41 protein-coding genes are annotated in these 53173 nt (G+C 57.5%); 17 read left to right on the forward strand and 24 right to left on the reverse strand.

Annotation, left to right across the window (positions count from 1 at the left end):
* A partial coding sequence (locus tag VNZ60_RS04055; protein ID WP_325657144.1) for a porin occupies positions 1-474 on the reverse strand: 474 nt, incomplete at its 3' end.
* Between the two features lie 236 nt (positions 475-710).
* Between VNZ60_RS04055 and VNZ60_RS04060 the strand changes: the two genes are divergently transcribed.
* Both VNZ60_RS04060 and VNZ60_RS04065 read left to right on the forward strand, forming a co-directional pair.
* Entirely contained in the window at positions 711-1652 is a 942-nt protein-coding gene (locus tag VNZ60_RS04060) for a LysR family transcriptional regulator (RefSeq protein WP_325657145.1), read from the forward strand.
* Between the two features lie 332 nt (positions 1653-1984).
* The gene (locus VNZ60_RS04065) at positions 1985-2410 is read left to right on the forward strand and encodes a hypothetical protein (protein WP_325657146.1); all 426 of its coding nucleotides are present in this window, start codon (positions 1985-1987) and stop codon (positions 2408-2410) included.
* Between the two features lie 61 nt (positions 2411-2471).
* Here VNZ60_RS04065 and VNZ60_RS04070 read toward each other — a convergent pair whose 3' ends face one another.
* The 8 genes from VNZ60_RS04070 to VNZ60_RS04105 all read right to left on the reverse strand — a co-directional run bounded on the left by VNZ60_RS04070 (position 2472) and on the right by VNZ60_RS04105 (position 13375).
* Positions 2472-3263 carry an SDR family NAD(P)-dependent oxidoreductase gene (locus VNZ60_RS04070; RefSeq protein ID WP_325657147.1) on the reverse strand — a complete coding sequence of 264 codons (792 nt, stop codon included), beginning with the start codon at positions 3261-3263 and terminating at the stop codon, positions 2472-2474.
* Between the two features lie 55 nt (positions 3264-3318).
* Positions 3319-4896: an aldehyde dehydrogenase (NADP(+)) gene (locus tag VNZ60_RS04075; protein WP_325657148.1), complete on the reverse strand. Its 1578-nt coding sequence runs from the start codon at positions 4894-4896 to the stop codon at positions 3319-3321.
* A 52-nt stretch (positions 4897-4948) separates the two neighbouring features.
* Complete coding sequence (araD1, locus tag VNZ60_RS04080; RefSeq protein WP_325657149.1) at positions 4949-5944, reverse strand: AraD1 family protein; 996 nt, start codon at positions 5942-5944, stop codon at positions 4949-4951.
* Positions 5945-6203: 259 nt separating this feature from the next.
* A complete protein-coding gene (locus VNZ60_RS04085) occupies positions 6204-7949 on the reverse strand; it encodes an IlvD/Edd family dehydratase (protein WP_325657150.1) in 1746 nt (581 codons plus the stop codon).
* 123 nt (positions 7950-8072) lie between these two features.
* Entirely contained in the window at positions 8073-9281 is a 1209-nt protein-coding gene (gene mmsB / locus VNZ60_RS04090) for a multiple monosaccharide ABC transporter permease (RefSeq protein WP_325657178.1), read from the reverse strand.
* Between the two features lie 13 nt (positions 9282-9294).
* On the reverse strand, positions 9295-10839 hold the full coding sequence (gene mmsA, locus VNZ60_RS04095; RefSeq protein ID WP_325657151.1) for a multiple monosaccharide ABC transporter ATP-binding protein: 1545 nt from the start codon (positions 10837-10839) through the stop codon (positions 9295-9297).
* Between the two features lie 133 nt (positions 10840-10972).
* Positions 10973-12004, reverse strand: a complete 1032-nt coding sequence (chvE, locus tag VNZ60_RS04100; protein ID WP_325657179.1) for a multiple monosaccharide ABC transporter substrate-binding protein — start codon at positions 12002-12004, stop codon at positions 10973-10975.
* A 480-nt stretch (positions 12005-12484) separates the two neighbouring features.
* The gene (locus VNZ60_RS04105) at positions 12485-13375 is read right to left on the reverse strand and encodes a LysR family transcriptional regulator (RefSeq protein ID WP_325657152.1); all 891 of its coding nucleotides are present in this window, start codon (positions 13373-13375) and stop codon (positions 12485-12487) included.
* A gap of 166 nt (positions 13376-13541) precedes the next feature.
* Between VNZ60_RS04105 and VNZ60_RS04110 the strand changes: the two genes are divergently transcribed.
* Positions 13542-14657, forward strand: a complete 1116-nt coding sequence (locus VNZ60_RS04110; RefSeq protein ID WP_325657153.1) for a YeiH family protein — start codon at positions 13542-13544, stop codon at positions 14655-14657.
* Between the two features lie 81 nt (positions 14658-14738).
* On the opposite strand, the gene rpiA is transcribed toward VNZ60_RS04110, so the two are convergent.
* The 7 genes from rpiA to smc form a co-directional block, all read right to left on the reverse strand.
* Positions 14739-15410 carry a ribose-5-phosphate isomerase RpiA gene (gene rpiA, locus VNZ60_RS04115; protein ID WP_325657180.1) on the reverse strand — a complete coding sequence of 224 codons (672 nt, stop codon included), beginning with the start codon at positions 15408-15410 and terminating at the stop codon, positions 14739-14741.
* A 108-nt stretch (positions 15411-15518) separates the two neighbouring features.
* Positions 15519-17285, reverse strand: coding sequence for a cation:proton antiporter (locus VNZ60_RS04120; protein WP_325657154.1), 1767 nt, complete (start codon positions 17283-17285; stop codon positions 15519-15521).
* 177 nt (positions 17286-17462) lie between these two features.
* Positions 17463-17999, reverse strand: a complete 537-nt coding sequence (def, locus tag VNZ60_RS04125) for a peptide deformylase (RefSeq protein WP_325657155.1) — start codon at positions 17997-17999, stop codon at positions 17463-17465.
* A 52-nt stretch (positions 18000-18051) separates the two neighbouring features.
* Positions 18052-18927 (reverse strand): UTP--glucose-1-phosphate uridylyltransferase GalU, encoded by an 876-nt coding sequence (galU, locus tag VNZ60_RS04130; RefSeq protein ID WP_325657156.1) that lies wholly within the window; start codon positions 18925-18927, stop codon positions 18052-18054.
* Entirely contained in the window at positions 18914-21007 is a 2094-nt protein-coding gene (ligA, locus tag VNZ60_RS04135; protein ID WP_325657157.1) for an NAD-dependent DNA ligase LigA, read from the reverse strand. The genes galU and ligA overlap by 14 nt, the downstream gene beginning before the upstream one ends.
* Positions 21008-21009: 2 nt before the next feature.
* Positions 21010-22137 (reverse strand): cell division protein ZipA C-terminal FtsZ-binding domain-containing protein, encoded by a 1128-nt coding sequence (locus VNZ60_RS04140; protein ID WP_325657158.1) that lies wholly within the window; start codon positions 22135-22137, stop codon positions 21010-21012.
* A gap of 369 nt (positions 22138-22506) precedes the next feature.
* Positions 22507-26037: a chromosome segregation protein SMC gene (gene smc / locus VNZ60_RS04145; RefSeq protein ID WP_325657159.1), complete on the reverse strand. Its 3531-nt coding sequence runs from the start codon at positions 26035-26037 to the stop codon at positions 22507-22509.
* 281 nt (positions 26038-26318) lie between these two features.
* On the opposite strand from smc, the gene dapC reads away from it, so the two are divergent.
* From dapC to VNZ60_RS04160, 3 genes are all read left to right on the forward strand, one after another.
* The gene (gene dapC, locus VNZ60_RS04150; protein WP_325657160.1) at positions 26319-27521 is read left to right on the forward strand and encodes a succinyldiaminopimelate transaminase; all 1203 of its coding nucleotides are present in this window, start codon (positions 26319-26321) and stop codon (positions 27519-27521) included.
* 145 nt (positions 27522-27666) lie between these two features.
* The gene (gene dapD, locus VNZ60_RS04155) at positions 27667-28494 is read left to right on the forward strand and encodes a 2,3,4,5-tetrahydropyridine-2,6-dicarboxylate N-succinyltransferase (protein ID WP_014005275.1); all 828 of its coding nucleotides are present in this window, start codon (positions 27667-27669) and stop codon (positions 28492-28494) included.
* 166 nt (positions 28495-28660) lie between these two features.
* The gene (locus VNZ60_RS04160) at positions 28661-29806 is read left to right on the forward strand and encodes a PilT/PilU family type 4a pilus ATPase (RefSeq protein WP_325657161.1); all 1146 of its coding nucleotides are present in this window, start codon (positions 28661-28663) and stop codon (positions 29804-29806) included.
* Positions 29807-29875: 69 nt separating this feature from the next.
* Here the strand turns inward: VNZ60_RS04160 and VNZ60_RS04165 are convergent, their stop codons facing one another.
* A complete protein-coding gene (locus tag VNZ60_RS04165; RefSeq protein WP_325657162.1) occupies positions 29876-31948 on the reverse strand; it encodes a reprolysin-like metallopeptidase in 2073 nt (690 codons plus the stop codon).
* Between the two features lie 378 nt (positions 31949-32326).
* Between VNZ60_RS04165 and VNZ60_RS04170 the strand changes: the two genes are divergently transcribed.
* From VNZ60_RS04170 to VNZ60_RS04200, 7 genes are all read left to right on the forward strand, one after another.
* Positions 32327-32680 carry an ArsC family reductase gene (locus VNZ60_RS04170; protein ID WP_325657163.1) on the forward strand — a complete coding sequence of 118 codons (354 nt, stop codon included), beginning with the start codon at positions 32327-32329 and terminating at the stop codon, positions 32678-32680.
* A 37-nt stretch (positions 32681-32717) separates the two neighbouring features.
* The gene (gene dapE, locus VNZ60_RS04175) at positions 32718-33872 is read left to right on the forward strand and encodes a succinyl-diaminopimelate desuccinylase (protein WP_325657164.1); all 1155 of its coding nucleotides are present in this window, start codon (positions 32718-32720) and stop codon (positions 33870-33872) included.
* A 196-nt stretch (positions 33873-34068) separates the two neighbouring features.
* Positions 34069-34953, forward strand: a complete 885-nt coding sequence (gene prmB, locus VNZ60_RS04180; protein ID WP_325657165.1) for a 50S ribosomal protein L3 N(5)-glutamine methyltransferase — start codon at positions 34069-34071, stop codon at positions 34951-34953.
* Positions 34954-35092: 139 nt separating this feature from the next.
* Complete coding sequence (locus VNZ60_RS04185; RefSeq protein WP_325657166.1) at positions 35093-37111, forward strand: ATP-binding cassette domain-containing protein; 2019 nt, start codon at positions 35093-35095, stop codon at positions 37109-37111.
* Complete coding sequence (locus tag VNZ60_RS04190; protein WP_325657167.1) at positions 37069-37986, forward strand: Rossmann-like and DUF2520 domain-containing protein; 918 nt, start codon at positions 37069-37071, stop codon at positions 37984-37986. The genes VNZ60_RS04185 and VNZ60_RS04190 overlap by 43 nt, the downstream gene beginning before the upstream one ends.
* A 156-nt stretch (positions 37987-38142) precedes the next feature.
* Positions 38143-38946: a transporter substrate-binding domain-containing protein gene (locus tag VNZ60_RS04195; RefSeq protein WP_325657168.1), complete on the forward strand. Its 804-nt coding sequence runs from the start codon at positions 38143-38145 to the stop codon at positions 38944-38946.
* Between the two features lie 81 nt (positions 38947-39027).
* Entirely contained in the window at positions 39028-39690 is a 663-nt protein-coding gene (locus VNZ60_RS04200) for an amino acid ABC transporter permease (RefSeq protein ID WP_325657169.1), read from the forward strand.
* A 21-nt stretch (positions 39691-39711) separates the two neighbouring features.
* On the opposite strand, the gene ppk1 is transcribed toward VNZ60_RS04200, so the two are convergent.
* The 5 genes from ppk1 to VNZ60_RS04225 all read right to left on the reverse strand — a co-directional run bounded on the left by ppk1 (position 39712) and on the right by VNZ60_RS04225 (position 46366).
* Positions 39712-41766 (reverse strand): polyphosphate kinase 1, encoded by a 2055-nt coding sequence (gene ppk1, locus VNZ60_RS04205; protein ID WP_325657170.1) that lies wholly within the window; start codon positions 41764-41766, stop codon positions 39712-39714.
* Positions 41767-42028: 262 nt separating this feature from the next.
* Positions 42029-43381, reverse strand: coding sequence for a GntP family permease (locus tag VNZ60_RS04210; protein WP_325657171.1), 1353 nt, complete (start codon positions 43379-43381; stop codon positions 42029-42031).
* Positions 43382-43530: 149 nt separating this feature from the next.
* A complete protein-coding gene (locus VNZ60_RS04215; protein WP_325657172.1) occupies positions 43531-43914 on the reverse strand; it encodes a RidA family protein in 384 nt (127 codons plus the stop codon).
* A 33-nt stretch (positions 43915-43947) separates the two neighbouring features.
* On the reverse strand, positions 43948-45483 hold the full coding sequence (locus VNZ60_RS04220; protein ID WP_325657173.1) for an N-acyl-D-amino-acid deacylase family protein: 1536 nt from the start codon (positions 45481-45483) through the stop codon (positions 43948-43950).
* Position 45484: 1 nt separating this feature from the next.
* Positions 45485-46366, reverse strand: coding sequence for a MurR/RpiR family transcriptional regulator (locus tag VNZ60_RS04225; protein ID WP_325657174.1), 882 nt, complete (start codon positions 46364-46366; stop codon positions 45485-45487).
* 204 nt (positions 46367-46570) lie between these two features.
* Here VNZ60_RS04225 and VNZ60_RS04230 point away from each other — a divergent pair, with 204 nt between their 5' ends.
* Both VNZ60_RS04230 and VNZ60_RS04235 read left to right on the forward strand, forming a co-directional pair.
* Positions 46571-47875 carry an amino acid deaminase gene (locus tag VNZ60_RS04230; RefSeq protein ID WP_325657175.1) on the forward strand — a complete coding sequence of 435 codons (1305 nt, stop codon included), beginning with the start codon at positions 46571-46573 and terminating at the stop codon, positions 47873-47875.
* A gap of 35 nt (positions 47876-47910) precedes the next feature.
* Positions 47911-48831, forward strand: coding sequence for a sugar kinase (locus VNZ60_RS04235; RefSeq protein ID WP_325657176.1), 921 nt, complete (start codon positions 47911-47913; stop codon positions 48829-48831).
* On the opposite strand, the gene VNZ60_RS04240 is transcribed toward VNZ60_RS04235, so the two are convergent.
* Positions 48823-50361, reverse strand: a complete 1539-nt coding sequence (locus VNZ60_RS04240; protein WP_414648770.1) for an aminotransferase-like domain-containing protein — start codon at positions 50359-50361, stop codon at positions 48823-48825. The genes VNZ60_RS04235 and VNZ60_RS04240 overlap by 9 nt on opposite strands.
* 199 nt (positions 50362-50560) lie before the next feature.
* On the opposite strand from VNZ60_RS04240, the gene VNZ60_RS04245 reads away from it, so the two are divergent.
* Together VNZ60_RS04245 and VNZ60_RS04250 are read left to right on the forward strand one after the other, a co-directional pair.
* Entirely contained in the window at positions 50561-50878 is a 318-nt protein-coding gene (locus tag VNZ60_RS04245; protein WP_325657177.1) for a hypothetical protein, read from the forward strand.
* Between the two features lie 92 nt (positions 50879-50970).
* On the forward strand, positions 50971-51660 hold the full coding sequence (locus tag VNZ60_RS04250) for a gamma-glutamylcyclotransferase (RefSeq protein WP_325657182.1): 690 nt from the start codon (positions 50971-50973) through the stop codon (positions 51658-51660).
* Positions 51661-51935: 275 nt separating this feature from the next.
* Here the strand turns inward: VNZ60_RS04250 and VNZ60_RS04255 are convergent, their stop codons facing one another.
* A complete protein-coding gene (locus tag VNZ60_RS04255) occupies positions 51936-53084 on the reverse strand; it encodes an IS481 family transposase (RefSeq protein ID WP_325657183.1) in 1149 nt (382 codons plus the stop codon).
* Positions 53085-53173 lie beyond the last annotated feature (89 nt).

Below are 53173 nucleotides of genomic sequence, written 5' to 3' on the forward strand. Positions count from 1 at the left end.
CAGGAATTGCTGGCCGGTAGGATCGAGGTACCAGACGTCATTGACGATGAACAGGTTCTTGCCGAACTTGATCGAACCGGCGCTGCCGTTCAAGCCGACGTAGGAACGGCGATTGAACAAGGCGCTGCCGTTGGTGGTGCCCTTGGTAGCGTCAAAGCCCGATTCCAGCAAGAAGAAGGCGTTCAGTCCGCCGCCGAGGTCTTCCGTGCCTTTGAAGCCGATCATGCTGGTGCCCCATTGATTGCCGGAGCCGGCCAGTTTGCTACCGGTCTTGCCGGTCAGGTTGCCGTTGGCGTCTTTCAGGGCGACGTTGGTTTGATAATCGACGCCGGCGTCGACCCGGCCGTAGATGGTGACGTTGGTTTGCGCCTGGGCTTGGCTGCAAACGGCGCCGGCGGCCAGGCCGAACAGGCTCAATGCGGCTGCAGTCGCCAGCGCTCGGGATGGCGCGGCGAAGGAAGTGATGCGGCTCATGTTGTCGTCTCCTTGAAATTATTATGAATTCATCCACTGTCAGGCCGCACCGGAAATTCCCGGCCATAAACCTGCGTGAATGTGGGCACATGGTAGGGATTAGATTGATATCAATCCAATGAATTTTTACCCCACTTCAATACCGGATTTGATATCATTTCCCGAGCATCGCCGATGTCGCCGGATGCCAGCATTGGCCGAGCGACCTACTATAAAAATCACACAATGAGACTGCCATGCCTGCCAACGACACCAACTGGTTTCTCCGCGCCCGCCTGAAAACCCGGCAGCTGCTGTTGCTGATAGCGCTGGACGAGGAACGCAATATCCATCGTGCAGCGGAAGCGCTCAACATGACGCAGCCTGCCGCCTCCAAGCAACTCAAGGATCTGGAAGACATGCTCGATGTGCTGCTGTTCGAGCGGCTGCCGCGCGGCATGCGGCCAACCATTTACGGCGAAGCCATGATCCGCCATTCGCGCATGGCGCTGACCAGCTTGTCGCACGCGCATGACGACATCACGGCGTTGAAATCCGGCCTCTCCGGGCAAGTCAATGTCGGTGCGATTTTGTCGCCGGGCATGGTGCTGCTGCCGCCGGCGATTGCACACCTCAAGCAACAGGCGCCGATGTTGCGCATCGGGGTTGAAGTCGAGAGCAGCAACATCTTGCTGGAACGCTTGCAGCGCGGCTCGCTCGATTTCCTGGTGGCGCGCATCCTGGATCAGGAAGACAACAGCAATCTGGAATATGAAGAGTTATCGGATGAACCGGTGTGTGCTGTGGCGCGGGTCGATCATCCCTTGCGCCACGTTTCGAATCTGCAATTAAAGGATATCGCCGACGCCGGCTGGATCTTGCCGCCCAAGGGCAGCATCTTGCGCCATCGGGTCGACATGATGTTCCACAAAGACGGCCTGGCGCCGCCGTCCAACGTGGTCGACACCACCGCGATCCTGGTCATCAGCAGCCTGTTGCAGCAGACCGATTTCCTGCATGTGATGCCGGCCGAAGTGGCGCGCTTTTATGCGCAAGTGAATGTGCTGGCGATACTGCCGATCGAGCTGCCGTGCAAGATGGATGGCTTCGGCATCATCACCCGCCTGCACCAGATTCTTTCGCCTGGCGCAAGACTTTTACAGCAAGAGATCCGGGAAATGGCGGCGCAAATTTATTAGCGGCAACGCTTGCGTGTTTGACTTGGCCTGCGGCTTGGCGTTTGGCTTGAATAAGGACTTGAATATGGCGCAAACATAGCCTATTTTCAAAGAAAAAAGTTCTTCAGGAATTGCGCAAAACCGTTGCGCGTTCATTGTGCATTCCACTAGAGAACTACCATGAATTGGCTTATGGAAAATCATCTTCCCGCGTTTTGAGCGGCAAGTCTTCTTACTCAAATGGAAGAATATGCCAAGCTCTCCTCCCTGCCTGGCAGGCGCCCTCTGAATGACATTCCAAAAATTAATCTGATCGAATGTGTATTTTCAGCAAAACAGAAAGGATGTTGATCATGAAAAATCTTGTCTTGATTTTGATTGCAAGCATGTGCTCATTGGCTGCCATGGCACAGACAGCACCGGATAATGGTGCTGTGACCATCACTGCCCCGCTCCGGATTGACGCACCGAGCCAGTACCATCGGATGCACCCAGACGAATACTATGACTATCTGCGCTCATACGATCTTTCAAATGGCATGACACTTAACCTGTTCGGCAGAGGGACAAAAATATATGCGGAAGTGGGTGAGCAGGGAAGGCATGAACTTGTCGCCACCGCGCAGAATGTTTTCGTCGCCATGGATCAACAATTGAAAATGACGATCAATCTGCATGGCGATGATGCAAGCGGAGAGCTGCTCATGGCGCTGCCGTCCCGGCAGGTTGCAAAGGGCGATGCAAGCGGCAAACAATTTTTGGCGGTTGCGTTCCGCTAAACCAACGTCACAAGTGCAACTGCTGCATGACTTTCCATGCAGCAGTTGCAGGCGCCAGCACTCAAGCCCAACCGGCGTCAACGATAAATTCCTGGGCGGTGCACATGGCGCTGTCATCCGCCGCCAGGAACAAGACCATGCGCGCCAGATGCCAGGGTTGCAGTTTGCCGGGCAGGCATTGGTTGCGCTTGATGTCTTCTTCGCCTGCCGCATCCAGCCACAAGGTAATCTGCCTTTCGGTCATGACCCAGCCCGGCGATACAGTATTGACGCGGATGTTATGCGGCCCGAGATCGCGCGCCAGGCCGCGGGTCAGGCCGACTACAGCGGCCTTGGCGGTGGTGTACACCGGATAGCCGCCGTTTGACAGATGCCAGCTGATCGAGCTCAGATTGATGATCGACCCGCCACCCTTTTTTTGCATGCCGGGCGCTACCGCCTGGCAAGTAAAAAACATCGGCCGCTGATTGATGGCGATGCGGTCGTCCCAGTAATCGACGGTGACTTCCGCCAGTTGATGGCGCTGGTCGTTGGCGGCATTGTTGACCAGTACGTCGAAATCTCCCAACTCTTGCGCCAAGCCTTGCATGGTCGCCTGCAAGGCGGGAATGTCGCGGATATCGCAATGGCGGAATAGCGGCTTGATGTGGCCGGCTGCCGCCAGCTGCTCGCATAGGGCTGCGCTGGCTGCGCTCTCGATATCGACGAAAGCCACGCGCGCGCCCTGCTCGGCAAACGCGCTGACAATCGCCGCGCCGATACCGCTGCCGCCGCCGGTGATGAATACATTCTTTTCTTTCAGGCTGGGGAAGCGCGCCAGTTGTTCTTCTCCAATATCTTTTACTGCGGACATATCAACTCCTGTTCGATGTGATGCGTAGAAATTCCGTTCGCTCTGGTTCGCTCCATTAAGCGCTAAGCTGGCCATTGATACGCTGCCGGATCGCCAGCGGATTACTGTCTTGAATCGCTGCCGGCAATAAATCCTGCGGTATGTTTTGATAGGAAACCGGCCGCAGAAAGCGTTGGATGGCTGCCGTGCCGACTGAGGTTGCGCGGCTGTCCGAGCTTGCCGGAAACGGGCCGCCGTGCACCATCGAATACGATACCTCGACGCCGGTCGGAAAGCCGTTGGCCAGAATCCGCCCGACCTTGCGCTCCAGGATCGGCAGCAGTTGGCGCACGGCCTGATGATCGTCGTCTGTGATCTGCAAGGTGGCGGTGAGCTGCCCTTCCAGATGCTCTGCCACGGCCAGCATCTCGGCCATGTCGCGGCAAGCGACCAGCAACGACGCTGGCCCGAATATTTCTTCCGACAATTCAGGATCGGCCAGAAAATCTTCGGCACTGGTACTGAACAACGCCGGCACACCTCCGCCGGTAGCATTGCTAGCCACGCCCTGGCCGAGCTGGCGCACTCTGTGGTTAGCGGCGAGACGGCTGACACCGCTCTGATAGGCGTGTTGAATACCGGCCGTCAGCATGGTGGCCGCATTACGTTGCGCCAGTTGCGCGGCGGCCGCGCTACTGAAGCGCTCCAGATCGACGCCTTGCAGCGCCAGCACCAGGCCGGGATTGGTGCAGAACTGGCCGACGCCCAGCACCAGCGAATCGACAAAGGTGGCAGCCAGCGTTTCAGCCTTGGCCGCCAATGCCTGCGGCAGCAGGAATACCGGATTGATGCTGCTCATTTCGGCATATACCGGGATCGGCTGCGGACGTGCGGCAGCCACCGCCATCAACGCCAAACCGCCTTGGCGCGAGCCGGTAAAACCGACCGCCTGTATCGCTGGATGCTGCACCAGTTCGACGCCAAGCTGGTTGCCGACGCCGGTCAACAGCGAGAACACGCCTTCAGGCAAACCCGCTGCCTGCACAGCTTGTTGAATTGCCCTGCCAACCAACTCCGAGGTGCCGGGATGGGCCGGATGCGCCTTCACCACCACCGGGCAACCGGCCGCCAGCGCCGCTGCGGTATCGCCGCCGGCGACGGAAAACGCCAAGGGGAAATTGCTGGCGCCGAACACCGCGACCGGCCCTAACGCGATCATGCGCAGGCGCAAATCGACACGCGGTAAAGGCTGGCGCTCCGGCAACGCCGGGTCGATACGGGCGTCATGCCAGGACCCTTCGCGCAGCACTTCGGCAAACAAGCGGAGCTGGCCTACGGTGCGGCCGCGTTCGCCTTCCAGCCTGGCGCGCGGCAAGCCGCTTTCACTCATGGCGCGCTCGATCAACTGCTCGCCCAGCGCCAGGATATTCTCGGCGATGCCTTCCAGAAAACGGGCGCGAGTCTCCGGTGCGGTAGCGCGATAGGAATCGAAAGCGATGCGGGCCAGATCGCAGGCGCAGTCGATTTCGGCTTTGCCTGCGGTGTGGAATGCGGGTTCGATCTTGCTTGCGGTGGCGGGATTAAAAGCAAAAAAGGCAGCGCCGCCGCCTTTGATGTTGGAGAAACCAATCAGAGATTCACCTGTGATGTTCATACTTTTCCTAACAATGAATGGCTGCAATTCCGGGATATCGGCTTACAACTGACTACAACTGGCGAATCGACGGCGCAGCCAAGGTTTCGATTGCCAGGCGATTACGCAGCGGCGGCCCGAATGCAGCAACGTCGATTTCAAACGTTTCTCCTGGCGCGACCTGGATCCCATCCGAGCAGCTCAAGGTGGCGGTGCCGAAGAAATGGATATGCACATCGCCGGGACGCCGGAACAGCGGGTATTTGAAATGGTGGTATTCCAGGTTGGCGACGGTGTGCGACATATTCTGTTCGCCGCTGACAAACGGTTTTTCCCAACGCACCTGGCCGCTGCTGTTGCGAATGCGTGACATGCCTTCTATATGCGGCGGCAGATCGCCCAGCAGCAAGGCCGGGCCGATGGCGCAAGCCCGCAGCTTGGAATGCGCCAGATACAGGTAGTTCTGGCGTTCGGTGACATGATCGGAAAACTCATTACCGATCGCGAAGCCTAGCCTGCACGGGCTGCCGTCCGGCGCAATCACGTACAGTGCGGCGATCTCGGGTTCTTCGCCGCCATCCAGCGCAAAATGCGGCATGGTCAGCGCTTGTTCGGCGGCGCAGACGATGCTGCCGTCGCCTTTGTAGAACCATTCCGGCTGCACCCCGATCTGCCCTGCTTGCGGCTTGCCGCCTTCCAGGCCCATGCGGAACATTTTCATGCTGTCGGTGAGGCTATCGACATCGCTGATTTTCTTGTGCATGGCGTCGCGGCCGTCGGCGCTGCCGAGGTGGGTCAGGCCGGTGCCGGTGACATAGCAATGGGCGCTGTCGCTGTGATCCAGCGGCGGCAAGAGGCGCCCGGCCTGGGCTACCTCGGCATAGTCAAGCACGCTGGTTCCCAGTCCTGCACTGGCCAGGCTTTGCAGCGAACGGTTGCCGGCAATCGCCGCCTGCGCCAGCGCGTAGGTAGAGGCATAGCCTTCCACCACGTGAATTTTACGGCCGGTGCCTTCCAATACGCCAATCCGGCGCTGGCCGTCGGCTTGCTTGAATTGAATCAACAACATGTGCTTCTCCAGTTTACTGTTGTGCTTAACAAACGCAGCTAACTGGGGTCAGAGTGAACTTTCTGCGCGCCTTTTGCAGAAACTTCACTCTGACCCCACTTAGCGGGCCACGGAGTACAGCCTCATCGTTAAAAAGAAAAAGCCGCCGTGGTGCGCTTTGTCTTTCTCCGAATCCGTCATGTGGGGTCAGAGTCAAGTTTCGCGATGAAGCCTGCGAAAGTTGACTCTGCCCCCAGATGACTCCAGTTTGCCGAACTGCCTAGTGAGAATGCTTAGGTACCGCCGAGCCACGGCAGCCAACCAGGAAATCGAAATCGCAGCCTTCGTCGGCTTGCAATACACGGTCTATGTAGAGGCGTTGGTAACCGCTGTGCGCCGTTACCGTCTCGGCATTCACTGCGGCTCTTGCGGTCTGGCGCTGCGCCATTTCGGCGTCGCTGATATCCAGGTGCAAACGCCCTGCTGCGCAATCCAGTTCGATCCAGTCGCCATCTTGCACAATCCCCAGCGGGCCGCCGGCGGCGGCTTCCGGCGCTACGTGCAGAACCACGGTGCCGTAGGCGGTGCCGCTCATGCGGGCGTCGGAAATCCGCACCATGTCCTTGATGCCTTGCGCCAGCAGTTTCGGCGGCAAACCCATGTTGCCGACTTCGGCCATGCCGGGATACCCTTTGGGGCCGCAATTCTTCATCACCAGCACCGAGCTGGCGTCGACTTCCAGTTCGGGATCGTTGATGCGCGCCTTGTAGTGGGCGAAATCTTCGAACACCACGGCCTTGCCGCGATGCTGCATCAGTTCCGGCGAGGCGGCGGACGGCTTGAGTACCGCGCCACGCGGCGCCAGGTTGCCGCGCAAGATGCAGATGCCGCCGTCGGCAATCAAGGGCTTGTCGATGACGCGGATTACTTCGTCGTTGTAGATCGGTGCGTCCTGGTTGTTTTCCCACAGCGATTTGCCGTTGACGGTCAGCGCATCTTTATGCGGCAACAGGCCGGCCTCGCCCAGGCGGCGCAGCACGCCGGGCAAACCGCCGGCGTAATAAAACTCTTCCATCAGGAAACGGCCGGATGGCTGCAGATCGACCAGGGTCGGCGTGCCGCGGCCGATCGTGGTCCAGTCTTCCAGCTCCAGCGGCACGCCGATGCGGGCGGCGATTGCCTTCAGATGGATCACGGCGTTGGTGGAACCGCCAATGGCGGCGTTGACGCGGATGGCGTTTTCAAATGCGGCGCGGGTCAGGATTTTCGACAGCCGCAAGTCTTCCCACACCATATCGACGATGCGCATGCCGGACATGTGAGCAAGCACGTAACGGCGCGCATCGACCGCCGGGATCGCGGCGTTATGCGGCAAGGAAGTGCCGAGCGCTTCGGCCATGCAGGCCATGGTCGAGGCGGTGCCCATGGTGTTGCAAGTACCGGCCGAGCGCGACATGCCGGATTCGGCCGCGAGGAATTGATGCATGCTGATCTGGCCGCCTTTGACGGCCTCGCTCAATTGCCAGACGGCGGTGCCGGAGCCGAGATCCTTGCCTTCGTGTTTACCGTTGAGCATGGGCCCGCCGGTCACTACGATGGCCGGGATATCGCAGCTGGCGGCGCCCATCAGCAAGGCCGGCGTGGTCTTGTCGCAACCGACCAGCAGCACTACCGCATCCATCGGATTGCCGCGTATCGATTCTTCTACATCCATGCTGGCCAGGTTGCGGGTCAGCATGGCGGTTGGCCGCAGATTCGATTCGCCGTTGGAAAATACCGGGAACTCGACCGGGAAACCGCCGGCTTCGGAAATGCCGCGCTTGACGTGTTCGGCGATCTTGCGGAAGTGGGCGTTGCATGGCGTCAGTTCTGACCAGGTATTGCAGATGCCGATGATCGGCTTGCCTTGGAATTCGTGATCGGGAATACCTTGGTTTTTCATCCAGCTGCGGTACATCATGCCGTTCTTGTCGTTGCTGCCAAACCATTCGGCCGAGCGCAGCGGACGCTTTTTATCGACAGTCATCTTTGGTTTCCTCTTGAAATCCTGAAGATCAGGGCGGCATCCATCCGCATCGTGACGGACGCCTGCTATAGAAATGAAATCTGGAACTCAACAACTACGGATCATGCGTCCGCAGTTGCGTGCTTATTTGTTCTTGTTATAGACGTCGACAAATACCGCGGCCAGCAACACCAGGCCTTTGATCACTTGCTGATAATCGATGCCGATGCCCATGATCGACATGCCGTTGTTCATCACGCCCATGACGAAAGCGCCGATCACCGCGCCCATCACCTTGCCGACGCCGCCCGACGCCGAGGCGCCACCGATGAAGCAGGCGGCAATCACATCCAGCTCGAACCCGGTGCCGGCCTTGGGCGTGGCGGTGTTGAGGCGAGCTGCAAAAATCAGCCCGGCCAGCGCTGCCAGCATGCCCATGTTGATGAAGGTATAAAACGATACGCGCGAGGTTTTGATGCCGGACAGCTTGGCCGCTTTCTCGTTGCCGCCGACGGCGTAGATGCGGCGGCCGATGGTGGTGCGGTTGGCGATAAAGGTGTACACCACCATCAGCAGGAACATGATGATCAGCACATTCGGCATGCCTTTATAGGAAGCCAGCAGATAGCTGAAGAAAATGATGACGGCGGCGAAGATGGCGTTCTTCACGATGAAGAATAAATAAGGCTCGTCTTCCATGCCGTGCTTGTTTTGTTTGGCGCGGCCGCGGACTTTGACGAAAATCAATATGGCCGCCACCACCACGCCGACCAATAAGGAGGTGACGCGCAAATCGGCGCCGTTAAACAGATCGGGGATGAAGCCGGAGCTAAGCATCTGAAAATCGTCCGGGAACGGCCCGATCGACTGCCCTTGCAGCAGGGCCAGCGTCAGCCCCTTGAACACCAGCATGCCGGCCAGGGTGACGATGAACGACGGTATCTTGAAAAACGCTACCCAGTAACCTTGCGCCGCACCGATCGCCGCGCCGGCCAGCAGGCACAGGATGCTCGCCAGCACAAAGTTCATGTGCAGGTTGACGATCAGCACCGCCGCCAGCGCGCCGATGAAACCGACCACCGAGCCTACCGATAAATCGATGTGGCCGGCGACAATCACCATCAGCATGCCGAGCGCCATGATGACGATGTAGCTGTTCTGCAGCACCAGGTTGGTCAGGTTCAGCGGCCGCATCAGGGTGCCGTCGGTCATGTACTGGAAAAACGCCATGATCGCGATCAAGGACATCAGCATGCCGTATTCGCGCATATTGTTTTTCAGGAAGCCGCTGTATTCTTTCTTTTCGGCCAGGGGCTGGGGCCGGTTTTTGCTTGCTGCATCGCTTGCTGCCATGTCGTGGTTCATTTCAGTTGTCTCCGTTCTTTGTGCGCTCATTTCTAACGATGGCGCGCATGATCTTTTCCTGGGATGCTTCCGCCGCCGGCAATTCGCCGACGAAATTTCCTTCATTCATGACATAGATGCGGTCGCACATGCCCAACAGTTCGGGCATTTCCGATGAAATCATGATGATGCATTTACCTTCGCTGGCGAGCTGGCTGATGATGGTGTAGATCTCGTACTTGGCGCCGACATCGATGCCACGCGTCGGTTCATCCAGGATCAGCACATCGGGATTGGAAAACAGCCATTTGCTGAGCACTACTTTTTGCTGGTTGCCGCCGGACAGGTTCAGCACTTTCTGGAATACGTTGGAGCAGCGTATCTTGAGCTGGCGCCGGTAGTCGGCGGCTACCGAATACTCGCGCCCTTCGTCGATCACGGTGTTGTCCGCCACGCCCTTGAGATTGGCCAGCGTAATATTCTTTTTGATATCCTGATCCAGGATCAGGCCGTAGCCTTTTCTATCTTCGGTGACATAGGCAATGCCGTTGTCGATAGCTTTCTGCACCGTGCTGACGTCAATTTCCTTGCCGCGCATGACAACCTTGCCGCTGATATGGCGGCCGTAGGCACGGCCGAAAATGCTCATCGCCAGCTCGGTGCGGCCGGCGCCCATCAAGCCGGCAATGCCGACGATCTCGCCCTTTTTGACATGGAAATCGACGCCCTTGATGACCTGCCGCTCGGGGTGTATCGGGTGATACACCTGCCATTTCTTCACCTCGAAAATGGTCTCACCTATATCCGGATGGCGCTTGGGATAGCGGTCGGCCATCTCGCGGCCGACCATGTTCTGGATGATGCGGTCTTCGCTGATGACTTCTTTGTGACAATCCAAGGTATCGACGGTGGAGCCGTCGCGCAGGATCGTGATGGAATCGGCGACTTTGGAAATTTCGTTGAGCTTATGGGAAATCAGGATAGAGGAAATGCCTTGTGCCTTGAGCTCCAGCAGCAGTTCCAGCAAGGCGTCGCTATCGCTTTCATTCAGGCTGGCGGTCGGCTCGTCGAGGATCAGCAGCTTGACTTGTTTCGACAGCGCCTTGGCGATTTCAATCAATTGCTGCTTGCCGACGCCGAGGTTGGTGATCAGCGTGTTGGGCGATTCTTTCAGGCCGACTTTGGCCAGCAGCTCTTTGGTCTTGGCATACGATGCGGCCCAGTCGATGACGCCGTTTTTGGCTTGCTCGTTGCCGAGGAAAATATTCTCCGTAATCGATAGCAGCGGCACCAGCGCCAGTTCCTGATGGATGATGATGATGCCGATTTTTTCACTGTCGGCAATGCCTTCGAACTGCCGCGCCAGCCCTTCGAAGTGAATTTCTCCGGTGTAGGAACCGTGCGGATAGACCCCGCTCAGCACTTTCATCAAGGTGGATTTTCCAGCGCCGTTTTCACCGACTACGGCGTGGATCTCGCCATTGCGTACCGCCAGATTGACATTGTCTAATGCTTTGACTCCCGGGAATGTCTTCCCGATCCCGCGCATCTCCAGGATGGTTTCCATCTGTTGTTACCTCGCTTACCTCAAACCTTCGCCAGCGCCTGAACTGGGACATTGCGGGACCATGCAACGCGCTTATGCGTGTTGCATGGTCCGGCCAAACAAGACTTCCTATCGCTACACTCTAACCTGATCCTTATTTGATCTGGCTTTCAGTGTAGTAGCCACTGCCAACCAGCACTGGCTTCCAGTTGGAAACATCGACGCTGACTGGCTTCAACAGGTAGGAAGGCACAACCTTGACGCCGTTGTTGTAGGTTTTGGTGTCATTGATAGTAGGCGTTTTGCCGCTCAAAACCGCATCGACCATACCGACTGTCACCTTGGCCAGTTCACGCGTGTCCTTGAACACGGTTTGACGCTGCTCGTTGTGTACGATGGATTTCACCGAAGGGACTTCTGCATCCTGGCCGGTCACCACCGGCATCGGTGATTTAGGAGTGCCGTAGCCGACGCCTTTGAGCGAGGACAAAATACCGATGCTGATGCCGTCATACGGCGACAGCACTGCATCGACATGGGCGTTGCTGTAATACGCGCTGAGCAGGTTATCCATGCGCGCCTGGGCTACCGCGCCATCCCAGCGCAAGGTCGAGACCTTGTCCATGCCGGTCTGTTTGCTGCGCACTACCAATTTGCCTTTGTCGATATACGGCTGCAGTACCGACATCGCGCCGTTGTAGAAAAAGAAGGCATTGTTATCATCGGCCGAACCGCCAAACAGTTCGATATTGAACGGGCCCTTGCCGCCCTTCAGATCCAACGCTTTTTCGATATAGCTGGCTTGCAGCACGCCGACCTGGAAATTGTCGAAGGTAGCGTAGTAATCGACGTTCTTGGAACCGCGGATCAGACGATCGTAGGCGATGACCTTGACACCCTTGTCGGCGGCTTTTTGCAAAGCATTGGATAAAGTGGTGCCGTCAATCGCGGCGATCACCAGCACCTTGACGCCCTTGGTAATCATGTTTTCGATCTGCGCCAGCTGATTTGGGATGTCGTCTTCGGCGTATTGCAGATCAGTCTTGTAGCCTTTTTCCTTGAATACCTTGACCATGTTGTCGCCGTCGGCAATCCAGCGCGCGGATGATTTGGTTGGCATCGAAATGCCGATTGGGCCCTTCTCTTGCGCGCCTGCCTGAGACACCAGGCCGAACACGCCAATCATCAATCCAACAATCGTCGATTTAATCAGTTTCACAGCTCGTCTCCTTTAGTTATTTAACTACTTATTTAGCTATTTAATTATTTTGATGTTGCGTCAGAACCTTGTGAAGCACCTGCCCATACTTATCCTTATCCATCTCTGCCATCTGCTCTCTTGCCGGATGGCTGGCTGAAGCATATTTCCTTATGACAAGCAGTCAATATAGACCATTCCGGCTGGATTTCATGGCTATCTTACGAACATCTGCGATATCAAACAAATGAATTTTTTCCTGATTTCGATATTGTTTTGAATATCACGATAGCGAAGAAGAAACTCCACAAAACCCTTTCCGCCATCAATCACAAGAGAATAAATACCGAAGCCAGTGTAAAAACAGTTGGCTGCTCTTACTAATCACTTTTTTATCTGAAGTGATATCCATTTCGATATCAGTCGTGCGTGGATCAGCGGCGGCTCGCAGCGCACACGGCAAATGGTTCAGGACCAGCTGCGACAATAAGCCAGGAACTGCATCAACCGCAGCGACAGGATCTTGTGCTTGCTGTGGATCAGATAGAAGTGTCTACGCAGTTTCGGCAGCGATGTCTGCAACTCCACCAGCCGGCCGCTTTGCAGAAAATCGGCCACTACCGCATGCGACAGGCAACTGATGCCAAGACCGGCGGCGGTAGCGTGTTTGATGGCTTCTGAATTGCCGAACTCATAACTTTGCCGCAAATGATGCAGGTGCGGCAGCAACGCTTGCTCAACCGCTTCACGGGTGCCGGAGCCAGGCTCGCGCAACAGCCATTCGGCCTCGCGCAACTGCGCCACGCCGACTTTCTTGTCGCCGCCGGCCAGCGGATGCTGTGGCGCGGCGACAATCAGCAATTCATCCACCATCCACGGTTCGACCTGCAGATCGGCGGCATGGCTAGGGCCTTCGATCAGGCCGACATCGACTTCGAAATTGACCACGGCGGCGACGATGTCGGCGGTGTTGGCGATCGTCACTCGCACTTGCAGCTCGCTATGCTGTTGCCGGTAAGCGGCAATCAGCGATGGCAACAGGTAACTGCCGATGGTGGTGCTGGAGCCGATTTGCAGGCCGCCGCCCTGCGCCATGCCGGGCGTCAAGAATTGCTGCTCTATGGTCTTGGCGGCGTCCACCACCTGCCCCGCCTGCGGCAATAACAGGCGGCCGTTATCGTTGAGGATCAGGCGCTTGCCGACGCGATCGAAGAGATGGCAATCCAGCAGGTTTTCAAGCTCGTTCAAGGCGGCGCTGGTGGCCGATTGCGACAGGGCCACTTGCTCGGCGGCTGCGGTGGTGCTGCCGGCACGGGCGACCGCCAGGAATATCTGTAATTGTCTGATGGTGAGGCGCATCTTGGGCTGGCCTTTGTGCGAAATAGTCGGGATTGCCGTGCGGGAGAAAATAACTTACCTACAAAACAGGTTGATTATACAAAATTAATCTGTTTTTCTTTTAGATATCAAATAGCTATAGTGAGTTCCATGGCGGCATGACGCCGCATCTCGATTGGAAGTCACAATGAACACCTCAACACTAACAACAACAATCCACCCTTCCAAAACCCAAGCGCCGCGATTTTCCGGATTAGCGGGATTGGCCCTGAGCGCAGTGATTGCGGCAGCAGCGATCGCTGCCGCCCGTATAGATTGGCTGCAAGCGCAAGGTTTCAGCGCATTAACCCTGGCCATCGTGATCGGCATGCTGGTCGGAAACTTTGCTTATCGACGGATCGCCCCTTCCTGCGCCGCAGGCGTCAATTTTTCCAAACAAAACCTGCTGCGGCTGGGAATTATTTTTTACGGCTTCCGCCTGACATTCCAGGATATCGGCCATGTCGGCCTGAGCGGGGTATTGATCGACGCCCTGGTTCTGTGCTCCACTTTCGGCATGGCGCTGCTGCTTGGCACTCGCGTATTCAAGCTGGATCGCGACACCGCCGTGCTGATCGGCGCCGGCAGTTCCATTTGCGGTGCGGCCGCCGTGATGGCTACCGAGCCGGTGCTGCGGGCGCAGCCGGCGCAGGTGACGGTGGCGGTGGCTACCGTGGTGGTATTCGGCTCGCTGGCGATATTCCTTTATCCGCTGCTGTACCAGCTCAATCTGCACTGGCAGTTTCTGGCGGCCTCGCCGCTGGCCTACGGCATCTATACCGGCTCCACCGTGCACGAAGTGGCCCAGGTGGTGGCCGCAGCTGGCGCCATCAGCCCCGATGCGGCCAATACGGCGGTGATTGCCAAGATGGTGAGAGTGATGATGCTGGCGCCGTTCCTGATGCTGTTATCGGCCTACATCTCAAAGAAAAACAGCGAGAAGAAAAACAATGCTGCCAAGAAGGCAGGCGAATCCACCAAACGCAGCGCCGGCGGTCTGGCGATTCCCTGGTTTGCTTTCGGTTTTGTCGCAGTGGCGGCGTTCAATTCGCTGAACCTGCTGCCGCGCGCACTGGTTGTGCATATCAATGACGTCGACAACGTATTGCTGGCAATGGCGATGGCAGCGCTAGGCATATCCACCCATTTCTCATCGATCCGCACCGCGGGCGTTAAGCCGTTGATGTTTGCCGCAGTGTTGTTCGGCTGGCTGATTGTCGGCGGCGCCCTGATCAATACGCTGGTGTTGCGCTTATTTGCCTGATCTGGCTTGCAACGCAAAATGGGCCCGGATTCGCAGTCCCAGGCCCATTTTCGTTGCGCTGAAAGCGCAGCTTTAAGACGCTCAGAAGGTCAGTGTCTTGACGCCATCCGGCGTTCCCAGCAAACAAACGTCAGCCCCTTGCTGCGCAAACAAACCGACCGTCACCACGCCCGTGATCTGGTTGATCTGCCGTTCCAGTTCGACCGGATCTGTGATTTTCAAATCGAACATATCGATGATCACGCAGCCGTTGTCGGTAATCAACGGCTTGCCATCCTTGAAACGCAAACGCGGCTCGCCGCCAAATTTGATCAGCTTGCGCGCCACTACCGCCTGCGCCATCGGGATCACTTCGATCGGCAGCGGAAACTTGCCGAGCACCTTGACCAGCTTGGAGCCGTCGGCGATACAGATGAATTTCTCAGCCACCGAGGCGACGATCTTTTCACGCGTCAACGCCGCGCCGCCGCCTTTGATCATCGCCCCTTGCGCCGTGATTTCGTCGGCGCCGTCGACGTAGACAGGCATGCTCGCCACCTGGTTCAGGTCGTAGACGTCGATGTCATGGGCGCGCAGACGCGCCGCGGTTGCTTCCGAGGAAGCCACTGCGCCCTTGATCCGGTCCTTGATTTTTGCCAGTTCGTCGATGAAGAAATTGGCGGTGGAGCCGGTGCCGACGCCGACAATCTGGCCGTCCACCACATATTTAATTGCTTCGCGGGCAACGGCTTGTTTGAGTTGATCCTGGGTCATGGCAGTCATGGCTTTGTCTTGTAAGAGAAGTAAATACGCTATTTTAACCAATCGACGCAGCGGGAGCCTCTAAAAACCTGATGTGCAGGTTTTAAAGGCTGCAGTAAATCAATGATGTTCGTCAGGCTGTTGTTCCAGCGTTTCGTGCAGCGCGATCTGCAACCTGGAATGCAGCTTCACAAACCGTTGCCACAACACCAGCACCAGTACGGCGGCGCCAACCAGCACCAGGATCAGCAAATTGGTGGGCGGCAAAATCCGGCTGCTGAGCGCGGTGATCATCAGCATGATGCCAACGATTGATACCGCCGGGATCACTTCGGCGATCACGCGCCGCACTGCATGGCTGTAGGAACCGGCCCAGTCCGGCTTGACACTGATTTCGGCCAGCAACATGCTGAGCGCGTGCAATTTGCGATAGGTGGCGATCAGGAAAGGCAGCGACAGCAGCAGCGCCCCGCCCCACACTATCGCTTTCTGGATTTGCGCATCCGCCACCCAGGCCGCCATGCTGCTGCCGAGCGCCTCGGCAAAATAGCCGCCGATGATGAAAATCGCCACCACCAGCGCCAGATTCACCACCACCTGCATCAGGATGCGCCGGATAATACGCGACAGTTCAGCGCGATCGCCCTGCGGCTGCAAGCTGTCGAGCCAGGTTGAATACATGCCGAACACCGCCGCCAGTTTTTCCGGCATGGCCCGCGCCAGGCGGCCCGTGAGCGGATCGGCCAGCTTGATCAGGTAAGGCGTCAGCAAGGTGGTCACAGCCGATACCGCAACCACGGTCGGGTAGAGGAAATCGCTGGTGACTTTCAGGCTGACGCCAAGCGCGGCGATGATGAAGGAAAACTCGCCAATCTGCGACAAGCTCATGCCGACCCGCATCGAGGTGCGGCCATCGTGGCCGGAGAGGAAAGTCGCCAAGCCGCAGCTGACCACCTTACCCAGCACCACGGCCACCGTAATCACGACAATCGGCAGCCAGTACTGGAGCATGATGGAGGGATTGAACAACAGCCCGATGGCGACGAAAAAGATGGCGCTGAACATGTCGCGCACCGGTTCGATCAGGCGCTCGATCTGATACAGGTGGCGCGACTCGGACATCACTGCGCCGATCAGGAAGGCGCCGAGTGCCACGCTGTACTCCATTTTCATGACCAGCAGGCAGAAGCCGAAACACAGGCCAAGCACCGTCACCAACAGCATTTCCTTGCGCTGGAACTTGGCGACATAATCGAGCAGGCGCGGCACGACCAGGATACCCGCCACCAGCGACACGATCATGAACAAGACCAGCTTGCCGATGGTGGTTACGGCGTCGCCGGCGTCCACCGAACCGCTGATAGCCACACCGGACAGCATGGCGATCATGCCGATCGCCAACACATCTTCGACAATCAGGATGCCGAAAATCAGCTGCGCAAATTTCTCATGCTTCATGCCCAGCTCGTTGAGTACCTTGACGATGATGGTGGTCGACGATACCGATAGCATGGCGCCGAGAAATATCGCATCCATCGGCTTCCAGCCGAAGTAAATCCCGATCTCGTAGCCGACCCACAGCATCAGTGTAATCTCCGCCAGGGCCGCGACGAAAGCGGTGACGCCGACCTTGCCGAGCTTCTTCAGGCTGAATTCCAGGCCCAGTGAAAACAGCAGGAAGATCACGCCCAGCTCCGCCAGGATCTGAATCGTGCGTTCATCCGTGATCAGCGAAAACGGCGGCGTATGCGGGCCGATGATGACGCCGGCGACGATGTAGCCAAGCACCACCGGCTGTTTGAAACGGTTGAACAGCACCGTCACGACGCCGGCGATCAACATGATCACGGCCAGATCCTGGATAAACATTTCGACTGCGTGATGCATGGGCAGACTTTCCTTGTGAAACTGGACAAAATCGGGGGATAGCGCGCGAGCAAAGAAGGGACGGCAGGACGCGCGCCGAGCAGCATTGTAACAATGACTACAGCGATGACGACAATAATGGCTTAAGAACGGTCAGACTATGACAGCCCTGGTCAGGTCAGTACAAAATCAGGAGCTTCAATCGTCGTGATTGGGATCCAGCTCGGGGAACAATACTTCGGTAAAACCGAAACGGCTGAAATCCTTGATCCGCATCGGATACAGGATGCCATTCAAATGATCGACTTCATGCTGCACCACGCGCGCATGAAAGTCATCGACATCGCGATTGATGGCAGCGCCGAACTGGTCGAAGCCTTCGTAATGCAGGCGGCTCCAGCGCGGCACCACGCCGCGCATGCCGGGTACCGACAAGCACCCTTCCCAGCCGTCTTCAACTTCATCCGAGAGTGGACGCAAAAGCGGATTGATCAGCACGGTTTCCGGCACGGTCGGCGCCTCCGGATAGCGCAGATTATTTTTGAAACCGAAAATCACTACCTGCAGATTGACGCCAATCTGCGGCGCCGCCAAGCCGGCGCCGTTAGCCGCATACATGGTATCGAACATATCGATGATCAGCGCCTCCAGTTCCGGCGTGTCGAAAGCAGTGATTGGCTCGGCTTGCCGCAGCAGGCGCGGATCGCCCATTTTCAGGATTTCACGAACGGTCATGGCGTCATCTTCAGTGTGATTTTCAGGATGCTTATTTGCGTGTTTACTTGATTTACTTGAACTGTTTCAGATATTCGGCAAATTCCGGGCCGGTTTCCGGATGCTTCAAGCCCATCGCCAGCGTTGCCTTCAGATAACCCAGCTTGGAACCGCAATCATAGCGGGTACCGGCGTAGCGGTAGGCCAGCACGCGTTCGCTTTTCATCAACGCGGCGATGCCGTCGGTCAATTGTATTTCACCGCCGGCGCCTTTGCCCAAACCTTCCAGGCAATCGAAAATGCCATTGGTCAGGACGTAACGCCCGACCACCGCCAAGGTGGAAGGCGCCTGATCCGGCTGCGGCTTTTCGACAATGCTGTTGACCTTTTCCAGATCGGTTTTATAAGCGTCGATGCTGACGATGCCGTATTGCTTGGTATCGGCGCGCGGCACATCTTGCACTGCCAGCATGCTCGATTTTTCGATGGCAAAGATATCGGTCATCTGCGCCAGCACCGGCTTGTGTCCGGCCGCGACATCCATGAAATCGTCGGCCAGCAAGACGGCAAAAGGATCATCGCCTACCACCGGACGCGCGCATAACACGGCGTGTCCCAGGCCAAGCATTTCGGACTGGCGGATGAAAATGCAATTGATGTGTTTCGGAATGACGTTTTGCACCAGCTCCAGCAGGCGCGCCTTGCCGGCTGCTTCCAATTCGGTTTCCAGCTCGTAGGCTTTATCGAAGTGATCTTCAATTGCGCGTTTGTTGCGGCCGGTAATGAATACCATATCGGTGATGCCGGCGGCTACGGCTTCTTCCACCGCGTACTGGATCAAAGGCTTGTCGACGATCGGCAGCATCTCTTTTGGCTGCGCTTTAGTCGCCGGCAAAAAGCGGCTGCCCAGGCCGGCCACAGGAAATACGGCTTTTCTAATCTTGCTCATATTGGTTTCCTTGTTCGCTCTCTAATAGAGTGCGGAGTCCGTCTTCATCCAGAATCGGGATGTTCAATTCTTCCGCTTTGGTCAGTTTGCTGCCGGCCTCGGCGCCCGCGACCACGTAACTGGTCTTCTTGGAAACCGATCCGGTCACCTTGCCGCCTGCTGCCTCGATCATGGCCGCAGCAGCATCGCGAGTCAGCGTCGGCAGGCTGCCGGTCAGCACGAAGGTTTTGCCTAACAAGAACTTGGACGCGGTTTCCGCCGGCAAGTTCTCCGCCCAGTGAATGCCTGCCGCTCGCAGTTGCTCGACCAGCTCCCGATTCAGCGGATCGGCAAAAAAAGCGAGCAATGAACGTGCCACCACCGGACCGATATCGGCGACCTCCAGCAGTTGCTCCTCGGAAGCCTGCAATAAGCCATCGATGCTGCCGAAATGCGTCGCCAGCTCTTTCGCCGTGGCCTCGCCGACATGGCGGATGCCGAGCGCATAAATGAATCGGCCCAAGGTAGTCGATTTGGATTTTTCGAGCGCAGACAAAACATTTTGGGCAGATTTGTCGGCCATGCGTTCCAGCGCTGCCAGTTTCACCAGGCCCAGCTTGTACAGATCGGCGGCGGTGTAAATGATATGGCGATCGACTAGTTGTTCGATCAGTTGATCGCCCAGGCCTTCAATATCCATTGCGCGGCGCGATGCAAAATGCTGCAAGCCGCCCTTGCGTTGCGCCGCGCATTTGACCCAGCCACCTGAGCAGCGCGCAATCGCTTCGTCTTCCAGCTTGACGATGGCAGAACCGCAAATCGGACATGCACTAGGCATGACAAACGCTTGCGCGTTGGCTGGCCGCAGTTCCGGCACAAAGGAAACCACTTCTGGAATCACGTCGCCGGCGCGCCGCACAATCACGGTATCGCCGATGTGAATATCCTTGCGCCTTACCTCATCCTCATTGTGCAGGGTGGCGTTGGTGACTGTGACGCCGCCGACAAACACCGGCGCCAGGCGCGCCACCGGGGTGACGGCGCCGGTGCGGCCGATCTGCACTTCGATGTCCAGCACCTGAGTGGTGGCTTCTTCCGCCGGGAATTTATGGGCCAGCGCAAAACGCGGCGCACGCGATACGAATCCCAGCGTCTGCTGCTGCAACAGGCGATTCACCTTATACACCACGCCATCGATTTCGTAAGGCAGTTGCGCCCGCTTGCCGCCGATATCGCGGAAAAATTCCAGCAGGCCTGCAGCGCCTTTGACCACGCCGCGCTCCTTGCACACCGGCAGCCCGAGCTGGCTGTACCAATCCAGCAGCGCCGAGTGCGATGGCGGCATCTCGGCGCCTTCCAGCGCCCCGATGCCATAGGCAAAAAAGCGCAAGGTGCGCTGTGCCGTGATGCGTGAATCGAGTTGCCGCAAACTGCCGGCCGCGGCATTGCGCGGATTGGCGAATTCTTTCATGTCCGCCTCGCGCTGACGCGCATTGAGCTTGGCGAAATCTTCTTTGAACATCAGCACTTCGCCGCGCACATCGAGTACCTTTGGCGGTTTGTCGGTATGCAATCGCAGCGGGATCGCGCGCACGGTGCGGATGTTGCTGGTGACGTTTTCACCGGTGCTGCCGTCGCCGCGGGTAGCTGCCTGCACCAGCACGCCGTCTTCGTAACGCAGGTTGATGGCCAGGCCGTCGAACTTCAACTCGGCGGCGTACTCGATCTCGGTGTCGGTCTGAGTGTCGAGACCGTCCCTGACGCGACGGTCGAATTCGACGATGTCGTTGTCTTCAAAGCCGTTCCCCAAAGACAGCATCGGTATCGAATGCGTCACCTGTTCAAATAGCGGCAACGGCGCAGCGCCGACCCGCTGGGTCGGTGAATCGGGCGTATTGAGTTCGGGATGGGCTTGTTCCAGCGCCTGCAATTCGCGGAATAACTGATCGTATTCGGCATCCGGAATCGAAGGGTTGTCGAGCACGTAGTAGGAATGATTATGGCGATTCAGCTCGGCCGCCAGCCAGGCGGCGCGCAAGCGCCATTCGGCGGCATCGGGGGCATTTCCCGGGCCGCCTGCTTGAGATAAAGAAGAAGGCATAGTTAACTAAATAGACGCAAAGCCCGAATCGAACCGGCTGGAATTTCAGCGGCTTCCATTTCACGGTAGAAGGCATCGACCTGACCGGCGATCTCTGCCAGTTGGACGTCGGCCAGAGCCTGGTTGCTGTCGTCGACCAGTACGCCGCCCAGGCGCGCCGCCAGCGAACGGGCGCAGGCTACCATCGCACCGTAACCGTCGCGATCAGGGGCCACCCGCGGCACATCGAGCAACAAGGTCAGGCGGCTGGTGGTTTCCGCAACCGCGCTGGCATTGGTGGATAAAGAGAACAGCAGGCCGCCGTCACCGTCCGACATCACCATGCGGCCTTCCGGCCGGGCGTCGAAACCTTGACGGCTCAGCGCCGCCAGCAAAGTGCTGATGGCCCAGGGTGCGCCACTGGACTGGATATTCACGCCCAGTTGCGCGTCGTGTTCGATCACGAACTGATGCAAGCCGCGCGCGGTGTGCATTACTTCGGTCATTTCCGGCAACTCCGGTTCGGCGCCCAGGTCATCGGCGATCTGGCGCAAGCGGGTCACCAGTTCGGAATACTCGATTTCATTGAGCGGGTTAGTACGATTGGCCAGCTGCACGCCGGCCAGCAGAGTGCTGTAAACGCCGCCGTGCGCAACCGGCTCCCATTCGCCGTTGAGATCCTCGCCGATAAAATGGATAGGCTTGTTACCGACATGGCGCAAGGTTTGCAGCGCCGGCAAGGCCTTGTCGCCGCGTACCGGCGATTCCAGCACCAGCGGAATGGCGCAATCGATCAGCTCGTCCACCGGCAGATCCTTGCGTACAGCCGGCGTCGGCGTCAGCGCCGGTGCCGATACCGGATTGCCGAGTTGCGGTTCGATTGCCTGCTGCTCTGCGCTTTGCTCCAGGTCGTCATGCGGCACAGCGGACATCGCGTCCGCATCAAATTCGGCTTCGAACAGCTTCGGCTCATGCCGGACCGGCGCTTCGCCGTTTTCTTTGCCGGGAGTCATCAGAACATCGTCGTGCGATCCGGAAAACGCCCGCTCGACACTCTTCTTGGCTTTGTATTCCTGCCATTTGTTGTAGGAAATGACGCCAACAAGAAACGCGCCTCCAATGATAAACAGGCTGGTTTGTAGATCTGTCATTCTGCTGATGCCTTAATAGCGAACGCCGGCGCGCAGGCCGGACGCACGCTGAAGATTCGTGATTGAAATTGTGGACTGGTCATTGATTGAATCCGAGGAAAAAACACTTCTAAAATAGTTGTCAGTGACCACGCAAATAGCTTTTTATTAGCCAAAACATAACGGCATTCCGGCTGCCGGAAATGCGGTTTCTTTTTATAAAAACAATATCCAGTATTGCTACTCTAGTATTACTGCATATACCGCCAACGTAAAATTATTGAGACACACCTCACAATATATTGCATTACGACCAGAAAATCAGCTTAGTGGCGCCTAAAAAAGTTGTCAAGCTGGCCAAGTTGCATTTCCGGTCATCTATTATTATCTTCAGGCCGCCACAGGATCAGCGGCAAAACTTCGCGCGGCTTCCATATCGACCGCAACAATCCGCGATACCCCCTGCTCCTGCATCGTCACCCCAATCAGCTGCTGCGCCATTTCCATCGCAATCTTGTTATGTGAGATGAACAGGAATTGGGTATGGACCGACATCCGTTTCACCATATTGCAGAAACGTTCAGTATTGGCGTCATCCAGCGGCGCATCGACCTCATCGAGCAGGCAGAACGGCGCCGGATTCAACTGGAACATCGAAAACACCAGCGCTGTCGCGGTGAGTGCTTTCTCGCCGCCGGACAGCAAGTGAATCGTTGCATTCTTCTTGCCCGGCGGTTGCGCCATGACTTGCACGCCGGAGTCGAGGATTTCGTCGCCGGTCATGATCAGCTTGGCCTGGCCGCCGCCGAACAGGATCGGGAACAGTTCGGCAAAATGGTGATTCACCTTGTCGAAAGTATCTTGCAGCAGGTCGCGGGTTTCCTTGTCGATCTTGTGGATCGCATCTTGCAACGTATTGATGGCCTCGGTCAGGTCGGCATTTTGCGCATCCAGGAAATTCTTGCGCTCGGAGGCCTGCGCCAACTCGTCCAGCGCCGCCAGATTGACTGCGCCGAGGGCGCCGATGGCGTTGGTCAGGCGCGTCACTTCGCCTTGCAGATAGGAGGGGCGCATGTCGGCGGTCAGTTTCTCGCTCAAGGCTGCCTCATCGGCCTGGGCTTCGAGCAGCTGCTGCACGTATTGTTCCTGGTTCAGGCGCGCCGCCTGTTCTTTCAATTGCAATTCCATGATGCGGTCGCGCTGCGGTTGCAGGCTGCGCTCGGCTTGCAAACGGGTTTCTTCATGCTGACGCAAATTCTGCGAGACCTGGTCCAGTTCATGGCGGGTATCTGCCAGTGCGCGCTCCTGTTCGCTGCGCTTGTCCAGCAAATCTTGCAAACCGGCTTGCGCGGCCTGATCGTCCAGGCTTTCCAACTCAAGGTGGCCTTGCTGCATATTGGCAAACAGCTGCGCCGCCTGCTCCAGCGCGGTGGCAATGCTGCGCTTGAGTTCTTCGATCTTGTTGCGATGGGATTTTTCGGCGAATTCCGCTTCTTGCGCAGCCCGCTCCATCTCGCGCAGACGCTGGCGCGCATCGTTGAGTTGCTGTTCCTTGCTCAGGTAATCGGTTTGGCCGTCTTCGTGTTTTTCCTGCAGCTCGGCCAGCTCGGCATCGAGCTGTTCGAACTTGGCTTCCGATTCCATCTTGACCTGCTGCTGTTCGCTTTCCTGCGCCGCGATTTCTGCCAGGTCGGAGGAAATCTGCGAGCTGCGCTGATTGAAGCGCTCCTGCAACTCAGACAATTTCATGACATCGATCTGCAAACCATGCACCGCCTGCGTCAGGCCGGTGTGGCGCTGGCGCATTTCCTGCAGGCGCTGGGTGGCCTGCGACAGCGCCGCCTCGGCACGCACCGAACGCGAACGGGCTTCGTCGGCCAGCATCTGCTGCGCACGCAACTGCTTGGTGATGTTTTCGATTTCCTGCTGGCGCGCCAGCATGCCGTCCTGCTCCGAATCGGAAGCATAAAACCGCACGCCGCTCTTGCTGATCACGTGACCCTGGCGCGTGACAAAGCTGGCGCCCAGCGGTAATTTATTGCGTTCGGCAAAGGCCGTTACCGTATCGTCGGCGGCGTAAAAATTGTGCAGCCAATCCTGCATCAATACCCGCAAACCCGGATCGTTCAGTTGCAACAAATTCAGGAAGGGCTTGAGGCCGGCAGGCGTTTCAATGTTGCCGACCGAGGCTGCGGCATTCGGTGAAAACAAGGCCAGCTTGGCTGGCGGCGCATCGTTGAAGAAAGCTTTGGCCCAATCCAGATTCGACATTTCCAGCGCCGAAGTACGCTCACGCAGCACCGATTCCAGCGCAGTTTCCCAGCCGCCGTCGATATGCAGCTTTTGCCACAGCCGCGGCAATCCCGCCAGCTCGTGCTTTTGCAACCAAGGCTGCACCTTGCCTTCGGTCTGCACGCTTTCCTGCAATTGCTTGAGCGCCGTCAGGCGCGCTTCCAGCTGCGCGTTGTTAGCGCTCTCGGTATTGACTTGCTGCTGCGCGTTACGCCGCTCTTCTTCCAGGCGCGGCTGTTGTTCCTGCGCCTCTTCCAGTTGCATGCCGGTTTCTTCCAGACCAGCCTGTTTCTCTTCCAGCTGCATGCGCAGATTGGTAAGATGGGCGTTGTCCGGCAGATTCAAACCGTTCTTTTCCTGCGCCAGCCGTTCACGCCGGCTGCTCAGGCCGTTCAGGATATTCGAGGCATTGCGCTGATGGGTGGATTCCAGCTCTATCTGCTGCTGGATCTGCATGATCTTGCCGCGCGATTCAGTGCTCTTGAGTTGCGCCTCGCGCCAGCGTTGCTCCAGCGCCGGCAGTTGGTCGTTGTGCTGCTGCGCCGTCACCTGCGATTGTTCGACCCGCGCCGCCAACTCTTCCAGATGCATCTCGGCCTCGACCAGATCGTCCTGGTACTGCGTGCCCTGGCGCTGCCATTGATCACGCTGCGCAGTCAGGGAGTTGAGTTGCGATTGCAGGCGATTGCGCGACTCGATGACAAACTTGATCTGCGCTTCCAGGCTGCCGATTTCGGAATTGGTCTGGTACAGATGGCCTTGCGCCTGATGCATGCGGTCGCCGGCGGCATAGTGCGCCTGGCGCATGTGCTCCAGCTCGGTTTCGACATGGCGCAGCTTGGCGGTTTGTTCTTCCAGATCGGTTTGCGCTTTTTCAATCTCGCGGAAATATTTTTCCTGCTCGGTCTTGGCTTCATTTTTGCGCAACAGCCACAGCAGTTTTTGCTTTTCTTCCTGATCGCCCTGCAACTCATGGAATTTTTGGGCGACCGCTGCCTGCGACTGCAGTTTCGCCAGATTAGCGTTAAGTTCGCGCAAGATATCTTCGACCCGCACCAGATTTTCGCGCGTGTCGTTCAGGCGATTCTCGGTTTCGCGGCGGCGCTCCTTATACTTGGAAACGCCGGCAGCCTCCTCCAGGAAAACCCGCAACTCTTCGGGACGCGCTTCGATGATGCGCGAAATCATGCCCTGGCCGATGATCGCGTAAGCGCGTGGGCCAAGGCCGGTACCCATGAAAATATCCTGGATATCGCGCCGCCGGACTGCCTGGTTATTGATGTAGTAAGTCGAGGTGCCGTCACGCGTCAGGGTGCGCTTGACGGCGATTTCGGCATATTGGCTCCACTGGCCGGCAGCTTTGCCGAGACTGTTGTCAAACACCAGTTCGACCGATGAACGGCCTGCCGGTTTGCGATGCGAGGAGCCGTTGAAAATAACGTCTTGCATCGACTCGCCGCGCAGCTCGGAGGCTTTGGATTCACCCAAAACCCAACGCACGGCGTCGATGATGTTGGACTTGCCGCAGCCATTTGGCCCGACCACACCGACCAGCTGGCCGGGGACCTGGAAATTGGTGGGATCAACGAAAGACTTGAATCCCGATAATTTAATGGAGGTTAGACGCACGTTATCGACTGTTCTTATCAAAGTCGGCGGAAAAGCCACCGCCACACTTACCACATAAAAACGAGGAAAAACCTCGCAGGAGGTCGACATCATAACATTCCGCCCTGCTGTATATGCTATCTGATACGAGCAAAGCCGCACTTCTGTATATAATGCAAACAGCGCAATCCTGGCTCTTGCAGCCGTTTTTCCTCATTCCATTTTTTGTTATTCATCCGTCATTATTCATCTGTCACTACTCGTCCGTCACTACTCAACAGTCACTACTCAACAATAACCACGTGAATCCATTACTAGACCGGCTGCAGCCATATCCGTTTGAAAAATTGCGTGCGTTATTCGCCGACGTCACGCCCAACCCGGCCTACAAGCCGATCAGCCTGGGTATAGGTGAGCCTAAGCATCCGACCCCGAAGTTTATCCAGCAAGCGCTGAGCGACAATCTGAACGGCCTGGCCAGCTACCCCAGCACCATAGGCGCAGAGCCTTTGCGCGCAGCGATTGCCGGCTGGCTGGAACGCCGCTACGGCTTGCCGCCGCTCGATCCGGCGAGCCAGATCCTGCCGGTCAACGGTTCGCGCGAAGCGCTGTTTGCGCTGGCGCAGACGGTAGTCGATCCGGCGCAGAAGGATGCGCTGGTGATGTGCCCCAATCCGTTTTACCAAATTTATGAGGGGGCGGCCTATCTGTCGGGGGCTCAGCCGTATTTCGTCAATTCTGATCCCGGCCGCAATTTCGCCCCGGATTACCGTAGCGTGCCGGACGATGTCTGGCCGCGCGTCAAACTGCTGTATCTGTGCTCGCCCGGCAATCCGACCGGCGCCGTGCTGTCGCTGGAAGACTGGAAAGAATTGTTTGCCCTGTCGGACCGCCACGGTTTCGTGATTGCTGCCGACGAATGCTATTCCGAGATTTATTTCAAGCCGGAAGCGCCGCTGGGCGGGCTGCAAGCCGCCCACATATTGGGTCGCACAGGTTACCCGCGCCTGATCGCTTTTTCCAGTTTGTCGAAGCGTTCCAATGTGCCGGGCATGCGCTCCGGCTTTGTCGCCGGCGACGCCGCCATCCTCAAAAAATTCCTGCTGTATCGTACCTATCACGGCGGCGCCATGAGCCCGCCAGTGCAGGCGGCTTCGGTCGCCGCCTGGAACGACGAAACCCATGTCGTCGAAAATCGTGCCAAATACATGGCAAAATTCCAACAGGTCACTCCGGTACTGCAAACCGTGCTGGATGTGGAACTGCCTGACGCCGGTTTTTATCTATGGGCCAAGGTAGACAAGCTGGCAAGCATCTCCGATACCGACTTCGCCAAGCGGCTGTATGCCGAATATAATGTGACGGTATTACCAGGCAGCTATCTGGCGCGCGACGCCCATGGCAGCAACCCGGGCCGGCAACGCATCCGCATGGCTTTGGTAGCGGAAGTCGAGGAATGCCTGGAGGCGGCGCAGCGTATCGCCGCTTTTTGCCGTGGCCTCTAGCTTGTGACCTCAGGCATTTGACAATAGCCTGATCCTGCGTATTGCATCATGACGACGTATTTCAGCCGATGTATTTCAGTCCGCTGTATTTCAGTCGTCGTCATGGTCACTACATTATTTTTAAACTTTCAATCTGCGACCAATCATGACTCAATCTCTGCAAGCATTTATCGACCAAGCCTGGGAACAGCGTACCGAATTCTCACCTAAGACCGCACCGGCTGATGTCCGCGAAGCGGTGGCCAAGGTCATCGCCGAACTCAACCAAGGCACTTTGCGTGTCGCCGAAAAAACCGACGGTAACTGGGTCGTCAATCAATGGATCAAGAAAGCCGTGCTGCTGTCGTTCCGCCTGGAAGACAATCTGCCTATGCCGGCCGGCGACAACATGCAGTTCTACGACAAAGTGCCGACCAAGTTTGCCAACTACACCGCTGAAGATTTCGCCAAGGGCGGTTTCCGCGTGGTGCCGCCGGCAGTTGCCCGTCACGGCAGCTTCATCGGCAAGAACGTGGTCTTGATGCCGTCCTATGTCAACATCGGCGCTTATGTCGATGAAGGCACGATGGTCGATACCTGGGCTACGGTCGGCTCCTGCGCCCAGATCGGCAAGAACGTTCACTTGTCCGGCGGCGTCGGCATCGGCGGCGTGCTGGAACCGATGCAAGCCAATCCGACCATCATCGAAGACAACTGCTTCATCGGCGCCCGTTCGGAAATCGTCGAAGGCGTGATCGTTGAAGAAAACTCGGTGATATCGATGGGCGTCTACATCGGCCAGTCGACCAAGATTTATGACCGCGCTACCGGTGAAGTGACTTACGGCCGCATCCCTTCCGGTTCGGTTGTGGTCTCGGGCAGCCTGCCTTCGGCCGACGGCAAATACAGCTTGTATTGCGCCGTGATCGTCAAGCGCGTCGATGCAAAAACCCGCGCCAAGACCGGCATCAACGAGCTGCTGCGCGAAGCTTGATTATTGCGAAGTTTGGTAATTAATTGGAAGTTTAGTAATTGGTAGCCTGGTAATTGGGGACAGAATTTAAGAGCCGCCTAGCTTAACCTTGTGGCGAATTACTCTGTCCTCAACTGATCAGATAAAACAGTTGAATTGCAAAGAAAAATAATTAAGGAGCTTTTTAATGGCCATGGATCGCTTGTTTCGTCTGATGCAGGAAAAAGAGGCGTCGGACATGTTCCTCGCGCCCGGCTCGCCGATTCATCTCAAGATCAAGGGCCAGATGGTTCCTGTCAATCAGCAGAGCATGGATGAAAACACCATCCGGATGTTGCTGAGTGAAGTACTGTCTGCCGAGCGCCTGCAGGAACTGGAACGCAACAATGAGTTGAATCTCGGCTTACCGATAGCCGGTGTCGGCAGTTTCCGGCTGTCGGCGTTCCGTCAGCGCGGCAACATCTCCGCCGTGATCCGCTATATTCCTTACGAAATCCCGGCATTTGAAGATCTGCGCCTGCCGCCCACACTGGTCGAGCTGGTAGGACGCAAGCGCGGTTTGCTGCTGGTGGTTGGCGCCACAGGTTCCGGCAAATCGACCACCATCGCCTCGATGCTGGACTATCGCAATAAAACCCAGGCAGGCCACATCCTGACGCTGGAAGATCCTATCGAATTCCTGTTCCATAATCACCGCTCCATCGTCAACCAGCGTGAAATCGGCAGCGACACTACCGACCTCCACGGCGCGCTGAAGAACGCATTGCGGCAAGCGCCGGATTGCATTCTGATCGGCGAAATCCGCGACAAGGAAACCATGTCGGCTGCGCTCGCCTATGCGCAGTCCGGGCATCTGGTGGTATCGACGCTGCACGCCAACAATACCTACCGCGCACTGAACCGCATCATCAGTTTTTATCCGATCGAAAATCGCCCGGCACTGTTGGAAGACTTAGCTTCTACCCTCGCTGCTATCGTTTCGCAACGGCTGGTCACCACCGTCAAGGGCGAGCGCACGCCAGCAGTCGAAATCATGCTCAACACGCGCCACGTCTCCGAGCTGATTGAAGAAGACAATATCAGCCAGATCAAGGAAGCGATGGAAAAGAGCCTGGCTCCTGGTTCGCAAACCTTCGAGCAAGCGCTGATGCAATTGATTGAAGATGGCGTCATCACCCAGGACGAGGCACTGGCGCACGCCGATTCCCCGAGCAATCTGTACTGGCTGATCAACAACCACACGCCGAGTTCCAAGAAAAATTCAACGCCGGTGGCGCCAGAACCGGAAAAAGTCGAAGGCGCAACCTTCACTGAATTCACACTGGATCTGTAACCGCTTATCCTCGGTAGATAACAGGGATCGCCATCGTGATCGAAGCGATCCCTTGGCGTCAACTTTCGATTATTGAATCACGGCATTGACCGGCGATACGGCAAAAAACACATTGCCCACGCAACTCACCTTGAAACGCGCCTGCGTTGTCGCTTTGGCGAGCGGCGGCAGTTTGACGCTGGCGTGACCGATGTTGGGTACATCAGCGGCCAGCGCTGTCGGCAGGTAAGTGCGGCCGCCATCCAGGGACAGGTCTATGCGCACCTTACTACAAGAAATCGGCGTCACATTGGTTCCCGCCACGTTCCATTTGACAGTCTGCATTGAACCACCCGCCATCACCACGATCGTCTTGCCAGGCGTAGTCACTGCAAAAGGACCGCTCGTCTTGACTACATTGATGGCGACGTCCGCGCTCGCCGTGCTGGCCGTGCTGGCCTGGGTATCGAAATTATCCCTTGCCGTCAGGCGGAATTTAAGTGTGCGATTGGTGGCCGGATAGACCTCGCCATTGCCCAACGGCTCGTCACCCAATACGGCCGCCAGGCGCGGGAAAATGCGCTCACCGCTGGTATTCGGTAAATAAGAACGGAAAATCGGGCCCTGACCGTCATCCTTGAGTACAGTTCTCTGCACCGGACCGGCGTCAAACTGTTCCCAGGTATAAGACATCACCGCATCGGACTTCCCTTCGGCCTTACCCTTCAAGACGAACGGTGTCCGTGCCGGGATCGTCAGTGTAGAAAAACCTCCTCCAGGCATGGATTCCGGATCGATCCATGGCGCATTGCTGGCGTTCGTGCGTTTGACGGCGCATGCGCCTCCTTTCGCGGAAATCCAGGCATTCATCTGATCCTGGCTGACCGCATGAAAATAGGGATCGGAATTTTTCTGCAAATTCTCGCGGGCCCTGCAAATACCGGCATATCCCATGATGGTGGAGCCACTGCCCGGTTCAAGCGCCGAATCAGCCAAAGTCGAGCGGCCGCCGCGACAGCCATTGTAGGTATGCCAGGCGCCAAACTGATGCCCTAATTCATGCGCCACGTAGTCGACATAAAACGCATCGCCGACCGGGTTGTCACTGCCGGTGGTGCCCGCAGCTTTATTTGCCATGCCTGGCGCGTCCTCGCAAGTGCTACCGATCTTGCCGACCACGCCGCCGCTACCAGTGTCCACCACGTGGCCGACGTCGAAATTGGCACGGCCGATCACGGCATTCAGATTAGCGACATTCTGCGCCAGGATATTACCGCCACTCTTGTATGGATCCTTGGCCCGATCGGCATAGATGATCTTGTCATTGTTGGCAACCAGAGTCAGGTGCACGCCAACATCCTTTTCGTAGATCTCGTTGACACGATTCAGCATATAGGTAACTGCCGCCAACCCACCGGCGACGGTGCTGCCGAATTTTGCTGTATAGGAACTGGTCGCCGCCACGGCAATGCGATAGTCGCGGCGCACATTGCCGGTGGCGCTTCTGATGTTGACACCGTTGGTGACTGCGCCGGGTTTCGAACCGTCAGGGACACCGCTCAATATCTTGTCTTGAAATGGCTGAGCCGAAGCTGGCAACGTGCTACGCCGAAAACTCCAGTATTGATCGCCGCTGGCCCTGGCGTTAGTCACTTTGCCGCCCAGCGTTTCAGCCGGTTGCACCAGCCAGCTACCGTCCTGCTCATACACCATGGCTTTCATGCCTTGCGGTGAAATGTCCAGACGCAAGCTACGGCCTTTGCCGTCACTGCCTTTAAAACTGCGGATTTCAGGATAGCGGTGCGCCAGCTCGGGCGGCAAAGTCCCGGAATCGGAAAGTGTGAAATCGGCAAAACCTCCTTCAGGCAATGGCAGCGCCAGTTTGACAGCCGCATTTTCCTTTCGGGCGGAAATACCGCCGTTGCTGCTCGGGATTGCGGATAGTTCTCCTTTTAAGTTGGCAAAATCAAGAGTCAATGCGCGAAAACGCGTTGGTTGCACATCCGTTGTTTTGGCGGCGGCACTACGTTGTTGCGGCAAATCCTGCCACAAGGTGCGTGTGTCGGCAGCTGCAACGCCTGAGATAGACAAGCTGATAAACACGCTAATAAACAGGCTGCCGGCAAGCAGCAGCCCAGCGCTGTAGTGTATTTTCATTTTCATAATTTCTCCTGGAATTAAAAATGATGTTCATCAAAACAATTTCCCTTGCCTCCTATCTGAATAAATTGTGAAAAGGTGTTCCCCGCCAGCGCAATTTGCGAGGCTGGGAGGTTGGGATACCGAGATACGGAGATACGGCTGGCGGCGGCAGATGCTGGCGTGGAAGGTAACGTCGGTAGACGACTAAGACGGCGCATTGTTGTGCCGTCAACAACACTATAGACGGCAAGGCGCTAAGGTATGCCCTAATGTGAATTATTGTGTTTTTCTAAAACCACAACGGGATCTGAATCAAGCGCGTTCGTTGCAAGACCCGCACTTACATGGATAGCAAGTCCGAAAGAAGATAAAATGTGCGGCTCGATACGGTATTCAATTATGGCAATCACTCTTTACGGCATCCCCAATTGCGACACAGTCAAGAAAGCCCGCACCTGGCTTGAAGATCAGGAAATCGCATATACCTTTCACAATTTCAAGAAAGACGGCGTCACGCCGGAGTTGATCACCACCTGGCTGGTGGATGTCGCCTGGGATACGCTGGTCAACCGCAAGGGCACCACCTGGCGCGGTTTGCCGGAACAACGCCGCAACAGCATCACCGACGGCATCAGCGCCACACCGTTGATGATGGAGCTGCCGTCGATCATCAAACGCCCGGTGCTGTTCACCGGCAAGAACACCTACGTCGGCTTTTCGGACGCGCTGTACCAAGAAATATTCAGTCAATAATTGCATCACTCATTTCATCAATACTGCAGCCGATTTCATGAAAAACCAAACCGAAAGCAAGACCCTGGCGCTGGCCGAAGAGTTGATTGCACTGTCCTCCGTCACGCCGCAAGACAAAGGCTGCCAGGCGCTTCTGATCGAATTGCTGGCGCCGCTTGGCTTTGAGTGCGAAACCATCCAGTCCGGCGATGTCACCAATTTATGGGCGCGCAAGGGTACGGCGCGGCCGCTGCTGGTGTTCGCCGGCCATACCGATGTGGTGCCAACCGGCCCGCGCGAACAATGGCAATCCGATCCTTTCCTGCCCAGCCATCGCGACGGCAAACTGTACGGCCGTGGTGCGGCAGACATGAAAACCTCAATTGCAGCGATGGTGGTGGCGGTAGAAGAATTCACGCAAGCCCATCCGGATCACTCCGGCTCTATCGGTTTCCTGATCACCAGCGATGAAGAAGGCCCGGCTACCGATGGCACCGTAGTGGTCTGCGAGAAACTCAAGGCGCGCGGCGAGCAACTCGATTACTGCATCGTCGGCGAGCCGACCTCCAGCTCGACACTGGGTGACATGATCAAGAACGGCCGCCGCGGCACCATGTCCGGCAAGCTCACGGTCAAGGGCATCCAGGGCCACATCGCCTACCCGCAGCTGGCGAAAAACCCTATCCACCTGGCCGCTCCGGCGCTGGCGGAACTGGCCGCTGAAAAGTGGGATGAAGCCAATGAATACTATCTGCCGACGTCCTGGCAGATGTCGAATATCCACGGCGGCACCGGCGCTTCCAACGTGATTCCGGGCGAAGTGGTGATCGATTTTAATTTCCGTTTTTCCACCGCCAGCACGGTCGAAGGCTTGCAGCAGAGAGTGCATGCGATCCTGGATAAGCACGGGCTGGAATACACACTGGCCTGGACCGTAGGCGGCCGGCCGTTCCTGACGCCGCGCGGCACGCTGAGCAACGCCATCGCCGCCGCCATCAAGGTGGAGACCGGCATCAACACCGAACTGTCCACCACTGGCGGCACCTCGGATGGCCGCTTCATTGCCCAGATCTGCCCGCAAGTGATCGAGTTCGGCCCGCCCAACGCCAGCATCCATAAGATCGACGAACACGTTGAAGTGCAGTTCATCGATCCCTTGAAAAACATTTATCGCCGCACTCTGGAAAATTTGCTGGCGCCCTCTGCATCTTGACGCTCGCAGCTGGTCGCACTCTGGTGCGGCCTTATTTGCTCTGATTTGAGCAAATAACAACAAAATCAAGGCCTTAGCGAGCTACTTGGCTAGCTCAGTCCCATCAGACCTGGCATTTCCGATAAAATCCGCCTGACGCACCGCGACTTCGGCGGACAAGTCTCCGCACACTCGCTCTATTTTTATAATCCGCACCATGACACCACAATCCTTTACCTCTATCCGCGATTTGCTGCGCTATGCAGTGACCCGCTTCAATACTGCCGGCCTGTTCTTCGGCCACGGCAGCAGCAACGCGCTGGACGAAGCTGCCTACCTGATCCTGCACACGCTGAAGCTGCCGCTGGATAAAATCGAACCGTTTTTCGATGCGCACCTGTTGCAGCATGAAGTCGACGCCGTGCTGCAGGTGATTGAAAAACGTAGCATCGATCGTATCCCTGCCGCCTACATTACCAATGAAGCCTGGCTCGGCGAATACCGTTTCTACGTTGACAAGCGCGTGATCGTACCGCGTTCCTTCATCGCCGAACTGATCCCTGACCATTTTTCGCCGTGGCTGCAAGATCCGGCGGCAGTCAGCAATATCCTGGAACTGTGCACCGGCTCCGGCTGCCTGCCGATCATGCTGGCGGATGCTTTCCCACAGGCACATGTCGATACCGCGGATATTTCGGCTGATGCCTTGGCTGTAGCGCGCCGCAACGTCGATGACTACGAATTGCAGGACCGTATTACGCTGATCGAATCCGATCTGTACGACAAGGTGCCGGCCAAAAAATACGACCTGATCGTCACCAACCCGCCGTATGTCAATTCCGGTTCGATGGGTAAGTTGCCGCCGGAATATCTGCGCGAACCGCAAATCGCCCTGGCCGGCGGCGATGACGGCATGGACCTGGTGCGCAAGATTGTCGCTGGCGCCAAGCAACGCCTGACCGCAAACGGCGTACTGGTGGTCGAAATCGGCAACGAACGGGCCTTCGCCGAAGCCGCATTCCCGGATCTGGAAATGACCTGGGTCTCGACCAGCGCCGGCGACGACATGGTATTCCTGCTGACGGCAGACCAATTGCCGTAAATTACCGTAAATAAGCACGCAGCAAGCATGGACCCCGTGTCCATGCCGTAGCAAGCAAGATCATCACAACCTGCATGTTGTTTCAGACACATGCATGGCCACTCATTTAGCACTCCTTTAGTAGACAGTAGAAGTAGACATGATACGTTTCCAACAAGTTTCCATGATGCGCGGCATCAAGCCTTTGCTCGACAATGTCGACGTCACCCTCAACCCGGGCGACAAGATCGGCCTGATCGGCGCTAACGGCGCCGGCAAATCCAGCCTGTTCGGACTGCTGCGCGGGGAACTGCATGCCGACCAGGGCGAGATCGATTTCCCGTCGAAATGGCGCATGGCTTATGTCGCTCAGGAAACCCCGGCGCTGGACCGGCCGGCGCTGGAATACGCGATCGACGGCGATATCACCCTGCGCCGCCTGGAAGAAGAACTGGCGTTCCTGGAAAGCGAACCGGAAAGCGCCGCCAACGGCACCCTGATCGGCGAGCTGTACAGCGCACTGGCCGACGCCGACGCCTATACCGTGCGCTCGCGCGCCGAACAATTGCTGACCGGCCTTGGCTTCTCGCTGGCGCAAATGGAACAGCCGGTGGCCAGCTTCTCTGGCGGCTGGCGCATGCGTCTGAATCTGGCGCAGGCGCTGATGTGCCCGTCCGATCTGCTGCTGCTCGATGAACCGACCAATCACCTGGATCTGGACGCCATCATCTGGCTGGAAGACTGGCTCAAGCGCTATCCCGGCACCTTGATCATCATTTCCCATGACCGCGATTTCCTCGACGGCGTAGTGAATGTCATTGTGCATATCGATGAGCGCAAGCTGAAACGCTACTCTGGCAACTATTCATCGTTCGAACGGCAGCGCTCGGCCCAGCTGGAACTGGCGGCCGGCACTCTGGAAAAGCAAATGCGCCAGCGCGCGCATCTGGAATCGTTCATCAACCGCTTCAAGGCTCAGGCCAGCAAGGCCCGTCAGGCGCAAAGCCGGATGAAGGCGCTGGCCAAGATGGAAGAACTGGCGCCGCTGCGCGCAGCGGCTGAGTTTTCTTTCGAGTTCCGGGTACCGTTGAGCGCGCCTAATCCGCTGCTGGTGATGGAAGATGTGAGCGCCGGCTATCGCACCGAAAGCGAGACCAGCCATGAGGTCACTGAAAAAGTGATCGTCTCCGGCATCAATTTCTCCTTGCAGATCGGCCAGCGTATCGGCCTGCTGGGCGTCAACGGCGCCGGTAAATCGACCTTCATCAAAACCATCGCGGAAGAACTTAAACCGCTCCACGGCGAAGCCCAGTTCGGCAAAGGCCTGTCGATCGGCTATTTTGCCCAGCACCAGGTGGAAATGCTGCGCCATGACGAATCGCCGCTGTGGCATATGGGTAAGATCGCGCCCACCACGCGCGAGCAGGAATTGCGCAACTTCCTCGGCAGCTTCAATTTCAATGGCCCGATGGTGACCAGTTCTATCGCGCCGTTTTCCGGCGGTGAAAAAGCGCGCCTGGCGCTGGCCCTGATTGTCTGGCAACGCCCTAACCTGCTGCTGCTGGATGAACCGACCAACCATCTGGACCTGGAAACCCGTGAAGCGCTGACCATGGCGCTGGCGCAGTTCGAAGGCACGCTGGTGCTGGTATCGCATGATCGCCACCTGTTGCGCGCCACCACCGACCAGTTCATCATTGTCGCCGACGGCAAGGTCGCGCCGTTCGACGGCGATCTGGACGATTACAAGGACTGGCTGTTCAAGACCAAGCTGGCGGCCAAGAATGGCGTCGCCAATGCAGCCAGCGGCGCGGCCTTGCCCAAGGCCGGCAGCAAGGCCAAGATCGCCAGCGCAGTAGCGCCAGCGGCCACTGCCGTGGTCGACAATGCCGACCGGCGCGAACAAAAGCGCCAGGAAGCGGAAGCCCGGCAAAAGCTGGCGGCGCAGAAAAAGCCGATCGAATCGCGTATCAAGCGCCTGGATGAACAGATCGCCAAACGCAGCGCGCAAAAGCATACTGTCGATACGCGCCTGGCCGATCCGGAAATCTACGATAAAGACAAGAAAAAGGAATTGGCGACGCTGCTGACCGATCAGGCGTTTTATGCCAAGGAACTGACGCAACTGGAGGCGGAATGGCTGGAGCAGCAGGAAGCGCTGGAGCAACTGGGCAACTAGGCGCAACACCGGATGACGGTGTATGCCGTCCAAAAACGCTAAGCATCATCGGTTGCGGTAAAGTCGGCCGGACCTTGGGCCGGCTTTGGCACCGCAGTGGACAGGACAGCAGGACTTTTGTCTTGCTCGACATCCTGAACCGCTCCATCGCCAGCGCGCAGCAGGCCAGCGCCTTCATCGGCGCCGGTAGCGTGGCAGCAAATTACGGTGAGCTGCGCAGCGCCGATGTCTATCTGATCGCAGCCGGTGATGACCAGATCGCTACTTGTTGCCGCGCCCTCGCCGCTAGCGGCAAACTACAAGCAGGCAGCATCGTATTTCATTGCAGCGGCGCGCTGTCGTCGCTGGAACTGGCAGCCGCTGTCGAACACGGTGCGGCAGTCGCCAGCATCCATCCCATCCGCAGCTTCGCCATGCCAGAGCACGTAGCCGAGCATTTCGACGGCACCTGGTGCGGCAGCGAAGGCGACGCCGCCGCCCTCGCCGTTCTCGGCCCGGCGTTCAGCGCCATCGGCGCGCAACTGGTAGAAATCCAGCGCGAACAGAAGACCCTGTACCACGCTGCAGCAGTATTCGCCTCCAATTACCAGGTGACGCTAATCGACGTCGCGCAGCAGGCTTACATCGCGGCCGGGATTTCACCCGAGCTTGCCTTAAAACTGATCGAGCCATTAATGTCTGAAAGTGCGGCCAACGCATTCAGACTCGGGCCAGCCGCCGCACTCACCGGCCCCATCGCACGCGGCGATCTGGCCACCGTGGCGCGCCAACATCAAGCCGTACAACAGTGGCAGCCGCAAATCGCCGGGCTGTATCAACAATTCGCTGCATTGACTACAGATCTGGCTATACGTAAGAAAAGCGGCAAGCTGTAAATTGCGTAAATCTGCGATAGCTGATATTTTTCTAGAATGCAAAGATAATAAATGCATATAAAGTGGCAAAACCATCATTTCACATTTGCAGGGGAAAACGCTTAACATAGTCGCTACCAAGTCATGTCCACGTGCCCACCAACCAAAGGAAAAGAAATGGCCACCACACTGTCCAAACTGAGCAAGATTGCAGCAGCGATACTAATCACCAGCGTCACGCTCAACGCCTTCGCAGCCGATCTGCTGGATACCGTCAAAGCCCGTGGCACCCTGAAAGTGGCGATGGAAGGCAACTATCCGCCGTTCAATTTCAAAGATCCGAAAAGCGGCCAGCTGGAAGGCTTTGAAGTCGACGTCGCCAAATTGCTGGCGGCCAAACTGGGCGTAACGCCGGAGTTCACCACTACCGAGTGGAGCGGTATCCTGGCCGGCCTCGGCGCCGGCAAATACGATGTCATCATCAACCAGGTCGGGATTACCGCAGAGCGCCAGAAAGCCTTCGATTTTTCCCTTCCTTATACCCTCTCGACCGCGCAATTGATCGTCAGGAAAGACGAGAAACGCAGCTTCCCTACTTTGGAATCGCTAAAGGGCTTTAAGCTCGGCCTCGGCCAGGGCACCAACTTCGAGCAAAAAGCCAAGGCGGTTCCCGGCATTGACGTCAAAACCTATCCAGGCTCGCCCGAATATCTGGCCGATCTGGCTAGCGGCCGCATCGACGCCGCATTGAACGACCGGCTGCTGGTAGGTTACCTGCTGAAAACCTCCAATCTGCCGTTGAAAGCCGGCGCCACTTTTGGCGATATCGACAAGATCGGCATTCCTTTCCAAAAAGGTAATCCGAAATTCGAGGCTGCTTTGAATAAGGCCTTGGATGAAATTCTGAAAGACGGCAGTTTCAAGCAAGCGTCATTCAAGTGGTTCGGTTTCGATGTCAGCAAAGCGCCATCAGCGCACTAAGCACGCAACAAAAGCGCTACACTTCAGCTTCTCCCGACATCCCCGCCCATTGCGGGGATGTTTTTTTAGCCTAGAGAAAATATGGAATTACTAGATTTGCTGCAGCAGGCGATGCCGACCTTGTTCCGCGGCGTAGGGTACACCCTGGTGTTTGCGGTGGCGTCGATGCTGGGCGGATTGCTGCTCGGTTTTCCATTGGCGATTGCGCGCATCTTGCCGTCGCGCCTGGCGCGCTGGCCGGCCAGCACCTATGTCAGCCTGATGCGCGGCACGCCGCTGCTGGTTCAGATTTTCGTGATTTATTACGGCCTGCCCAGCATCGGCATCAGTTTTTCGCCGCTGACGGCGGGCGTGCTGGCGCTGAGCCTGAATGCCGGCGCCTATCTGTCGGAAAGCCTGCGCGGCGCGATTCTCGGGGTACACACTGGACAATGGGCTGCCAGTTACAGTATCGGTTTGAATTACTGGCAAACGTTGCGCTACATCGTGATTCCGCAGGCGATCCGGATTGCAGTGCCATCGATGAGCAATACCCTGATCAGCCTGATCAAGGATACCTCGCTGGTGTCGGTCATCACGGTGACCGAGTTGATGCTGGCCACCAAGGAAATCATTGCGGTGACCTTTCGTCCACTACCGCTATACCTGGCTGCAGCGGCGATTTACTGGTGCTTGAGCCTGTGTTTTGAACGTTTGCAAAGCCGCCTGGAAAGTAAGCTGGGGCAGGCGCATAAATCGAACTAAGATCAAAAGCGCCAACTAAACTCAAAAGCGCGACAGCAAATCGATTTGGCTGACCAGAGGTGTGGCGTCGCCAGGATTAGCTCTTTGATAGCTACCTTCGCTATCCATATCCCAGGCCGATGCATTGTCTTGCAAATGCACCAGCAAACTCTCTTCGATCACACGCCGCTTGAGTTTGCCATCCAGAATCGGGAACGCGGTTTCGATGCGGCGGAATAAATTGCGATCCATCCAGTCGGCGCTGGACAGCATCACATGCTCTTCGCCGTCGGCATAAAAATAAAATACCCGGTGATGCTCAAGAAAGCGTCCGACCACGGAACGCACCTTGATGTTTTCCGACAAGCCCGGCACACCCGGCTGCAAAGCGCACACGCCGCGGATCAGCAACTGGATCTTGACCCCGGCCTGGGACGCCAGATACAGGGCTTCGATCACCGTCGGCTCCAGCAAGGCATTCATCTTGGCGATGATATATCCCTGCCGGCCGGCCTTGGCGGCGTCGACTTCCTTCTGGATCGCATTCAACACATTGGCGTGCAAGGTAAACGGCGATTGCCACAAGCGCTTGAGCGGCACCTGCTTGCCGAAACCGGTCAGTTGCTGGAACACGTTATGCACATCTTCACAAATCTTATCGTCGCTAGTCATCAAGCCAAAATCGGTGTACAGACGCGCAGTTTTAGGATGATAGTTGCCGGTGCCGAGATGCACATAACGCTTCAGCTTGGTATGTTTGGCATTGCGTTTGCGGCGCACGATCAATAGCATCTTGGCGTGCGTCTTGTAGCCGAACACGCCGTACACCACATGGGCGCCGACCGCCTCCAGCTTGGCCGCCCAGCCGATATTGGTTTCTTCGTCAAAGCGCGCCATCAGCTCCAGCACCACTGTGACTTCCTTGCCGTTCTTGGCGGCCTGCATCAAGGTGCTCATCAAGGGCGAATCGTTGCCGGTACGATAAATGGTTTGTTTGATGGCCAGCACATCGGGATCGATCGCCGCCTGCTGCAACAGCTCCAGCACCGGCTGGAAACTTTCATAAGGATGATGCAGAAGCACATCTTGCTGGTCGATGATATCGAATACCGACGCGCCGGTAACGAAGGCTTTCGGCAGCACCGGCGTATGCGGCGTAAATTTCAAATCGGGCCGGTCGACCAAATCCGGCAAGGGCATCAGGCGCACCAGGTTGACCGCGCCGTTGACCCGATAACAATCGGCCGGCGCCAGGCCGTTCTGCTTCAACAAACGCTGTACCAGCGACGCCGGCGTGCCGTCCGCCACTTCCAACCGCACCGCATTGCCCAACTGGCGGGTTGGCAACTCACCCTGCAAGGCCAGCCGCAAATCGGTGACTTCGTCTTCGTCGACAAACAGATCGCTGTTGCGCGTCACACGGAATTGATAACAGCCGCCGATGGACAAACCCGGAAACAGCTCGCCGACAAAGCGCTGCATGAAACTGCTCAGTAACACGAAGCCGTAAGCGTGGCTCGACAAGTGTTCCGGCATCCGCACCAGGCGCGGCAAGACCCGCGGCGCCTGCACGATAGCCAGTTCGGTCTCACGGCCGAAGGCGTCCTTGCCGCTCAGTTTGACTGCAAAATTCAAGCTCTTGTTGAGCACCCGCGGGAAAGGATGCGCCGGGTCCAGGCCGATAGGTGTCAATACCGGCAACAACTCGGTCTTGAAAAACTCATGGGCCCAGGCCGCTTGCTCATCGTTCCAGTCGGCTTCCTGATAAAAGGCAATGCCCTCGGCGTTCAGCGCCGGCAGCAGCACTTCATTGAACAAGGCGTACTGGCGCGCCACCAGCTTTTGCGCGCGCTCGCTGATGATGCTGTAAGCATGCTGCAGCGACATGCCATCCGGCGTCACCCCATCCACCGCCACCCGGATCTGCTCCTGCAAGCCGGACATGCGAATCTCGGAAAATTCATCCAGGTTGCTGCTGGTGATGCAGACGAAACGCAGCCGTTCCAATAAGGGGACCGCGGGATCCTCGGCTTGCGCCAAGACCCGTTCGTTAAAGGCGAGCACGCCGAGTTCGCGATTGAGCAATGGGAAGGTCATGATCCGGTCGGTAGGGTGGTCGGGGAATGAGTTGCAATGGGTTGTTACAGTCAAAATGCCTTGGCGCTTACTAATATGACATTATTGATTGTAAAGACGCAATGTGACGGAAGAATGACAAGAGCCGTGCGCCTCTTGCCGCAATCAGTTTGCATGCGGCCAGGCAGATTTGCCGGGTTCTGTGTCATTCAAATGAAAACGGCTCGCAGAACATAGGTTCTGCAAGCCGTTTTACGACATTCCAACTATTTCCAGCGAGAGTTTAAATTACCGTAGCCAAGCCCAGCGTCAACAACAACGCCACCACCGAAATAATGGTTTCAGCCACAGTCCAGGTCTTGAAGGTTTCAGTCACGGTCATGTTGAAGTACTCCTTCACCAGCCAGAAACCGCCATCGTTGACGTGCGACAGGATCAGCGAACCGGCGCCGGTTGCCAGTACCATCAACTCTGGCCGTACAGTGACGCCGGCAGCGGTGACGATAGGGGCGACGATGCCGCAGGCGGTGGTCATCGCGACGGTGGCGGAACCGGTGGCGACCCGGATCAGCGCCGCCACAAACCAGCCCAGCAGCAACGGCGACAAATGCGCATTGTTGGCGAGTTCGACAATCGCCTTGGAGACGCCGCCGTCGATCAGGATCCGGCCAAAACCAGCCCCGGCGCCGACGATCAGCGTGATCCCGGCGATAGGCGCCAGACACTCGGTAGTGAATTTGAGAATCGCTGCACGATCAAAACCGCGCGCCTTGCCGAAAGTATAAAAGCTCACCAGCGTCGCGATCAGCAATGCGATCACGGAATTGCCCATCAGGCGCAGGAAATCGTTGGCGAAGGTTTTTGGCGTGAAAAACAGGTCGGCCCAGCTGCCGATCAGCATCAGTGCTACCGGTAGCAGGATGGTGCAGATGGTGACGCCGAAACCGGGCAACTCGCGGTGAATGTCCTCTTCAACAAATTGCGCAATCAATGGATTGTCAGGATTCGGCACCACGAAGCGGCTGATCAGCTTGGCAAACAGCGGACCGGCAATGATCGCAGTAGGAATACCGACGATCAGTGCGTACATGATGGTGCGGCCGATATCTGCGTTGTAGGCGGTGACGGCGAACAGCGCTGCCGGATGCGGCGGAATCAGGCCATGCACGACCGACAGGCCGGCGACCATTGGGATCCCGACCATGATCATCGAAGTCCCGGTGCGCTTGGCGACGTTGAATGCAATCGGGATCAGCAGCACGAAACCGACTTCAAAGAACACCGGCAGGCCGACAATCAGCGCCACCACCATCATGGCCCAGTGCACTTTCTTGGGGCCGAAGACGCCGATCAGGGTGTTGGCGATGCGTTCGGCGCCGCCCGATTCAGCCATCATCTTGCCGAACATGGTGCCCAACCCGACCACCAACGCAATATGCCCTAAGGCGCCGCCGACCCCGGTTTCATACGATTTGACGATGCTTGCCATCGGCATGCCGACCACCAAACCTAGAATTACCGAGACCACGATCAGCACGATGAACGGATTCATCTTGAACTTGGCGATCAGCACTATCAGTGCGAGCACAGCAATCACCGCATAGAGCAGCAACATATTTCCCTGAACCATCTCCATCAAATCCTCCTAAAGTCCGATTTATTTTTTGCCGCCGCCGTCTGCCCGCGTTTGCCTTACTCCACAAACCCCAACTCAAGTTCACAACGGCGCCATTTTGCAACTACTAACCGCTAGTTGTCAGTAAATTCCGTCAAGCTGCCACGGATTTATTTTTTATAAGCGATGCAATCCACTTCTACCTTGCAATCGACCACCATGCTCGACTGCACGCAAGCGCGGGCTGGCGGATTGGCGCCAAAGTACTCTTTGAAAACTCTGTTAAACGATTGAAAATCGCGGGTATCGTCAAGCCAGACGCCGCAACGCACCACATGCTCCGGGCCATAACCGGCTTCTTTCAGGATCGCCAGTACATTCTTGATGGTCTGGTGCGATTGGGCGACGATGCCGCCATCGATCACTTCGCCGTCTACCATCGCTACCTGGCCGGAAACATATAGCCAGCCGTCGGCTTCCACCGCGCGTGCGAAAGGCAAATGCTGGCCGCCGGTTCCGGAACCACCTTCAACACCATATCGTTTGATTGTCATAGCTATCCTCCTAAAAAAAACACATCAAAAATTTCAATTTGCGATTGCGGCCTTAGTTGCAACCTTAACCCCTGCCTGGCGCGCCAGGAAGCGCCCTGCCCGCAACTCGGTCGGCGCCTTTTGTGCGCCGCCCAAGTAAGACAAAGCGCCATTCACCCAGACCGCCTCGATGCCTTCCGCCGGCTGCATCGGATCGGCGAAGGTGGCGGCGTCGCGCACGGTCTCGGCATCGAACAGCACCAGGTCGGCCCAATAGCCTTCGCGCACCAGGCCTCGTTGCGCCAGGCCGAAACGTTCGGCCGACAAACCGGTCATCTTGCGAATCGCCACGCTCAGCGGGAATAACTTCTGTTCGCGGCTGTAGTACCCCAGCACACGCGGGAATGCGCCCCACAGGCGTGGATGCGGCAGCGGATCGTTAGGCAAGCCATCCGAGCCGACTACGCTAGCCGGGTGGCTCAGGATACGGTTGACGTCGTCATCCTGCATGCAGTGATAGACCGCGCCAGCCGGTTGCAGACGACGCGCCGCCGCCATCAGATCGACCTGCCATTCGGCGGCGATATCGGCCAGCAGCTTACCGCCCATCGCCGGTTCAGGCTCGGACCAGGTGACCATGATGTCGATGGTATCCGTCACTTGTTTCAGGTCCAGGGTCGATGAGCTGGCGGTGTAGGGATAACAGTCGCAGCCGACCGGCTGATAGCGCTGCGCCTGCTCCAGCGCTTCCAGCACCTCGCTGCTGCGGCCCCAGTTTTCGACGCCGGCGCATTTCAGATGCGAAATCACTACTGGCACGCGGGCATGTTTGCCGATACGGAAAGCCTCATCCATCGCTTCCAGGATATCGGCAAATTCGCTGCGTAAATGGGTGGCGTAGATGGCGCCGGCCTGGGCTAGCGGTTCTGCCAGCGCCAGCACTTCGGCAGTCGGCGCATTGATCGCATTGCCGTAAGCCAGGCCAGTGCTGAGGCCGAGCGCGCCATGCGCCAGCGCTTCGCGCAACTGCTCGCACATAGCGGCGATTTCGGTGTCGCTGGCGGCGCGATCGAGGCGGTCCATCTGGTTGCTGCGCAAGGCGGTGTGGCCGATCAGCGCTGCTACATTGATCGCCGGATGGGCTTGCTTGATCGCTTCGACATAGGAGGCAAAAGTGGGATAGCTGAAAGCGCTGGCCTCACCCAGCAGGTTCATCGGATCCGGCGGTTCCGCCTTGAGCGTGACCGGCGCCGCGCTGATGCCGCAATTACCGACGATCACAGTAGTGACACCTTGCGACAGCTTGGGCAACATGCTTGGTGTGCGAATCACATTGGTGTCGTCGTGCGTGTGGACATCGATAAAACCGGGGCTCAGGACTTTGCCGCTACCGTCGATTACATGCGTAGCCTGCCAATCGGCGAGCGCGCCGGGAGTGGAGCCGATGTGCAAGATACGGCCTTCGGCCAGCGCGACATCGGCAAGATATGCCGGGCTGCCACTGCCGTCGATCACCGACACGTTGCGGATCAGCGTGTCGCAACTGCGTGCGGCCGGCGAATTTGAATCAGTGCGAGAATCAATACTCATTTCAGTCTCCTAACGGCTCGCGGTTGCCGCCGCCGCGATGTGTATCCAGTGTGAATTTCAGGCGCCGCAGCAATTCCTGGCTGCGGTCTTTTTGCAGCAGCGCCAACTCGGTCATCAGCACATCCAGCGCCATCATCATGGCGTAGCGCGATGACGATGGCTTGAAAATAAAATCGGTTTCCAGCGACTTCAGCGGCAACAACATGTCGGCCATCGCTGCCAGCGGTGAACCCAGGGCGGTGATCGCCACCAGCCGCACCCCATACTCCTTGGCGATGGCGCAATTGGCGTTGAGTTCCGGCACATTGCCGGTGGTCGACAGGACCAGCACGACGTCGTCCTTGTCGAGCGTCGCCGCCACCATTTTTTGCAGCATGGCGTCGTGATAGGTAGCCACCGGCCGCCCCAGGCGCACCAGCCGATAGCGGGCCTCATCGGACAGCATAGTCGAGCCGCCGCCCATACCAAAGGCATAAATCATGCGTGCCTGCAGCAGCGCCTGCGCCGCTTGCAGCAAGGTATCCTGGCTCAGCAAGCTACGGTTTACCTCCAGCGCTTTGTGGATATCGGCATACACAATATCGACGATCTGCGGGAATTGATTTTCAGCAAAAGGACTCTCATCCCGTAAAAACCGTTGTCCGATCGCTGCAGCCTGCGCCAGGTGCATCTTCAGTTCACGCACGTCGCGGCAACCGATGGCTTTGGCAAAACGGGTGACGCTGGCTTCGCTGACGCCGGCTTGTTTTGCCAAGGTCTGGATACTGGCACTGGCGGCGAACGGCAAATCGCCGAGGATCGCCTGCGCCACCTTTTGCTCAGCCAGACGCAACTGGCCGCTACGTTCGGCAATGCGCGAGACAACATCGAATAATTGGGTCATGCCTGGTTAACCTTACGAGTCCAGCGCTTACGAATCCAGCGCTTGCCAATCCAGCGACGAGAGTAGAATTATGGCAATAAAAAAGCAGCGTCCCGGCAGCAGACGCGGCAATCAGTGAAATCCTATGTTACTTTGTAACATGCTTCTCATATAGTAAATTCAAGGATATGATTACGTCAAATGAATTCTTGAGGAGGAGATCTGATGAGCAATGTTATTAACTATCACAGCGATTACGAGAACCCGGCAATCGATCCTTTGAACAAGGGCCTGGGCGCATTTAAACAAACATTGCCTGCCGCAGAGGTCAAAGCGCACAACTGGAATCTGCTGCGCGAAGACCTGAGCCTGCCTACCGCCGTGCTCTACGAAGAGCGCATGACACACAATCTGCAGTGGATGCAGCAATTTGTGACGGAATATGGCGTCAAGCTGGCCCCGCACGGTAAAACCACGATGGCGCCGAAGCTGTTTGCGCGCCAGCTAGCCGGCGGCGCCTGGGGCATCACCCTGGCCACCGCACACCAGACCCGGGTCGCCTATCAGCATGGCGTGCGGCGCGTGATCATGGCCAATCAACTGGTCGGCAAACAAAATATGGCAATCATTTCCGATTTGCTGGCCGATCTGTCCTTTGAATTCTGCTGTCTGGTCGATTCGGCCGACGGCGTCGATCAACTGGGCGCTTTCTTCCAGGCCCGCAAGCAAAAGCTGCATGTGCTGCTGGAACTGGGCCCCGACGGCGGCCGCGCCGGTGTCCGTAATGCGGCTCAGCAGGCCGCGGTGCTGGAGGCGATCGCGCGCTGGCCGGAGCATATCGTGCTGGCCGGGGTCGAAGTCTACGAAGGCGTATTGAAAGAAGAAGCCGAGATCCGCAGCTTTTTGCAGCACGCGGTGGCTTGCACCCGGCAACTGGCCAAGGACGGCCGCTTCACCGCACGCGCCGAAGGCAGCGCAGCGCGGCCGGTGATACTGACCGGCGCCGGTTCGGCATGGTACGACGTGGTCGCCGAGGAATTCGCCAAGACCGAGATCGGCCTGCCGCTGGATATCGTGTTACGCCCCGGCTGTTATCTGACGCACGATGTCGGCATCTATCGGGCGGCGCAAGCGCAGATCCAGACGCGCAATCCTATCGCCCGCAAAATGCGTAGCGAATTGCAGCCGGCCTTGCAGCTATGGGCCTATGTGCAATCGATTCCGGAAAGCGGCAAAGCCATCGTTGCGCTCGGCAAGCGTGACGCCGCTTTCGACGCCGGCCTGCCTTCGCCCGCTGTCCACTATCGCCCGGGCAATCCGGCGCCGACGGCGACTCCGGCGCACTGGCAACTGACCGGCATGATGGATCAGCATGCGTATCTGCAGATCAGCGAAGGCGACGATATCAAGGTCGGCGACATGATCGGTTTCGATATTTCTCACCCTTGCCTGACCTTCGACAAGTGGCGCCAGATTGCGGTCCTCGATCCGCAGCATCAGGTGGTCGATGTGATCCAGACCTTCTTTTAATTTCTGTTTTTTAATCTTTTATCCCAGCACAAACGATGACTACAGATATCCTGGCCTATGGCGAAGCTATGGTGGAGTTTAACCAGCGGCTCCACGATGCACGCATGTACTTGCAGGGTTTTGGCGGCGATACTTCGAATTTCTGTATCGCCGCAGCGCGTCAGGGCGCGCGCAGCGGTTATATCAGCGCCCTCGGCAACGATCATTTCGGCCACAAATTGCGCGATCTGTGGCTGTCTGAAGAGGTCGACGCCAGCCATGTTGCCAGCGATCCGCAAGCAGCCACCGGCGTGTATTTTGTCTCGCACGACCAGGACGGTCATCACTTCGATTATTTGCGCGCCGGCTCTGCCGCCAGCCGCTACACCAGCGCACAGCTACCGCTGGCGGCGATTGCTGCCGCCAAGATGCTGCACTTGTCGGGCATCAGCCTGGCGATCAGCGAATCTGCCTGCGACGCCGGCCTGGCAGCAATGGCGCATGCGCGCAAGCATGGCGTGCGTACCTCGCTCGATACCAATCTGCGGCTAAAGCTGTGGCCGCTGGAACGCGCCCGTGAAAAAATGCGTGCGGCGTTTGCCTTGTGCGATATCTGTTTGCCCAGCTGGGATGACATCAGCGCCCTCACCGGCCTCGACGACCGCGATGCGATTGTCGATACGCTGCTGTCCTACGGTATCGGCCTGATCGCCTTCAAGCTCGGCGCCGAAGGCTGTTATGTCGCCACCGCCAAGGAACGCCGTCTGGTGCCGGCCTACGCTGTCGAAGCGGTCGACGCCACCGGCGCCGGCGATTGTTTTGGCGGCGCTTTCATCGCCCGCCTGGTGGCCGGCGACGATCCTTTCCGCGCTGCCCGCTACGCCAATATCTGCGCCGCCTTATCGACTACCGGCTATGGTGCGGTGGCGCCGATTCCGCGCGCAGAGCAGGTAGAAGAAATACTGGAATCAATATAATTGGCTTTGCTGCTGTTTTTTCAGCAGCAGCTCACCGACAATTGCCCCCAGCCGTTGTATGCCGCGCTCGATCTGCGGCGAGAATGGCTGACCGCAGCACAGCCGCAGAAAATGATCGAAGCGTTTGGAATTGGAGAACATCAAGCCGGGAGCGAGCTTGATCCCTTCGACCAACGCCGCCTCGAATACCGCTTTGGATGACAATTGCTGCGGCAGCTCCAGCCACAACAAAGCACCGCCCGCAGGCAGGCTGACCCGCGTACCGGCTGGGAAATGGATGGCAATCGCTTCAGCAGTGCGTGCGCGCTGTACCCGCAACGCTTCACGCAAACGCCGCAAATGGCGATCATAGGCAGTCGACGCCATGAAGTCAGCGGCAGCGATCTGCGCCCACTCTTCATTCGCCCGCGTATGCGCAAACTTGAGCATCTCCAGCCGCGCCTGCCAGCGGCCGCCAACCATCCAGCCCAGCCGCATGCCCGGCGCCAGCACCTTATTGAGCGAGGCGCAGTAGATCACATTGCCGCTCCGGTCCCAGGCCTTTAATGCGGTCGATGAAGTCGTTTCAGGCACCAGATCGCTATACGAATCGTCTTCGATCAAGGCCATGCCATGCTGCTCGCATAAGGCCACCAGCCGCGCCTTGTGTGAATCCGGCATGATGCTGCCCAAGGGATTTTGCAGATTCGGCACCGCCACCACCGCCTTGATATTGTCGTAAGTCTGCAGCGCCAGTTGCAGCGCTTCAATCGAGATCCCGGTGCGCTGGCTAGTCGGGATTTCGAGCGCGCGCATGCCCAGGCTCTCCAGCACCTGCAGCAAACCATAGTAGGTCGGCGATTCGACCGCAATCGTGTCGCCCGCCTGCGCAACCGCGCGCAGAGCCAGATTGATCGCCTCGATGCAACCATGGGTGACGATCACCTGTTCCGGCGCAATCTTGATGCCGATGGCGAGACTGCGTTTGGCAAGCACTTGTCGAAAGGCCTGGTTGCCGCTATGCGACATCATGCTGGTCAATACCTCCGGCCGCTGGCGCAAAGTCCGGATTGCAGCATTTTTCAAAGCTTCCACCGCATACAATTCTGGCGCGCAACTGGCGCTGCTCAGATCGAGCGTGACCGTATTGCTGCGTCCTTGCGCGATAATTTCCGAGACCCGTTCGTGGATGCCGGCATATTGCGCCGACATCAGCGCCGGCGTGGTCGACAGATTCGGCTCGTCCGGCAACGCCAGCCGCCGCGCCTGCCGCACAAAATAACCGGAACGCGGGCGCGCTTCCAGCCAGCCTTCCTGTTCCAGGTAACGCAAGGTTTGCAATGCCGTCGACAGGCTGACCTGATGTTGCCGCATCAGATCGCGTACCGACGGCATGCGATCGCCCGGCCCCAAGGCAAGCGCCTGGATGGCGGCCAGGTAGTGCTCGGCCAGGCGCCGATACAGCAATTGCTGGGTTGACGATTGCGGCGGCGAGCTGGATGGGATTTGAGGCTGTGGGATTTGAGGCTGTGACACGAGGAGCTTGCTCATAGGATGCAATGAATTGTGGAATTTTGCTGCATTATTGCTGCATTTCGCCGCAACGAAACAGATACAGAACAGGAGATACGGGACGATAACAGATAAGGCAAACCTCGGCTGTTACGCAGCAGATGACGAGCAGCTGTGCCTGTTTCGGCGAGCGGTGGACGGTTAGGCTAGAGCCATCTCTTTCATCACGGAAACCGCCATGTACTCCATCAACAGCGACAGCATTTCTCGCATCCGGCTAGGCCGCGCTCAAGCCAGCATGTTTTACGCCGCGCGCGGAACAACTGTTGTAGCGATGCAAGGCAACATCCTTGTCAGCGAAGGCGGCCTGGCCGCCGACACAAGTTTTGTGGTCAGCGACGGCGAGTGCCATGTGGTGCAACGCAGTGGCTGGATTCGATTGCAGGCAAGCGGAATCGGCCCTGGCACGGCAATCGTCAGCATCGGGTTGCCAGCGGCTCCCTGGTGGCAGCGCTGGTGGCAGCGAGCACATACTTTGGTTGCGCTAAAAGGATGATGCAATACTTGCAATATCGTTAAATCGCAGGCCGCACTTGTAATTTGGCAAAGCACTTGTTCCCCGCCACCGATCTGGCTTATTCTGTCGCCATGAGTATCACGCGTGAAGATCTTGAACAGGACCGCCTGCGGACCATCCTGGATAACACCCCGATTGCTTCCGCCCTGCTTTCCGAAGCAGCGCTGGAGGCCTCATGGCGAGCCGCGCTGGCTTCGCTGCCCGATCCCAACGGCGATGTCTGGTTATTCGGCTACGGCTCCCTGATCTGGAATCCGATGGTGGAACATAGCGAACGCGTGCCAGCCAAGCTGTACGGCTATCACCGCGGCTTTTACCTGTATTCGCGCATCAATCGCGGCACTTGGGACAATCCCGGCCTGGTGCTGGGACTGGATCGCGGCGGCTCCTGCCAAGGCGTCGCGTTCCGGATTCCCGCCATCAGCATCGAAACAGAATTGAAAATGCTATGGCGCCGCGAAATGCTGACCGGCGCCTATCTGCCGCGCTGGCTGCCGATGCAACTCCAAGGCAAGAACGGTCCGCGGATCAAGGCGCTGGCATTCGTCATGAATCGCCAGCATGAAAGCTACACAGGCCGCCTGCCGGACCTGACCGTGGTCTCGCATCTGCGCGACGCCTGCGGACTGTATGGGCCAGCCCGGGACTATTTGCGGCATACCCTGGAAGGGTTGCTGAAAGAAGGCTTCCGCGATCCATATCTGGCGCGGTTGTGGGCGCAGCTGGAGTCTGGTCAAGATCGGTTGAGCGAAAAAAAATAACCAGGCGGCAGTTGCGGTTGCTTTTGACGTTGCCGTTGACGTGAATTCCGCATTGGGACGTTGCCAAATGTGGCGCGTGTCAGTCGGGAATTGTGGGAAGACATGTCTGAGCGCAGCGAGTTGGTCTTTCCACCCGACTGGCACGCGCCACATTTGGGGACCTGACCGAAGGGAAGGCAACGGCTTTGCGGTCGCCTTCTTTTGGTTACTTTTCTTGGCGAAGTGTATAGACCGGACACATGGGTAACACCTGTGCCGGGACATGGGTAACATATTTAAGCCTTACTTTCGTGGTTATGCAAGTCAATCTGACCGATGCGCTGGTGCGAGAAGAATAAATCGAAGACGCCGTCCCGATCTTGTAGCGGACGCACAGCAATGCAATACCCCTGTAGTGCACTCGATACTTTTAAACGGTGACCATGGAACTTGATATCGCCATTCCAGCCGACGGTTAGGGTCATATCGCTGGCGGAGTATTCAACCTGCGGCAAGCGCTCCGGATAAGCCAGCCGACTCGGCCGATAACGGGTGACCGGTGTCGCCATGTCGATGGCTTCATGGGGCCGCTCATGGTTATAGACGAGCCGCCACTGATCGAAGGCATTTTGTGCCTCATCCAAGTCATGGAAGTGACTGCCCCGGATGACATCGGCCTTTAATGTGCGATGGAAGCGCTCTTCTTTGCCGTTCGTTTGCGGATGGGCCGGGCGACTATGGCTGATCTTGATGCCGAGTTGAATCAGCCAGATCGTCAGCTTGGTGATGCCGTGTTCGTGCTTCGATGAGCTCCCCCAAGGCGCACCGTTATCGGCATTGATACACAGGGGTAAGCCATACAGACGGAAGGCATCAACTAGCGCTTGCCGGACGAATTCTCCGTTGGGACGCGAGCATGCGTGCAGCACCACGTTGTAACGTGAATGGTCATCCAGCACCGTCAAGGGATGACAGGTTGCTTTGCCTGTCTCGAAATGCCCCTTAAAATCCATCTGCCATAGGTCATTGGGTTGCGCATGCTCAAACCGCTGCCAAGGGGTGCTGCGCTCGCTGGCCGATTCTTCAATCAAGCCATGGCGATGCAGGATGCGAGTGACAGTGCTTGGGGTCGGCACTACCGTATGACCAAGGTCGAGCAAACGTCGACGAATCTTGCGACCGCCCCAAGTCGGGTGCTTGTGCCGTAAAGCGACCACCTGATCTTCGACCGGGCCGGGCGCACGCATTGGTGTCTGCAATGGCCGTCGAGTTCGATCCTGCAAACCGATCTGGCCTTCCAAGGTGAATCGTTCGATCCATTTATAGCCAGTCTTAGGACTGATCCCAAAACGCTCGCACAGCGCACGTCGATTAACCCCTTCCTGCAGGGCCAGCGAGACGAATTCTTGACGCAAGGTCATCATGTCTACATCTTTCCAGGGCATGGTTGTCAATCCTTTGGTCTTCATTCGAATGAACCAAAAGTGTTACCCATGTCCCGGCACACCTGTTACCTATGTCTCCGGTCTATACA

This window comes from Collimonas sp. (assembly GCF_035566375.1).
In the GTDB taxonomy this organism is placed as follows: Bacteria; Pseudomonadota; Gammaproteobacteria; order Burkholderiales; family Burkholderiaceae_D; genus Collimonas.

Bases quoted from the DNA above. Each gene is read 5' to 3' on its own strand.
- VNZ60_RS04060 (WP_325657145.1), top strand. From the start codon at position 711: ATGCCTGCCAACGACACCAACTGGTTTCTCCGCGCCCGCCTGAAAACC.
- VNZ60_RS04065 (WP_325657146.1), top strand. From the start codon at position 1,985: ATGAAAAATCTTGTCTTGATTTTGATTGCAAGCATGTGCTCATTGGCT.
- VNZ60_RS04070 (WP_325657147.1), bottom strand. From the start codon at position 3,263: ATGTCCGCAGTAAAAGATATTGGAGAAGAACAACTGGCGCGCTTCCCC.
- VNZ60_RS04075 (WP_325657148.1), bottom strand. From the start codon at position 4,896: ATGAACATCACAGGTGAATCTCTGATTGGTTTCTCCAACATCAAAGGC.
- araD1 (WP_325657149.1), bottom strand. From the start codon at position 5,944: ATGTTGTTGATTCAATTCAAGCAAGCCGACGGCCAGCGCCGGATTGGC.
- VNZ60_RS04085 (WP_325657150.1), bottom strand. From the start codon at position 7,949: ATGACTGTCGATAAAAAGCGTCCGCTGCGCTCGGCCGAATGGTTTGGC.
- mmsB (WP_325657178.1), bottom strand. From the start codon at position 9,281: ATGGCAGCAAGCGATGCAGCAAGCAAAAACCGGCCCCAGCCCCTGGCC.
- mmsA (WP_325657151.1), bottom strand. From the start codon at position 10,839: ATGGAAACCATCCTGGAGATGCGCGGGATCGGGAAGACATTCCCGGGA.
- chvE (WP_325657179.1), bottom strand. From the start codon at position 12,004: ATGATTGGCGTGTTCGGCCTGGTGTCTCAGGCAGGCGCGCAAGAGAAG.
- VNZ60_RS04105 (WP_325657152.1), bottom strand. From the start codon at position 13,375: ATGCGCCTCACCATCAGACAATTACAGATATTCCTGGCGGTCGCCCGT.
- VNZ60_RS04110 (WP_325657153.1), top strand. From the start codon at position 13,542: ATGAACACCTCAACACTAACAACAACAATCCACCCTTCCAAAACCCAA.
- rpiA (WP_325657180.1), bottom strand. From the start codon at position 15,410: ATGACCCAGGATCAACTCAAACAAGCCGTTGCCCGCGAAGCAATTAAA.
- VNZ60_RS04120 (WP_325657154.1), bottom strand. From the start codon at position 17,285: ATGCATCACGCAGTCGAAATGTTTATCCAGGATCTGGCCGTGATCATG.
- def (WP_325657155.1), bottom strand. From the start codon at position 17,999: ATGACCGTTCGTGAAATCCTGAAAATGGGCGATCCGCGCCTGCTGCGG.
- galU (WP_325657156.1), bottom strand. From the start codon at position 18,927: ATGAGCAAGATTAGAAAAGCCGTATTTCCTGTGGCCGGCCTGGGCAGC.
- ligA (WP_325657157.1), bottom strand. From the start codon at position 21,007: ATGCCTTCTTCTTTATCTCAAGCAGGCGGCCCGGGAAATGCCCCCGAT.
- VNZ60_RS04140 (WP_325657158.1), bottom strand. From the start codon at position 22,137: ATGACAGATCTACAAACCAGCCTGTTTATCATTGGAGGCGCGTTTCTT.
- dapD (WP_014005275.1), top strand. From the start codon at position 27,667: ATGACTCAATCTCTGCAAGCATTTATCGACCAAGCCTGGGAACAGCGT.
- VNZ60_RS04160 (WP_325657161.1), top strand. From the start codon at position 28,661: ATGGCCATGGATCGCTTGTTTCGTCTGATGCAGGAAAAAGAGGCGTCG.
- VNZ60_RS04165 (WP_325657162.1), bottom strand. From the start codon at position 31,948: ATGAAAATGAAAATACACTACAGCGCTGGGCTGCTGCTTGCCGGCAGC.
- VNZ60_RS04170 (WP_325657163.1), top strand. From the start codon at position 32,327: ATGGCAATCACTCTTTACGGCATCCCCAATTGCGACACAGTCAAGAAA.
- dapE (WP_325657164.1), top strand. From the start codon at position 32,718: ATGAAAAACCAAACCGAAAGCAAGACCCTGGCGCTGGCCGAAGAGTTG.
- prmB (WP_325657165.1), top strand. From the start codon at position 34,069: ATGACACCACAATCCTTTACCTCTATCCGCGATTTGCTGCGCTATGCA.
- VNZ60_RS04185 (WP_325657166.1), top strand. From the start codon at position 35,093: ATGATACGTTTCCAACAAGTTTCCATGATGCGCGGCATCAAGCCTTTG.
- VNZ60_RS04190 (WP_325657167.1), top strand. From the start codon at position 37,069: ATGGCTGGAGCAGCAGGAAGCGCTGGAGCAACTGGGCAACTAGGCGCA.
- VNZ60_RS04195 (WP_325657168.1), top strand. From the start codon at position 38,143: ATGGCCACCACACTGTCCAAACTGAGCAAGATTGCAGCAGCGATACTA.
- VNZ60_RS04200 (WP_325657169.1), top strand. From the start codon at position 39,028: ATGGAATTACTAGATTTGCTGCAGCAGGCGATGCCGACCTTGTTCCGC.
- ppk1 (WP_325657170.1), bottom strand. From the start codon at position 41,766: ATGACCTTCCCATTGCTCAATCGCGAACTCGGCGTGCTCGCCTTTAAC.
- VNZ60_RS04210 (WP_325657171.1), bottom strand. From the start codon at position 43,381: ATGGAGATGGTTCAGGGAAATATGTTGCTGCTCTATGCGGTGATTGCT.
- VNZ60_RS04215 (WP_325657172.1), bottom strand. From the start codon at position 43,914: ATGACAATCAAACGATATGGTGTTGAAGGTGGTTCCGGAACCGGCGGC.
- VNZ60_RS04220 (WP_325657173.1), bottom strand. From the start codon at position 45,483: ATGAGTATTGATTCTCGCACTGATTCAAATTCGCCGGCCGCACGCAGT.
- VNZ60_RS04225 (WP_325657174.1), bottom strand. From the start codon at position 46,366: ATGACCCAATTATTCGATGTTGTCTCGCGCATTGCCGAACGTAGCGGC.
- VNZ60_RS04230 (WP_325657175.1), top strand. From the start codon at position 46,571: ATGAGCAATGTTATTAACTATCACAGCGATTACGAGAACCCGGCAATC.
- VNZ60_RS04235 (WP_325657176.1), top strand. From the start codon at position 47,911: ATGACTACAGATATCCTGGCCTATGGCGAAGCTATGGTGGAGTTTAAC.
- VNZ60_RS04240 (WP_414648770.1), bottom strand. From the start codon at position 50,361: ATGAGCAAGCTCCTCGTGTCACAGCCTCAAATCCCACAGCCTCAAATC.
- VNZ60_RS04245 (WP_325657177.1), top strand. From the start codon at position 50,561: ATGTACTCCATCAACAGCGACAGCATTTCTCGCATCCGGCTAGGCCGC.
- VNZ60_RS04250 (WP_325657182.1), top strand. From the start codon at position 50,971: ATGAGTATCACGCGTGAAGATCTTGAACAGGACCGCCTGCGGACCATC.
- VNZ60_RS04255 (WP_325657183.1), bottom strand. From the start codon at position 53,084: ATGCCCTGGAAAGATGTAGACATGATGACCTTGCGTCAAGAATTCGTC.